The following is a 57,671-nucleotide window of genomic DNA, read 5'->3' on the forward strand; positions in this document are numbered from 1 at the left end:
TGAGTATCTTCCTGCTTCTGATGGTACTGTTTTTTTTATTAGATCTAATGCTAATCCACGACCATAGTGACCATAGGATTTTACATTATAATCTTGTGAAGTCACTGCTTTTGTTGTTAAATCAACAACTAATATTTTTTCCATCCTATACCTCTTTTACTACGTAATAACGATTTTTATATTCTATAATATCTATGTCCTCATAAATTACAGACAACTTTCTTTTTATATCTTCCTTGGATTCTTTTTTGCATTCTATGGCTTCTATAATAGTTCCATCTTTTAATAATAAAATTTCATCACAATATGTTAGTGCATAGTTTGGATCATGAAGTGTAATTAAGCCACATGCATTGTTGTTTTCTATAACTTCACGAATTCTATTTAAAATTAAATGATGATTTGGAAAATCCAAGGCACTATCTGGTTCATCAAAAAACATTATAGGTGCATTTTGCACAATAGCTCTAGCTAATATGGCTAGTTGTTGCTGACCTCCACTAAGTGTAAGATAATCGCTTTCTGCTTTTTCTTCCAATCCTAAAGTTCCTAATACTTTCTTAGCGTATTGTTTTTGTTTCGAAGATGGTGATTGCATAAATTTTAGATGTGGATTAAATCCCATGGACACCACATCTAATGTTGATATATTATAAGTAAAATTACTTCTTTGAGGCACATAGCTAATATATGTAGCTCTCTTCTTTTCATTTAAACTTCTCACGTCCACACCAAGAGCATGACATTTATCTGATTTTGAAGATATCAAACCACAAATAGCTTTTAACATGGTTGTTTTTCCCGTTCCATTTAAACCAAGAAGAGCTGTTAGTCTATTGCTTTTTAAATTTAAATTAACTCCTTTTACAATTTCCTCTTCTCCATAGGAAACTCGTAAATTTTTAATTTCAAATAATGTTTCTTTCATATCATCGTCCCTGCTTATAAAGTAAATATACTAAGAATGGAACACCTATGGCTGATGTTAGTATACTTATTGGAATTTCACTACCTGCCAAACTTCTTGCTAAGCAATCAGCAAATAATAAAATAATTCCTCCAATAATTCCACTTAAAATACATGTGCTAAAATCGCTCTTTTTCAATAGCATTCTAGCAATATGTGGAGATACTAAACCTATAAAGCTGATTACTCCCGTAACACAGACTGTAGATGCAACTAGTAATGTGGAATTTAGTAATACTAGACAACGTACAAATCCTACTCTTACACCTAGCATTTTCGCTTCATCATCATCCAAAGATAATAAGTTTATTTGCCATCTTAATAAAATTATTCCTATTAATCCTATTAAAAACACTGGCAATACCCACTGTAACTTGGAGGAAGTAATATTAGAAAAACTCCCCATAGTCCAATAATCTATGGTTGCCAGTTGTTTTTCTGGATCTGCAAAGTATTTCATTGTCATTATTGTGGCGTCTGCCATTGCTTTAATTGCAATACCAGCTAGGATATACGTTGCTGAGTTTCGTTGTTTTATTAAACGTGACAAACCTATAACTGCTAATACAGCTATTAACCCTCCCGCAAAGGAGCTAAATATAGAAGCAAGTATGCCTCCTTGGAAGCATACTATTGCTATGGCTGCACCAGCATTGGCACCAGATGAAACTCCGATTAGATCTGGCGCTGCCAATGCATTTTTAAATATTGTTTGATATATGGAACCAGACATACTAAGTCCTATACCTGCCAACAAAGCCATAATTATTCTAGGTAATCTCAAGTTTAAGAAAACTTTTATGGACATTTCATCAACACTTCCACCACTTATTATATTTACTATTTCATTTATACTAATTGAGTATTTTCCTACTGTTAAAGATATAATAAATGTGAATATTAATATGATTATACTTCCAATAAATATTTTTCTAGACTTATGCTTCATATGCAAAATTATTTTGTAACCAATTCTTTATCAATATCTACGTTGTAGAATTCTTTGTAGAAACTAGCTGCATCATTTTTGAAATCATCAAATGAATATCCTTCTTCATCTATTATACTTGCTAACCACATTGAACCTAATACACATGATGGTACTGGAGAATCCCAAGCTTCAAAATCACTTGGCATTTCATATACAGCCTTATTTTTTACTGCATTAAGATTTGCCAATTGTGGATCCTTTAAAACATCTTCTTTTGTAAATTCTGCTTCTGGTATTATAACTATCATATCTGGATTATATTTTAATAATTGTTCATATGATATTTTTGCCCATTGGTCATCAGCTAAATCTTTTGCCACATTTACTCCACCAGCTTTTTCTATAACGCTATTTTGATACATTTTGCCAGATGCTACAGTTAATATATCGCTTGTTCCTGCTAAATAAACACTTGGTTTTTCTTTTGAATCTTTTGTAAGTTTTTCTAATTTGGCATATTGTTCATCGTAATATGATAATAATTTCTTAGCTTTTTCTGTAGTTCCAGTAGCAGTAGCTACCATTTCTATTGATTCTTTTAATAGTTTTTCATTTTCTGGATTAATAACTATAACTGTTATTCCTGCATCTGAAAGTGTTTTTGCTTGTTCTGTTAATTTTTTAGGTAAAATTACTAAATCTGGTTTAAGAGCTATACATCCTTCTAAGTCAAAATCTTTAGCTGTTCCCACCTTTGGTAATTCCAATAATTCCTTAGCTGCTAATTTGTATAAAGGTCTTTTTTCAGCTTTAGATTCTATTCCTACTAGCTTATCATTTAAACCTAATGATACTAACATTGATGTTGATATATAATACCCACTTACTATTTTTTCATAATTGCCTGTTACTTTTACTTCTCTACCTGCATGATCTGTGATTGTTACTTCCTTTGGTTGGCTTTTCTCTTGTGTATTAGTATTACTACACCCTACCAACATAGTAGTCATCATCATAACTACTAAAATAATTGATATTAACTTTTTGATTTTCATTTTCCCCTCCACTATACATTTTTTTACATTTTTTGCTACCTAAGGTATAGTCAAATTGTATCATGGTAACTAAAGGAAGTTAAATCGAAATAAGTTATAAGTTGACGTCATATATAGATTTTTCAAATACATTTTCCATTAGAACTCTACCACACAGCAACATGGCCATCGCATCTTTTTTCTGTGGCACAAACATAAGACCCCTTTTCATTATTTTTTAATATAATCTGTCCCTTACCCATATTTGTAAAGTCCTCCATTACTGTAATGTGGTGACCTTTTTCCATAAGACCTTTCACAATTTCTTCATTAATATCACTTTCAACCTCAATCTCTTTGTTTTTAATCCATTGCCAACGTGGGGCATCTAAAGCTTCTTGCGGATTCATATCAAAATCAATCAAATTAGTAAGAACTTGCAACTGGCCCTGAGGTTGCATAAAGGCCCCCATTACTCCAAAAGCCCCTACTGCTTCATTATCCTTACATAAAAATCCTGGAATAATTGTGTGATATGGTTTCTTAAATGGTTTTACCACGTTAACGTGCTTTTTATTTAGACTAAAATTGTTTCCTCTATTGTGTAGGGTTATTCCTGTGTTTGGAACTACTAGCCCTGACCCAAACTCTGTATAATTACTTTGTATATAGGACACCATGTTTCCTTCACTGTCACCACTACACAAATATACAGTTCCTGGTGAATAAGGATCTCCACATATAGGTTCAACAGCCTTATCTCCTATTAAACTTCTTCTTTTATTTGCATAATCTTCATTTAATAATTCTTCAACTTTTACTTTCATTTCTTTTATATCTGTTACATAAGTTTTGCTATCAGCAAAGGCAAGTTTTAAACTTTCTATAATTTTATGATAATTATCTACATGTTCTTTATCCCTATGTAGATTAAGTCCTTTTAATATATTTAAAGCCATAAGCACTGTTATTCCATGGCCATTTGGTGGTATCTCAAAAACATCGTACCCTTTGTACTCTGTACTAAGAGGCTTTACCCACTGAGGATAAAATTTCTCCAAATCACTTTTTCTAATAAATCCATTGTATTTTCTAGAGAACTCATCTATTTTATCTGCCAAGCTTCCTCTATAAAAACTTTCGCTGTTACTTCTTCCTATTTCTTCAAGAGTTTCTGCCATTTCTTCACACTTAAAAATTTCTCCAGCCTTAGGCCCTCTTCCCATTTTCCCAAAAGTTTCAAACCAGTACTTATACTCTTCACCTTTCAAGTTTTCTTCGTATTCATCATAAACTTTCTGCCACAAATTTGATACAGTTTGTCCCACAGCATATCCATTTCTAGCATAGTTTATGGCACTTTCCAAACATTCTAACAAACTTAACTTTCCGTACTTTTTACTAAGTTCTCCCCATGCAGCAGGTATTCCAGGAACTGTTACTGCTCCAAATCCATACTTAGGCATAGAGTCCATTCCTGCATATTCTTCCAACTTCATTTTCTCTGGTGCAAATCCACTGGAATTTAATCCATAAAGTTTCTTATCCTTCTGGATCCACACTAGTGCATAAGCGTCTCCACCAATTCCACATCCTGTAGGTTCCACAACTGTAAGACAGGCAGCCGTAGCTATGGCTGCATCTACTGCATTGCCACCTTTTTTCAAAATTTCTAAGCCTGCTTGAGCTGCAATTGGTGTTGATGTTGCTACTGCTCCGTTTTTTCCATAGACTACATTTCTTATGGAATTATATTTATTATTCATTGAAGTTAAATTCATATTTTACCCCCCAGTTATAATATTAATTTACTACATATATATATATTGTATATTATATAACAATCGGCTATATGGTATTATCCTCAAATTGACTGTTGACAATCTTTTTAAATAAACTATAATGAACTTAAAAGTAAATATTTGCTAGGGGTGCCTTTATTGGCTGAGAGGTTTTGCCGACCCTTGTACCTGATCTGGATAATACCAGCGTAGGAAAGCTATATACACTTTATTTCTCATAAAGAGTGTCAGGGATTAAATTTGATCGTATATGCTATGCCTACGGGTATAGCATTTTTTTATGTATTTGTATATGTAATTATAAAAAGGAGGAATAATAATGGTTATAGCAGACGTGGCAGTAATGCCTCTTAGACCTTATACAGGTGAAGATGAAATGTACAAAGTAGTAGATGCTTGCATCGAAAAAGTAAAGGAAAGTGGTCTTAAATATGAAATCGGTGCCATGAGTACAACATTTGAAGGGGAATTTGATGAAGTTTTTGACTTAATAAAAGTAATGCACAAAATACCCTTTCAACTAGGATGCGAAAGAGTCATCACAGTTGCTAGGGTTGACGAAAAAGCTGGAGGCCTAACAATTGAGAACAAACTTAGAAATCACAGATAAGATTAAAAATTATATTTATCCACTTATAACATTCATAAGTATTTTATTATTATGGCAGTTTATTGTGGTAAGTAATGATATACCTCAATATATTATGCCTGCACCAAGCAAAATAATAAAAGTTTTTAGCACAGATTTTGCAAACTTACAAATGCATGCTTTAGTTACTTTAAATGAATCTGTTTTAGGATTTATTTATTCCATATTATTGGCAATAGCAATAGGTACTCTTATGGACTTTGTTCCATTTATAAAAAAGTGTTTCTATCCTATAATGCTAGTATCTCAAATGATACCAACAATTACTATAGCTCCACTACTTATAATATGGTTTGGATTTGATTCATTACCAAAAATAATCATGGTAATGACTACTTGTTTCTTCCCCATATTAATAAATTTTGTGGATGGTATGGAAAATATAGATAAAGACTATATAAATTTGTTCAAAACTATGGATGCCAGCAAACTAAATACATTTATTCATTTAAAACTGCCCATGTCTTTGGAAAGCTTATTTACAGGCTTAAAAATTTCTGCTACTTATGCCTTTGTTGCTGCAACAGTTGCAGAGTGGCTTGGTGGAAGTGTGGGACTTGGTGTTTATATGGTAAGAGCAAAGAGTGCATATGCTTTGGACAAAGTATTTGCATCTACAATTTTAGTAATAATGTTTAGTTTAATATTTGTAATGGGTATAAATATTTTGAAGAAAATAACATTAAAACATAAGTACAAAGGAGAGTAAGATGAAGTTTAAAAAAAGCATTTCATTAATGACGGCTGCACTACTTACTATAGGTTTGGTGACAGGTTGCTCAAAGAAAAGTACTGAAAAAAAAGAAGGAAACTCAGATTTACAAAAGGTTACTGTAGTTCTTGACTGGACTCCAAACACTAACCATACAGGATTATACGTTGCTTTAGATAAAGGATATTACAAAGAACAAGGTTTAGATGTGGAAATAATTCAACCATCTGATGGTACTGCTACTACTATAGTTGCCACAGGAAAAGCTGATTTTGGTGTAAGTTATCAAGAAGATGTTACTTATGCAAAAACTAGTGAAGATCCACTTCCAATAAAATCTATAGCTACAATTATTCAACACAATACTTCTGGCTTTGCATCTCCAGCAAACAAAAAAATCAAAACTGTAAAAGATTTTGAAAACAAAACTTACGGTGGATGGGGATCAGAATCAGAAAAAGCTACTTTAAATGCAATTATGACTAACAACGGTGCTGATTTTAGCAAAATCAAAATAGTAGATATAGGAAAAGATGATTTCTTCACAGCAACTAAAGGTGACATAGACATAGCCAACATTTTTGAAGGTTGGACAGGTGTAGAAGCAAAACTTCGTGGGGAAGATATAAACTTTGTAGCTACTAAGGATTTAGACAAAAGATTAGACTACTACACTCCTCTTTTAATAACTAGTGACAAAATAATAAATGAAAATCCAGACCTTGCTAAGAAATTTTTAGCTGCAACAAGCAAAGGATACGAGGATTGTGTTAAAAGCCCGGAAGAAAGTGCAAAAATATTATTAAAACATGCTCCTGAAATAAACGAAGACTTAGCTATTGAAAGTCAAAAGTATTTAGCTGATAAATATATAGATGATGCTTCTAAATGGGGTGAAATGAAAGATAGTGTTTGGAATAATTACACTGATTTCATGAAAGAATATAAATTAATAAACAAGGATATGAAAGCAAGTGATGCATATACAAATGAATTCTTACCAAACTAATAAAAAGATTGTTATTAGTAATTTATCAAAAAAATACAAAGATAAGCTTATTTTAAAAGAGATTGATTTACACGTTTATGACGAAGAGATTGTATCCATCATAGGTCCTAGTGGTTGTGGTAAAAGTACCATCTTCAACATTCTTTCCAACTTAACAACTAGTGATTCTGGTGAAGTAGATATTCATGGTCGTTTCAGCTATATGTACCAAAAAGACCTTCTACTTCCTTACAAAAACATAATGGACAATGTTTCTCTTCCCTTAATCTTAAAAGGTGAAAAAAAGAAAAAAAGTCATGAAACAGTTAAGCCTTACTTCTCCACTTTTGGTTTGGAAGGTTACGAAAATAAATTTCCTCATGAACTTTCTGGTGGAATGAGACAAAGAGTCAACTTTATGAGAACCTTCGTTAACTCCAGCGATATTATGCTTTTAGATGAGCCTTTTGGAGCATTAGACTCCATTACAAGAGCTTCCATGCAAAATTGGCTACTGGACATAAAGAAGGAAATTAAGTCTACCATATTGCTTATTACTCACGATATTGACGAGGCAATAATTTTATCAGACAGAATTTATATTTTATCAAATAAACCTGCTGTAATTAATAAAGAAGTTATTGTAGACAAACGCATCTACAATAAAGATAACCTGGAAAACATAGCTAAACTGAAGAAAGAAATCTTAGGTTATTTATAAATGTATATAGATTTTCATAGTCATATAGATTTCTACAAAGATGATGAATTACAAAAGGTTTATAATGATATAAATAAAAACAATATAAAAATAATCTCCTGTGCTATGGATGAAGAAAGTTGCAAGAAAAATCTTGGTTTTTCTAAAGTATGTTCTAACATTATACCTACTTTTGGTATACATCCTTGGAAAGTTACTAATGTGGTTACCAACCTAGACATCTATGATAACTACATAAAAGATAGCAAAATCATAGGTGAAGTTGGTCTAGATTTTCACTGGGCGGAAGATAAGTCAACTTATAAGCCTCAAATTGAAGTTTTTAAACATTTTGTAAAAAAAGCTAAAGCTTATGATAAATTCTTAAACATCCATACTAAAGGTGCAGAGGAGTTAGTTTATAATATTTTACATGAAGAAAATATGTTGGAAAAATCCATAATACACTGGTATAGCGGAGATTTATCTACCTTAAATAAATTTATAGATGCTAAATCTTATTTCACTTTAAGCGTAGATATAAATACCTCACAGAAAACCCAAGATATTGCCAGGCTACTTCCCCTAAATCGTATTTTAGCAGAAACTGATGGCCCAACTGCTTTGGAGTGGGTTACTGGAGTTTATGGTATGCCTAGTGAGATTATCCATGTATATGAAGGTATCTGCAATACAAAAGATATTTCTATGGATGAATTAAAACATAATATAAATAAAACTTATAACAGCATAACCAATAAGTAAAGGCATGGGTAGATTTTTATTCTACCCATGCCTTTATAAATTTTAGACCATATGGCAATATACTATCTGATTTTCTCCAAATACTTTTGCCTTTGGTTCTTCTTTTTCACATATTTCTTTGCAGAATTTACATCTAGTTCTAAATCTACATCCTGAAGGTGGATTTAATGGATTTGGCACATCACCTTCTAGTATCTCTTCTTCTTTATTGTCATAAATAGAAGGGATACTACTAAGTAATGCTTTTGTATATGGATGTTTAGGATTTTCATAGATATCCTCAGTGTTTCCAATTTCCACAACTTTTCCCAAATACATAACACATACTCTATCTGATATATGTCTAACCATAGATAAGTCATGAGCTATAAATAGATAGGTCACACCAAACTCCTTTTGTAAATCTTCTAATAAATTTATAACTTGAGCTTGTATAGAAACGTCTAGTGCTGAGATTGGTTCATCACAAAAAACAAAATCAGGTTTAACTGATAAAGCTCTTGCTATACCAATTCTTTGCCTTTGTCCTCCACTAAACTCATGAGGATATTTTGTAGCACAATCTCTTGATAATCCTACTTTTTCAAGCATTTCATAAACTACTTCTTCTTTTTCTTTGTTTGATAAATCCGTGTGTATATCAAGTGGTTCTTTAATAATATCTTTTACCATCATATTTGGATTTAGTGATGCATAAGGATCTTGGAAAATTGTTTGAATTCTCTTTCTAAAAGATTTTAATTCCTTTTCACTTTTACTCCCTATATCTTCTCCATCAAATAAAATTTTCCCATCTGTCACATCATAAAGTCTTATTAAAGTTCTACCTAAAGTAGATTTTCCACAACCACTTTCTCCAACTAGACCTAAGGTTTCACCCTTTTTTATATAAAAACTTACATCATCTACAGCCTTAACTTCTTTAATATTCTTTTTGATTATTCCATTATTTTGTGCGAAATATTTTTTTAGATTCTTAACTTCAATTAAGTTCATTTTACTCATCCTCACTTACTTTTACACATTTCACCTCATGTGTTTTGCTTAATACCCTTGTGGCTACAGCTTTTTTGCAAGCTTCTTTTCTTTCATCACATCTGTCATAAAAAGGACATCCACTTGGCATATTAAATAAGTTAGGTGGTGTGCCTTGTATTGGTACCAATCTTTCTTTCTCAGAAGTTTTACCCTTTGGTATGGACTTTAAAAGACCTTTTGTATATGGATGTTTTGCATTTTTAAATATTTCATTTACTGTGCCTGTTTCCATGATTTGTCCACCATACATTACAATTACTTTATCACAAGTGTTATAAACTACTCCTAGGTCATGAGTTATTAGTATTGTTGAATTTTCATTTTCTTTATTTAAATTTTTAATTAGTCTTAAAATTTGTGCTTGTATAGTAACATCTAAGGCTGTAGTTGGCTCATCTGCAATTAATAATCTTGGTGATGAACTCATTGCCATAGCTATACAAACTCTTTGTCTCATACCTCCACTAAATTCATGTGGATAATTATCAATTCTTACCTCTGGTGATGGTATTCCTACCATTGTAAGTAAGTCTATGGCTTTTTCTCTAGCTTCTTTTTTCCTAAGTTTTTCATGTCTCATCAAAACTTCACTTATTTGTTTTCCTACTTTTATAAGAGGATTAAGAGCTGTCATTGGATCTTGAAAAACCATTGATATTTTATTTCCTCTTATCTTTCTCATTTCCTTTTCATCCAGCTTGGCTAAATCTTTTCCATCAAATAATATTTCTCCACCTACTACTTTTCCTGGATGACTTATTAAACCCATTATGGATTTTGAAGTTATACTTTTCCCACTTCCACTTTCTCCAACTAATCCAACTATTTCTTTTCTTCCTATATTAAAACTAACATCTCTTAAAGCTTCTACTTCTCCTTTTGGAGTAAAGAAGGATGTTTTTAAGTTTTTCACTTCCAATATATTACTCACTTCTGCCACCTACCTATCATTTGCCTTAGCTTCAAATGTTGATCTTAGTGTATCTCCAATCAAATTAAAACTTAATACTGTTAATAATATAAACATACCAGGGAAAATCGCCATATAAGGAGCTTGTCCTAAGTAAGCTTGGGCATCCTTTAACATACTCCCCCAAGATGCATTTGGTTGTTGAACACCAAGACCTAAGAAACTAAGAGAAGATTCCATAAGTATGGCACTGGCTATATTAATACTAGAGGTAACAATTATAGTAGGCAGTATACTTGGTATTATATGCTTAAAAATTATATTAAAATGACTTTGTCCTACAGACTTCGCATATAATATATACTCTCTTTCTTTTACTGATAATGTCTCTGCTCTAACTACCCTTGCTATGCTCATCCAACCTAATAGTCCAATTACCAAAATTATATTTTGAATTCCTGACCCTAAATATGAATTTATTACTATAATTAAGAAAAATGTTGGTATACACATTAATATATCTATAAATCTAGTTATAAAACTATCTATTTTCCCACCAAAATATCCACTTATAGTTCCTATAATTGTTCCAAAAGCTGTGGAAATTAACATAGATAAAAATCCAACAGTCAATGAAATTCTTCCACCATATAAAGTTCTTGTGAAATAGTCTCTTCCCATATTATCTGTTCCAAATAAATTACTTCCCCCTGGTGATTTAAGTCCACCCACTGGATTTATCTTATTGGGATCAAAAGGACTTAAAAAAGCTAAAATACACGCTACACATAATACACCTATTACAGTAAGTGCTAATAGTGCTAATTTATTGTGTTTAAAATTATTTTTTAATCTTTGTACCATGTGATTCTCCTCCCATTACCCTTTAATTCTTGGATCTATTAATTCGTATAATAGATCTGCCATTAGATTACCTATTATTAATATAAAAGAGGAAAACATAGTAATTCCCATAACCACAGGGTAATCATAGCCAAAGATTGAGTTTATGCCCAGCTGACCCATTCCAGGCCAACCAAAAATTGTCTCTGTTATAAAGGCTCCTGTTACAAGTTGTGGAAGAGACATAGCAAATATTGTTATTACAGGTAATAAGGTGTTTTTTAGTACATGTTTAAATAATATATCTTTAGTAGTTGCACCATAGGCCCTTTGTGTAAGCACATAGTCCTCCCTAAGTTGACTTATAGTGCTCGATCTTATATATCTAGTAAACACACATATATTATAGTAACTAAGAATAATTACAGGCATTACCATATGTTTTAGTAAGTCTACAGTATTTTCTACTCCTGCTGTTCTCATTCCAATACTAGGTAGTAAACCTAATTTTAAAGAAAATGTATATATAAGTATCATTGCAAACCAAAAACTTGGTATTGATATTCCTATATATGAAACAATGTTTAATAATTTATCTATTGTAGAATCTTTTTTATATCCTGTCACAAGTCCAATAGGTATTGCCACCAATATTGATAATACTAAGGCTGTAACTGTTATTAAAAGTGTATTTGGAAGTCTTTCCATAATCACTTGTATAACTGGTCTATGACTAATTAAGGAGTATCCTAAGTTTCCTTGCAATGCATTTATTAGCCACCTAAAATACTGAATAAATATGGGTTTATCCAGCCCCATACTAACTCTAATTCTTTCTATATCATCTGGATTCATTTGGGGTGTTATATAGACTTGTAACGGATCCCCTGGAGCCATTTGCATTAACAGAAATGACACTAATGATATAAAGAATAACATGGGGATTAATCCATATAATCTTTTTATAACTTTAATTTTCATATTGCTCTCCTATTTTCATTGTAAAAAATAGCCCAAAAGATAGGGCTATTTTTCATATCATATTAGCTTTTAACTTTTATACCATTTAAATCTCTAAACATAAATACAGGTGCTAAGTTAGCTCCTGTTGTATCATAGTTCTTATCCACTGCTATTATTGATTTAGGGTAGCTTATTGGGTAAAGTGCTGCATCTTTCGCTAAAATTTGTTGTATTTCTTTGTATAAAGCATGTCTTTTATCATTATCTGTTTCTTTTAAAGCTTCTTTGAATTTCTTATCTATTTCTTTATTAGCATATCCAGACATATTATCACTTCCATCACTTATAAATAATGAAGCATATTCTGCTGGCTCACTTCCCATTACATAACCATTTAAGGCTAAATCAAAACTTGCTTTTTTACCATCAAATAATTCACCATAGAAAGCACTTTTCTCCATTGGTTTTAATTCCACTTCCACTCCAACATCTTTCAAGTTACTTTGTATAACTAAAGCTGTTTTCTCTTGTTGAGTTTTGTGAGTAGAATAAGCTAATTTTAATTTTAGATCACTTACTCCAGCTTCTTTTAATAACTTTTTAGATTTATCTTTGTCTTGCTCATATTTTTCAACATGATCAGTGTAAGACATTGCGTTTGATGCAAATAATGAATAAGCTTTATTTGCATATTCTTCTGATTTATATGCTGCTGTAATTATTTCGTCTTTATTTATAGCATAAGATAAAGCCTGTCTTACCTTACTATCTTTTAAAGTGTCATTTATATTTTGCATAAATATAAGGTTATCAACCATGCCTTCATCAAATTCTATTAATTCAATATTATCTTTTCCTTCAATGTCTGATATTTCATCTGGTTGAACATATTTAGCATTAATTTCTCCATTTTGAAGGGCCATATTAGCAGAGTTGGAATCAGCTATTACCCTATATGTAATAGTTTGTAAATTTCCTTTTTCCCCATAATAATCATCAAATCTTTCTAAAGTTATTAGCTCTCCAGTTTTGTATTCCTTAAATTTGTATGCACCGTTACCTACTGGAGAATTATTCTTTTCACTTTTAGCTAAATCTTTTTCTCCTTCATATATATGCTTAGGTATTATTCTTATATTTCCTAGCATAGTTTCAAATGAAGTAGATACTACGGGTAATTTAAACTTTACTGTAGTGTCATCTATTTTAGTTGCCTCTACTGCTGTATCTTCTATAACAAATTTGCCTCTATTTATTGATGCTTGATTTTCATCTAATATACTTTCCATAGTAAATATTAAATCATCTGCTGTTAAAGCTTCATTATCATGCCATTTCAAACCAGACTTCAATTTAACTGTATATGTTAAAAAATCATCTGATACTTTAACATCCTCTGCTAGATAGAATGTTTTCTCACCCTTCTTATCTACAACATATAATGGGTTGTATAAAGCATTCATCACTGTTAGTGAAACTCTATCATTTGCATAAAGTGGATTTAGATTAACTGCGTCTCCACCTGCTGCTATATTCATTGTTGTTATGCTAGAACTACTAGACGATTCCTGTGATGCAGAACATCCCACACCAAAAACCATAGTCCCCACTAGTCCTAGTGCTAATAATTTTCTTTTTAATTTCATCTTCTTCCTCCCACCATTTTTTATTATCATTTTGATAATTGAATTGTAACATTTTATATTTTTAATTTCAATACTTTTATTATCATTTTGATAATTAAATTGATATAACTTAATTCTAGAACTTATCAACAGCGTAAATAGAACTATAATCTCCTAACATGTAAAAAAAGTCAGGTAGATTAATTTTATCTACCTGACTTTTTTATATATTTTAATATTCTTTAGATTTTATATTTCTTTTGAATGTGTAATAAGTACCTGCATAATAGCACACATATATAAATATCATTAAAATCATGGCTATTACAATGTTAATTACAAAGGCCTTATCACCTATATAAGAATTAATTATATCAGAATTTAAAATATAATAATTAGATATAAATATTACAAAGCCAATTAAAGCTATAAATATGGGAATTACAAAATATATGGATATTTGTTTTAAAATTATTTTATTAATATCATCCTCTTCTACTCCCAACTTTTTAAGTACATTGAATCTGCTACTGTGCTCTATAGAATCAGAAAGTTGCTGAAGGGCAAGAACTGTTAAACTAATCATAAGTAAAACTGTTCCCAAATATATTCCTAAAATCCTCATGGCTAAAGTTGCATTTAAAATATTATTAGTTTCAAAAGATTTCACTCTAGTGTCAATTAAATATTCACTTATATCTTTATTTTTATATTTTTTTGTTAAATTCTCATTATTATTTTTAAACCAATTGTATATATATTTACCTTTAAATTCTATGATTTTCTCAAAATCTACTTCCTTCTTTGTATTAACTAATAAATTAGTACTTGCAAGGGTTAGATTTTCACATAACTTGTCTGGCAATACTATAATATGATCTGATTGAATATTGTAAATTCCCTCTCCAAAGGACTCTGTGTAATAGCCAGTATTACTAATATTTAATTTTTTCCCATCTACATTTATAACTGAATTTTTCTTTATGGATTTTTTTATATCATCTTCCTTTATGATTTTTTGCCACTGAGTAGTAAATTCATTATCTTTTAGGGAAATCTCCTTATAACCTAACATACTTCTTAACTTATTGAAATCACTTAGTTTCACTGCAACTACAGGTATATTGTCCACATCTCTTATATAAAAATCTTCTTTATTCAAAAAGTATTTTTCCACCTGACAGTACTCTTCAACACCATAATTATTATCATTTAAGTATTTTATAACTTCATCATAATTTATTTTAGGTATGTCCTTAATATCCTTTAAACTTGTATTTTCATCAAGTCTATAACTATATTCATTTCTCACATCTATATCAAAAGGTACTCTATAGTCCAAATATCCTATGCTCCATTGACTCATTACAAGAGTTAGCATAAAACTAATAGCTGCCCCTAAAAAAGTAATACAAATAGTACCCATTAGGATTGGAGCTGTTTTTATTTTTGATACTATACCTCCTATTAAAAAAAGATTTGTATTTTCGTATTTAAAATTAATGCATCTCTCTTTTATAAAAATCATTATATATGCTATAGAATAAAAAAGTAGGTATGTAGCTACTATAAAACTTACTAGGGATATTACTTGGAATATCAATCCGTTTTTATAATCCAACGCTGAGTATCCCTTATTGTTAATAAGTTTATAAGTACAGTATCCTCCCACACTATATAAAATCACTGACAGTCCAAATATTATTGCATAAAACTTACCACTTCTTTTAAATTGAAACTCTGTTTTCTTCTCCATGTTCATCATATTAATCAGCTTTAATTTTCTCAAAACTCTAATATTGTAAACTCCAATTATACAAAACATGGATATGAAAAATATAAATGTTATAACCACAGTATCCATATACAACCTAAAGTTAAATACTACCTCTTGTTTTGCTGTAACTAAAACTATTGCCGTTACTACTTGTGAAAACAAAGTCCCTATGCATATTCCACATATTATAGCCATTATCCCAACTATTAACGTTTCAATAAAAAACATTAAAGCCACACTTTTTTGTTCACTTCCAAGTAATATATATGTAGCAAATTCTCTTTGTCTTCTTTTCATCATATATTTATTTACATAACCAACTAGGATTATCAAAACTCCTGTTATTACATAAGTTGAATATTTTAATATAGCTTTTAAAACCTCAAATTTATAGGACTTTTCTGTTATAAGTTCATAACTTGAACTTGATAAAGACATAAAAGCATAAAATAAACTTACACATAAAGTTATAGTTATAAAATATATTAAGTAGTCTTTAATTGATTTTTTTGCATTTCCCAGTGCTAATTTAACGTACATCCCTAACGTCACCACCTAACAATGCAACCACATCTAATATTTGATTGAAGAACTGCTTACGACTATTTTTACCTTTTATTAGCTCAGTAAAAATCTTTCCATCTTTAATAAATAAAATCCTATCACAATAACTTGCTGTAAATGAATCATGAGTTACCATTAATATTGTAGCTCCTAAGTCTTTATTCATATTTGAAATCATCTCTATAAGCATTTGTGCTGACCTAGAATCTAGGGCCCCTGTTGGCTCATCAGCTAAAATAATCTTTGGATTTGTTATTAATGCTCTTGCACAAGCAGTTCTTTGTTTTTGCCCTCCAGATACTTCGTAAGGATATTTTGAAAGTAAATCTTCAATTTCCAATTCTTTTGCCACATTTAGAACTTTTTCATCTATTTCTGTTTTTTTAGTTCTATTAATTGTAAGGGCCAGTGCAATATTTTCATGTATAGTTAAAGTATCTAATAAATTAAAATCTTGAAAAATAAATCCTAAATTTTCTCTTCTAAACTTTGCTATCTTCTTTGGAGTTATTTCTGTTAAGTCTTGCTTATCTAAATAAATATGACCAGAACTAACTTCATCTATAGTGGAAATGGTATTTAACAATGTTGTCTTTCCCGATCCTGATGGACCCATAACCCCTATAAATTCTCCCCTTTCCACGTTAAAACTTATATCATCTATCGCCTTAACTATATTTCCTTTGTTACCATAATATTTTTCTATGTTTTCTATTTTTAGTATTTCACTCATCAATATCACCTCCCCTTTATCTTACCTTATTTTCTTATTAGCTGATTCGATGTAATGTTACTTTAAAGTTACGATGTTGTCACCTAGTGGTCTATGGCATTAAAAAAAGGAACTTAAGTAAGATCCTTTTTTTCAAACTTACAAAAGCTTCCCTTTGGAAAAGTAATAATAACTTTTGTATATTTATTTTCTTTAGAGCTTATGCATATTAATAGCCCCAGTTTATCACATAGTTTCTTACACAAATACAGTCCTATTCCTGTTGATTTAGTATTTGTTCGTCCTTTATTTCCTGTAAATCCTTTTTCAAATACACGATTTATTTCATTTTCTGGTATTCCTATACCATTATCTTCTATAATTAGTTGTGTTCCATTTTTAATATCCTTAGCGTATATTTTTATAATAGGCGATTCATTTTTTCTGTATTTTGCAGAGTTAACTAGAATTTGATTTATTATAAACTCTAACCACTTGCTATCACAATAAATGCTTTTATTTGTATTTTCAGTTTCAATATCTATACTGTTTAAAATCAATAGTTGCTTGTTTTTTATAATAACCCTATTTACACATTCTTCTAAAGATATTTCTTTAATAAGATAATCTTTTTCCACATCTTCACTTCTTGCATAAAATAAAGCTTGCTCAACATAAGCATCTATATTTTCTAATTGTTGTAGTACTGCTCTAGAAGTAGCTGTTTTATTGTTTTCTTCTATTAATTTAATAGATGATATGGGTGTTTTAACTTCGTGTATCCACTGTTCTATATATTCTTTATAATCTTTACGTTGTTTTTGTATTTTATTAATTTCTTCTCTCATGGACTTGCTAGATTTTTTTAACAAATAATAATATGGAACAGCATCCACATAGGGAGGTACATCTATAATCTCACTAATTAAATATTTCTTATCTAGATTATTTGTACACTTTAAAACTTCATTGAAATAATCATTTCTTTTTTTATATTCAAAAGTAAAAAATAATGTAAGTACTATAATCCAAGAAATTACAATAATTTTTACACTTTCAAAAGTATTTCCAATACTAAACAAGAAAACAACAAGTGTTATTAATGAGATAAGATTTATAAATATTACGCTAATTTTATTTTTTAAGTATTCTTTTAAACTCATATTATGTATCCCTGGCCTCTTTTAGTTTTTATAAAATCACTTAGGCCAATCTCTTCTATCTTATTTCTTATTCTTGTTATATTAACAGTCAAAGTATTATCATTTACAAATAAAGAACTATCCCATAAATATTCCATAATATCTACTCTAGACACTATCTTTCCTTTGTTATTAAGTAAATAGTGCAAAATCTTCAACTCATTTTTAGTAAGCTCCACAGTCATTCCATCATGTTCTAAAGTACTTGATAATATGTTAAGCTTTAACCCCTTATATTTTATAATATCCATGGATTTATCATTGGGATAAGCTCTTTTTAACAAGGAAGATATTCTAACTAAAAGTATTTGGGTGTTATATGGCTTTGTTATAAAGTCATCTCCCCCCAGGGTAATTCCCATAAGTTCATCCACATTTGTATCTCTGCTTGTAATAAATATAATTGGCACCTTTGAAAAACTTCTTATCTCTGTACAAATTTTAAATCCATCTTCATTTGGCAAGTTTATATCTAATAATATTAAATCTGGGTTATTATTTTCCACTTGGGAAGATATATTATTAAATTCTTTTATTTTTGTTACTAAATAACCATTATTAAATAACATATTCCCCAGTTCATTTTGTAGTTGTTCATTGTCGTCTATTATCATTATGTTAAACATATTTAATATCCCCCCTTTAAATTTTTATACTAATATATTACTTCTTATTTTGTTAAAAATAAAGTCCTCTCTTAATACATACTCTTTTTTGACAATAATTCTTTATCGCAAAAACAGCCAAATATATTCTTTATTTTTGTCTTCTTATGTAACTTTTTGTAGCCTTAATTAATAATATAAATTAGTAGATTAATAAATCTATTAATTTATATAAAAAAGGGTGATCTTTATATGGCTATTTTTAAAATGTCTGAATTATCTGTTACAGCTCCTGCTGAAGGAAGCGCTGGTGTGATTATAGCATCCAATCCAACATTAACTGATGAAACTTATTCTTTAGCTAGTGGTACTGTTGCAGATAGTAGTGTTCCTATTGAGGGTGCAGCTGTAGTACTGGTAGAAATAACTACTACTCCAGCTAGTTCTACAAATGTTGCTATTGCTTATACTAATGCAGATGGCAAATTTGGTATTCCTTATGAATTCAGCACAGATGCTGGGACAACTTATCAACTAGATGTTTATACTCCAAACACATTATCTTAATAACTTCTAATTATGGTTAATAATATGGAGGTAGCTTAAGTCTATGGAAACAAAAATAATTGATGGAAAAGAATATACTAAAGTTGGTATAAAGGAATTAAGTATAAATGGTGAAAAAAGTGAGAATTCATTTTCTTCAAATGATATTGATAATAAAGGTGAAATTTCTTTTAATATTCAAATTGATTATGATGTAGAAAATAATCCAACTTCTTCCACCACAGACTCCTCAGATAATAAATCAAAATAATTAAAAATCATGGATTAGGCTTTTATAGCCTAATCCACGATAATAGGAGTTGCTATGAGTTATAAAGTAATAACTTGCACAATAAAAAAAAATGAGATTAAGGATAACGTCTTAATAAATAAAATATTTATTTTAGAAAAGGAGATAAATTCAGTAATAATTGGTACTGTTACAAATAAGGAAGGTAAAGTTATTAAGGGATGTGCCGTTGTTTTACAGGAGTATAGTAGCCAAGAAGGTCAAATCATAGATAAAAGTATTGTATATACAAATGAGGAAGGATATTTTGGCTTTTCTCTAGTCTTAAGAAAAGATAAAAATTATAGAATAATTGTTTACGCCCCAAATAATCTGATTTAATGGAGAATTGTATATGGGAACTTTTAAAGATACTATGAATGTAAGAATTAATCAAGGCGAATTAGTTAGCAAAGTATCTGTGTTAAAAAGACAGATGGGTTCCGTAGTTATAGGTACTGTTTTATTTAGTAATCATAGACCTGTAAATGGTGCTGCTGCTGTTTTATCCTACATCGATCCAAAAACTAATGAAACAATTCCATTATCTTTCACATTTACTGATAGAAATGGTCAATTTATATTCGCTTTGAAAAATACATGTTGGGACTATGTTATAAATATAGTCTACAATGAGGAAGCATAATTGTTATGAAATTCACGTAAAAAGAGTAAGGCTACATACCTTACTCTTTTTAGTTATTTTAATATTTGTAGTGTTATTGTTTTAACTCCCCAGTTTCTGCAAGCAGACTGTGAATTCATATATATATCTACTTTATTTCCTTTTATTCCACCACCACAATCTTCAGCAGTGAAAACTTTATCTAATTCTTTTATATAAACTTTAGTTCCATAAGGAATTACCTTTGGGTCTACAGCTAATGTTCCATATTTTGCTTTTGTTCCTGTTGCTGTGTATCCTCCTCCTGTATATGCATAAGCTTTAACAGTAAGTTTTCTTGCAACATTTATTGATGATCCCGAATTTGATGAACTTGATGAACTTGTTTTATTTATATAGTTCTTGTGAGACCATCCAACTTGATTACCATCAAATTGTATTTTGTTCCAATCACCTGAAGAAGATAATACTTTTACCTTTTCTCCCTTGCTAAGTTTATCTACAACTTTGTACTTTTTTGATGCCCCGCTTCTAACGTTTACATTAGATTTTACTGAAGCATTTGTAGTAGTTAAGTATTTTTTACTAGACCATCCAGTTTTATTACCAGATAGTTGTACTTTGTACCATCCACTTTTTGAAGATAATACTTTTACTGCTTTACCTTTTTTAAGTTTATCTATTGATTTATATTTAGTTGATGCTCCACTTCTAACATTTACACTTCCTGTTGCCATTATATAAGTAGTAGCTGCATCAACATTTATAGGCTTAGCTATGCCTACCATTATCGCCAATGACGATAAAAGTGCTGTCACTTTTAAAGTTTTTTTGAACATACGTCTTCCCCCTATATTAATCTTCAGGACTCTATTTTACATAAAAAATTATTTCTGTCTCTGTTTTCTTTTAACTTTATATATGTATTATATTACATTTCTGTAACTTTTTAAAGGGGTTAACAGTAAAAAATTTACAAATAAGTAACATCATTGAATAAATGTTCTTATTTTCCAAACCTACACACCAGTGTTTTCAATTCATTCACTTAGCAACAGTTTTTTTCAAAAAAATTTCTCTTTTTACCACTTTGTAACCTTTTAGTCAGTGTGTAATTTGCATTTTTTGTATCAAAATTATAAATAGCTAGACCGAAATATTTCATATTTCAATCTAGCTATTTTATCTATATATTTAATTATTTTTGTCTACAATATTCATCAATAGAATCAGCAACTTTTTTACCATGAGCCACAGCTTCTACTACTGTTCTTGCTCCTGTAACCACATCACCAGATGCAAAAACGCCTTGTTTTGTTGTGTGTCCAATATCATCTATAACAAGCAAACCATGTCTATTTGTTTCTAGATTTTCTGTGTTTGAAACAATATTGTTTTTTGGACTTTGACTAACAGCAATTATTACAGAGTCTGCTTCCATTAGCTTTTCTGAATTTTCCACATTGACCATCTTAGTTTTTCCATCTTCCTCAACAAACTTTGTATCAATAAATACAACACCTTCATCTACTATTTCCACAGGAGACTTAAATAATTCAAATTTAACTCCTTCTTCTTTTGCATCTTCTATTTCTGCATTTGTAGCTGTCATATGCTCAAAGTCTTTTCTATAAACAACAGTAACTTCTTTTGCACCATAGTACTTTGCAGTTCTTGCTGCATCCATTGCCACATTTCCAGCTCCTATAATTATAACTTTGTCACCTAATCTAAATGACTTTGGTGATTTTAGGTAGTTAATAGCATAGTGAACGTCACCTAAACTTTCACCTTTTATTCTAAGTGGTTTTGGATTCCATACTCCAGTACCTATAAATATTGCCTTGTATCCATCTTCTAACAATTTGTCTATTGTTAAAACTGGTCCAACTAAAGCATTATATCTAATTTTCACATTTAAATCTAAAAGTCTTTTTTCTATATTATCTAATACTTCTCTTGATAATCTAAAATCAGGTATTCCATATCTAAGCACTCCACCTATGGCTTCGTTTTTTTCAAATATAGTGATTTTGTATCCTCTTTTAGCTAAGTTAAATGCTAAAGTAATTCCTGCAGGTCCTGAACCTACAATTGCTATTCTATCTTCCAGTTTTTTGTGTTGTGTAAATCTTGCATTTTTTAAATATTCACTAGATATATGAGTCTCTAGCTCATGAAACTTCACTGGTTTATCCTTTATTCCTTTAATACAATTGCCTAAACATTGATCTTCATGAGGGCATATAACTCCACACACTGCTGATAGGGGATTATTCTCAAATAAGATTCGCCCAGCTTCCTCTATATTACCAGCTTTATAAAGGTCTATTATTTCTGGAATTGGCGTTTCCACAGGACAATTTGCCTTACATCTTGGCTTTTTACAATTTAAACATCTGCTTACTTCTTCTTGCAGTTCATTTATGTCTATTTTTCTCATAACCATCCTCCTGATGAATTTTGTGTATGTAAAACTTCTCTTATTTATTTTACTTGTATTATTCTTATTTTGCAAAAAATAAAAAAAATAAATACCCTCTTTTTCACATATCTATTAAGATACCCATATTATTTTACCCAAAACACTAATGTACAATAGTAAAAGCTACCCAAAATTACCTCTGGGTAGCTTTTTTTTTAATGTATTAGTAAAAATATAATAAACTTATAACAGTTGATCTAGCCCTTGTTTTAAATCATCTATAATGTCTTTTACATCCTCCAAGCCAACAGAAATTCTAACTAAACCGTCACTTATTCCTGCTGCTTCTCTTTCTTCCTTAGAATATGGAGAATGTGTCATAGAGGCTGCATGTTCCACTAGAGTTTCTGCATCTCCTAAACTTACTGCTAATATACAAAGATGAAGACTGTTCATTAATTTTTTACCAGCTTCTACTCCACCTTTTACTTCAAATGCCATTATTCCTCCGAACTGACTCATTTGCTTTTTAGCTAATTCATGACCTTCAAAACTTTCAAGTCCTGGGTAGTAAACCTTCTCTACTGCAGGGTGTGATTCTAAGAATTTTGCAACTTCCATAGCATTGGAACAATGTCTATCCATTCTTATTTGAAGTGTTTTCATTCCTCTTATCATTAAAAAGGCATCATTAGGACTTAAAACACTTCCTGTCATATCTTTTATACCAAACATTTTCACTTGAGTTATATAGTCTTCTCTACCCACAACTATACCTGCTATAACATCACCATGTCCATTTATATATTTTGTTGCAGAATGAACCACTATGTCCGCTCCAAGTTCAAGTGGTCTTTGTAAATAAGGTGAACAGAAAGTATTGTCCACCATAACCTGGCATCCCTCTACTTCATGAGCAATCTTACTTACTGCTTCTATATCTGTAATTAACATAGTTGGATTTGCTGGAGTTTCTAGATAAACTACCTTTGTATTTTTCTTCATTGCTTTTCTAATATTTTCTGGATCTGTAACATCAACAAAATCAACTTCCACACCATATCTCGTTAATCCATGATTAAGTAGTGCGAAAGTACATCCATATAAAGTGTTTGATGCTACCACATGATCTCCTGCTTTCAAAAGCGTCCATAAAGCTGAAGATATAGCTCCCATTCCTGAAGACATGGCAGCAGCCGCCTGCCCACCTTCTAGCATGGCTATTTTGTCTTCTAAAACCTTTGTTGTTGGATTCCCAAGTCGTGAATAAATATATCCCCCTTCTTCTCCTGCAAATCTTTTACCACCTTGCTCGGCAGAGTCAAAATAAAATGTTGAAGTCTGATAGATTGGAGTTGCTAATGTTCCTGGTGTGTTTTCTATAGTTCCTGCATGAATTGCCTTAGTTGCAAAGCCCATTTCTTTTAACGAATCATTGTTCATAATGAAGTACCCCCTAATTTTTTCAATAAAAGTTTTATGTTAAAATTAATTATTATGTACTTATCTTAATTATATTTCTTTACATATTTTCATACAACTGAATCTTAACAATTTTGCTATTTTATTCATATATATTAATACTATTTTTATACAATCACAAAAAACTAGCGCTAACTTATAAAATATAAGTTAACGCTAACCCTTATTTATTTTTTCTATTAACTGTAAATTTGATTAAATTAGCAACAATCGTCGTCTAAAAATCCACCACAACTTACTGTTATTAATAATAATATTAAGAATGGTATCCAAGCACAAATATCTATTTCTGCCCAGCAATCTTGGAATGCTAAGAATAAGAAGAATAATACTATTATCCACCATCCTCCAAACATTCCATCATCGCATCCACAGCCACCAAATAGTCTATCTAACATTATTTTGTCCCCCTACTTATTATGATTTATTAGTTGATTAGTCTAGAAGCAGTCACCACAACTGCAAAGTATTAATAGTATGATTAAGAATGGTATCCAATCCATTATATTTATATCACACCAAGAATCTCCAAAAGCTAAGAATAAGAAGAATAATACTATTATCCACCAAGCTCCTGCTCCAAAGAATCCATCATCTCCAAATAATCTGTCTAACATTGTTGTATACCTCCTGTTGATATATATTTTTATTATATTCCTCGAGCTCTCGCTCTTAACATATAATATGCAAATTTAATTATTTGTGATAATCTTTTTATCTTTGACTTAATAAATATTTTTTATATTTTTATTAACACTTTTAATTTACGATGAACTACTGCAAAAGATCTTTATATATATGCAGTAGTCCACCTTAAACTAGGTATTACTTTTACTCTTTAGTTAGCAATTGCAATCGTAGTCCACATCATTTTCCATACAGCTACAATCATTATCACTAACACCACAAGAGCAAACAATTAGTAGTAAAATCAAAAATGGGATCCAGTCTGTTATACAGATCTCAGCCCAGCATTCTTGAAAAGCTAAAAATAAAAAGAATAGGACTATTATCCACCAGCCTGTTCCTCCCAAACCTTCAAACATTCTAGTCAAACTACTATTCATTGTAATTACCTCCCTTTACCATAAAAGAGTTTACCTAGCTTATGTAAGTACACTAGATGACAATTGGCAAAACACTTCTATTATATAATATGTTTAAAAAATAAAAGTGTTACCTATAATCTTAAAAAGTTAAAATTCCCTTTAAATTTACATAGGAAATAGGCTTTATATATGATAAAATACTTAAAACAAACTTTAACTTGGAGGGATTAAGATACTAACATTAGATAAATTCATGAGAATATTTTTAAAAAAATATTTAGTTAAATACAATGATATTACTGATGAAATTACAATAGATGCAAGAACTGAGGATCAATATAACTCTGACAAAAAATTGCAATACAACGTACCCATTATTAATAAAATTCAATATGATTTTCTTCACAAATATTTAATTATTGCGGAGATAGTAATAATCTATGGTTTGTTAAAAAATATAAAAAAGATAAAATTAGAATTATTAAAAATATCTAATAACAAAAAATTAAAAATTGTTATCGCCTGTTCAAAAGGGAGACTTAGAAGCCCTACTCTATGGGCATACGCAAAGTATCTTGGTATAGATGCAAAAGTTTTAGATGGCGGAATAGCTTCCATTAAATCAAATGAATGTCTTATGTAAAAATTAAAGCTATGAATTGAAAATTTATATTTCCAATTCATAGCTTTTGCTTATTTAGCAACAGCAGTCATCTTCTTGTAGGAAGAATAGTAACATTACGATTAATATTATCCATATTATTGCTGAGTCTTCACAGAATATGAACTCTAGTAAATCGTCTCCAACCATAAATATTAAAAATATAACTATTAATGGTAATAAAAATCCTCCACCGCAACCACAATCAAAACCGCCAAATAATCTAGAAAGATTTGTATTTTCTGACATAATATCTTCTCCTTTTTTGATATTTAATAAGCTTCTTGCTTATTACTTTAAAATATGATTTTATTGGCTATTTTGTTACAGTTTTTCGCCAAAATATTAATTTTACAAAATTAATATTTTTCTATTTTAATAATCATCTACACAAAAAAGGCTACTTACTTAAGAGAGGTCACTGAAAAACTTGGTGACTTTCTATTTTGTAACTACTAAATCATAAATATTCATAATTGTATAATTAAAGAATTGAAAGATAAGTAAATATGAAAGCACTCTAAATAACCTCTATACAGAAATATAAAATCATACCTCTGCATAGAGGCTCTTTAGTAAGATTAACTTTGCCTCTAATTACTCTATTATTTCAAAAGTTAATGGAGTACCTTTTTTCGTATCTTGTTTTATTTTTTTGCCTAAAATATAATTGTAATACTTAGGATGCATTCCAAATCCTGGTCTAATAGATTTTACATTCTCTTGCGTTATAATTTCTCCTGCTTTTATATCCTTTACTATGAATAAAGATCTAGAGAATTCTCTGTTTTTCTTTTTCTTTTCAGTCAGCTCATAATCTACTGTACCCAGAGCTTTTTCAACTTTTCTAATAGAATCCACCATTTTTTTAAATTCTTCTGGCTCCATGGAAAATCCTGCATCTGGTCCTCCCATATTTCTATCTAGTATAAAATGTTTTTCTATTACTTTTCCTCCCAAAGCTACTGCTGTTATTGGTACTTCCATTTCCATGCTATGATCAGACAACCCTGATATAACATTAAATCTCTCTTTTAAATCTAATATTGTTAATAAATTAGAATCTTCCAATTTTGCAGGATATGATGAAGTACATTTTAATAAAATTATTTCTTCATTTCCTGCTTTTTTGCATGTTTCAACAGCCAATTCTATATCTTCCAATGTAGCTATTCCTGTAGATATTATCATTGGTTTTTTCTTTGATGCTATATATTCTATAAGAGGTATATCTGTTATTTCAAAAGATGCTACTTTGTATACATCCACTTTTAATTCTTCTAAAAAATCAGTAGCAGTTTTATCAAAAGGTGTAGAAAAAAATATTAAGCCTAAACTTTGGGCATAATCCTTCAATTCTTTGTGCCACTGCCAAGGTGTGTATGCCTTTTCATATAATTTATATAAAGTTGTTCCATCCCACACAGTTCCTTGTTTTATTTGAAAGTATTCATTATCACAATCTATAGTCATTGTATCTGGAGTATAAGTTTGCAGTTTTATTGCATCTGCTCCACTTTCTTTAGCTGCTTTTATAGTTTGTTTTGCAATATCTATATTTTGATTATGGTTTGCTGATAATTCGGCTATTATAAAACATGGTGAATTTTCATTTATTATTCTTGTTCCAATTTTAATATCCATATTTTCCTCCATATATTTATAACTTATAATTTAAAATTTCATCTACTATGTTAATTACACCTTTTCTTCCCACGTTCTGGATACATTTTTTACTCATATCTTCTCTTTTTGATTTGTTATTAATTAAATATAATAAGTTATTATATATCTGTTGCTCTTCCACTTCATTAAAATTACCTAGATTAATCATCATTCCGAGCTCTTTTGTTTTTCTTCCTATATTTTCTTGATTATCTGCCTGACATATTAGTATGGTAGGTATACCAAGTACGCCCAACTCATAAGTAGTGGTACCTGCTGCGGAAACTGCCACATCATTTTTTTTCATAATGTCTTTTACACCCTTCGGATTATTTATTAGATTAATATTTGAATTGATTAAGGATAAATTTTTTATAGTCTGCATATTTTTAAATTGTGGTCCTACTATAACATTTATTTGTTTATCTATTTTTGATATGCTTTTTAATACTGTTGGAGTGTAGTTGTTTATATCACATCCTCCCATTGTTACTAGAACATTTTCAACCCTATCTTTAATTATAATTGGTGATTCTTTTGTAAACTCTTCTCTTAATATGGCATAGTCACAACCTAACAACAATTTTGTATTTGGATTTATTAATTTGTATTTTAAATCTTTTGCATATATATTTGCATTTAAAATAATATGGCTAGGGTAATGGTATAAATTATTATCATCTATGGATACTAATAAATTTGTATTATAATAAATTTCTTCTAAGTATTCATTACTTATCCAGTATGAATCTATCAATATCATATCTAGTTTTAAATTTTTAATAATATCACATACTACTTTAGCCTCATCTTTTAGATTTTGACTTTTTATTATTTCATATTTCACTTTATTTTTATTTAATATTTCAATTAGTTTTTCATCATATTTTACTAAAAATATAACTTCTATATTTCTTCTTATAAATTCTTTTGCTATAACTAAACATCTCATAATGTGACCCATGCCAGTTTGACTGTTTCCATCAGCTCTTATTCCTATTCTTTTCATAACTAACCTCAATTAAAATTTGATTTATATATATATTCTATAAAATCATCATGTTTAATTTTTTCATAGCCAGCTTTTTCAAAGGCCTTCATAGATGCTATATTTTCTTTTTTTACATATCCTATTAAATTCACCTTAGTAATTTCCAATTTAATCAGTTGTAATATCTCTGTACCTATGCCTTGACCTCTATAATTTTCATCTATGCTGTAATCAATAAATCCATTATTATCACTTATGTTTACCCTTATTTGACCAACTTCATCATTATCTTTTAATACTATAAATATATGAGTATTTTCATCATTCATTTTATTTTTATACCATTTAATATGACTTTCCAAATCTATATCATTGGGAGAAAAAGAATTTTTTCTAACCTGACTGTCATTTGCCCACTTATATAACAAATTGCAATCTTCATAATTTGCAGATCTTAGCCTTATCATTTTTTTTACTCCTTTATATGTTTTTGCTTTATACTATTATTTATAAAATACAAATCAGGATTATTTTCCATAACTTCAATAACTTCTTTTAGATAAAAATTATTTTCTCCAAAGTATAAATTTTTGTATATTTCTTTTATTAATTTTAGATCTTCCTCCGTATCTAAAGTAAATCTATATTTGGAATAATCTATATTGTTTTTATAATAAAATATTTGGGTAGTATTTTCGTAAATATAAGGAGTAACATGCTCCAGTTGGTATGACTCTTTTGCATTTTCTTTTGCCTCTTTTAAAGCTTCATAGGAGAATATTTCTGTATCTAATCCCCTTGGATAAGTTCTTTTGCTATTATCAGCACATGCATTTGTAACCACTTCATAATTATTATTAATATAAAACTCTATCATTTCATCAACTACTTTAGGGTCTATTAGTGGACAGTCAGAAGTTATTCTAATTATAATATCTGATTTATTAAGTGTTGCTGCCTCATAATATCTATCTAGCACATTGTCTTCACTACCCCTAAAATATTTACATCCTATTTTTTCCACTTCCTTTACTATTAAATCATCTTTTTCCAGATTTGTTGTAGCTATTATTATGTCGTCAATATTTTTACATTGTCTAACTCTATCTATAACATGATGTAAAACAGTTTTACCATTAATATTCATTAATACTTTTCCTGGTAAACGAGTGGAACCCATTCTTGCTTGTATTATAACTGTTATTTTTTTCTTCATATTTTATACACCCCAAATATTATTTCTTTATTATTCTTACAACTTCAAAAACTTCTGCATATTCACAGTTTATAATGCTACCCCATTTTTTAGCTGTATATAATAAATTGTCTAAGGATCTTGGGTGAGGTCTTTCTCTTAATTCACCTGTATATTGTTTCATTGCTTCTAATTTGTATCCCATAAATCCAGTTACATCTACAAAATAATTAGGATTAAATTTATACTTATCTATAAAACTCCACTCTGTAGATGACACTGTTTCAAAACAATAAATTTCTCTTACAATTTCATCTGATATAGGTCTTGTTCCTGTTATTACAGCTTCATAAGTTACTTTATGATCCACATTTAAGTCTCCATGATGATGAGTATATATAATATCAGGCTTTATTTTATCAACATATTTTTCAATTATTTTTACAATATGAAGTAAATCATAACTATCAAATCTATTATCTCTCAAATTTGCTGTATATACATTTTTATAACCTATTATTTTTCCTGCTTTAATTGTATCTTCTTGCAATTGATTTAATTTATCTGCATCATAATTTTCCCTATTATCATATCTGGAGGTTACACCTTCTCCTAGTATTAATGCTTCACATTCATCTCCATTTTCCACATGTTTTCTTATTGTAGCTCCCACACCTAGTATTTCATCATCTGGATGTGCTGCTATTACAAGTACTTTGCTCAATTAATCTTCCTCCTTTTCAATTTCCACTGTTGCCACAATTTTATTGTATTTTAAACTAGCTCTAGAAAATTTTATTTTATAGTCGCCAAATTTTATAAACGCATTTGGATATCCTTCTCCATCCACCATTCTTATATAATTGTATATTTTATCTAAGTCAAACTCTGGCTTTAGTTCATTATCTTTTTGTGAAAGTCTTTGAAATGTTTCTATTGTTCCTTCTTGAGGTATAGGAGTTGGTCTATTATTTACTATATGGGGAATCATTTTATCAAATATAATACGAGATGCTCTTACAAATATTTCTTCTGCACTTCCATATAAATCTAAAGGTTCTTTTAAGTAAATATTTCCTGTATCTATACCACCATCTACTCTAAGTGCTGAAATTTTTGTATGTTTAATATTCCTTGAAATAAGATTTTGAAGTGGACTTCCTCCTCTTCCATAAGGTAGGTCTGTCATATGAAATACAATACATTCATAATCTTCATAAATCTCCTTTGGTATTAACCATGACCAATGAGGTAAAAAAATTATATCTGGATTAAAATTTTTAATATTTTCTAAAGTAAAATCATTATTTTCTGTTATAATTTCTATATTGTACTGTGGATTTTGTGATTTATATATAATTGCATTTGATTTATTCCACTCTTTAGTCGTTACAATTAATATATTCATAGAAATTACCACCTTTATTTTTTATAATAGTTTAGAACCTTATTCACTGCTAATACTACATCTTGTAAATCTTTATCACTCATATTTGCATGTAGTGGTAAAGTAATCATTTTATTATATAAATCTTCTGCATTAGGACATAAGCCTTCTTCATACCCCAGTTTTTTGTAATAAGGTTGTAAATACACTGGCAAGTAATGAACATTAACTCCTATATTTTCACCTTGTAAAGCTTCAAATATTTCTTTTCTTCCTACTTTAAATTTTTCTAACTCTATTTTTATAATATATAAATGGCGAGCAGTATCAGAAAAATCTTCTTCTTTTTGAATAATAATTCCATCTATTTTTGATAATTCTTCATTATACATTTTTACTAATTCTTTTCTTCTCTCTATAAATTTATCTAATTTCTTTAACTGACTTATACCAAGGGCACATTGTATATCTGTGATTCTATAGTTATAGCCTAAATCAATTTGTTCATAGTACCAAGGACCCTTTTCTTTATTAACCAAAAACTCTTTTTCTCTAGTAATTCCATGAGTTCTAAATAATACTAACTTATCATAAAGTTCTTTTGAGTTAGTTGTAATCACTCCACCTTCTCCAGTAGTTATGGTTTTTACTGGATGAAAACTAAATTCTGTCATATCTGATATGTTTCCAACTTTTTCACCTTTATATTTTGTTCCTATTGCATGAGCTGCATCTTCAATTATTATTAAATTGTACTTATCTGCTATTTTTTTAATTTCATCTAAATCCACTGCTTGACCAGTAAAATCTACAGGTATTATTGCCTTAGTTTTGCTAGTTATTTTCTTTTCTATTTCTTGTGGATCTATATTATAAGTAAATGGATTAATATCAGCAAATACAGGTTTTCCACCACAATATAAAACACAATTAGCTGAAGCTGCAAATGTCATAGGAGTAGTTATAACTTCATCTCCTTTCTTAATCCCTGCTGCATAACAAGCTGCATGCAATGCAGCTGTACCATTTGATACAGCTACAGCATATTTGCAACCTACATAACTAGCCACCATTTCTTCAAATTGTTTTACATTTGGACCCGTAGTTAAATAATTGCCTTTTAGCACATTAACCACTAAATTAATATCATCATCATCTATAACCTGACGTCCATAAGATAAGTATTCCTTTCTTACTGGAGTGCCACCATTTATAGCTAGTTCATCTTTCATCTTGTATCCTCCTTTCTTTATTTTTAGTCCATTTTTTTAATAATTTTTGCAGGTACTCCTCCAACAATACAGTAGTCTGGAACATCTTTAGTAACTACTGCCCCAGCACCTACTATACTGTTTTTTCCAATGGTTACACCCTTTAATATTGTAGCCCCTCTTCCAATCCAAGAGCCTTCTTTTATTACTACACCTTCCTCAGAGTCTCCTTGGTGGAGAATTGGCTTATTTATATCTTTATAATTATGATTATTAACTGTTATAAATACATCTGGTGCAATTAATACATCATTTCCTATAATAATTTTAGACTTTTTACCTGCATGTAACTGTGTTCCTGATCTTAATACAAGATTATTTCCCAAGTGAATATTATTTCCATTTACAATTGTTACATATGGTCTTACCTGTACGTTTTCTCCCAATTGTCCAATATTTCTCTTTACTAGCATCTTGTTTAGAGACTTTATATGAAGCATCCAGTGTTTTAATAATATATCTGGACCAAATCTATATTTTTTTAATATACTCATATTTATTACATCCTTTTTATATATAAAATATAATTATGTCTTATATATTCCTAATCTATTCATTTCATATCTTAACTGCTCTACACTTAACCACTGAGTATTTGTTCCTGAGCTATACTCAAATCCAACTGGTATAAGTTTTCCTCCTTCAGTAAAATAATTTTCTTTATTCCACCAGTCTAGTTGAGGATATATTATATAATGATTTTCATATTCATAAGTAGTTCTAGAATCATCCTTTGTTATCATTACTTCATGTAATTTTTCGCCTTCTCTAATTCCTATATTCCTAAGTCCACATCCTGGTAACATAGCCTCTGCTAAATCTACTATTTTAAATGATGGTATTTTAGATATATATGTTTCTCCTCCTTTTGATTCTTCTAATGCTTTTAAAACTAATTTAATTCCATCCTCCAAACTAATCCAAAATCTAGTCATATTAAAATCTGTAATTGGCAATTCTTTTATGTTTTGTTCTATAAGATTCTTAAAGAAAGGAATAACAGAACCTCTACTTCCACATACATTTCCGTATCTTACTATAGAAAATACTGTTCCTTTTTCTTCTGAATAACCATTGGCTGAAATAAATAATTTATCTGATACTAATTTTGTTCCTCCATAGAGATTTATAGGGTTAACAGCTTTATCCGTTGATAAGGCTATTACTTTTTTTACCTTTTTATCAAGAGCTGCTTCTATTATATTTTCAGCTCCATTTATATTTGTTTTTATTGCTTCATAAGGATTATATTCACAGGCTGGTACTTGTTTCATGGCTGCTGCATGTATTACATAATCTACATTGTCAAATGCTCTATATAGTCTATCTTTGTCTCTTACATCTCCTATAAAAAATTTAACTAAATGTAATTTTTCTGGCATTGATAGAGCCAATTCTTTCCTAAATAAATCTTGCTTATATTCATCTCTAGAGAATATTATGATTTTTTTAGGATTATATTTATTTAAAATCAATTTAGTAAAGTTTTTTCCAAATGATCCTGTACCGCCTGTAATTAATATTACTTTACTATTCAACATTATATTTGCTCCTTTAACACTATACTTATAAAAATGTTCTACTATTCAAATTAATGTATTTATAAAACATTTCTCTTTATAATATGCATTCAATGTAAATAAAGGTACTATTTTGTCAACCTTTTTATAACCCACAATTTATTCACATCTGCTTACTGATATAATTTCATAATTAAATTATCTTTATAAATTTTTTCTAGTAAATCACAAATTCTTTCATAGGCATATTTATTTTTATCTACAGAGTAATAACCATCTATAATTTTTTTATCTAAAGTAAATTCCATATTACAATCAAACTTATTATAATTGTAAAACTCATCATATTTAGTTATTTTATTAGAGTTCATCATTAATTCATGATCTAAATATTCAGGAATGTTAACTGGTCTAAGAATTGCACAATTTTTATTCATAAAATAAGCATCAATTATAGATGTACTTATCCACGTATTAATTTTGTCACATACATTTATCCAGCTTCTTACTGAGTCTTCTTTTATTACATGAAATCTCTCACTCTTTGATTCTAACTGGTCTAGTGCATCAAAATTATTAAGCTTTCTTTTTTCATAAGGATGGGGTCTGTATATAAATTCACAGTCATTGTTGCTTATATACTCTTGGATCCACTCCAGTATTATTTTTCTAGACTCTGTACTTATATCACAAAATTCTGTAGCTTTTGCTTTCCCAACTCTTTTACCCATACCGTTTTGTTGAGACTTTTTCACTTGTGCCAAGGTAAAGCTTGATAAAAATAGTATCCATTCTTTAGATTTGTCCAAATTATAATCATTTGCCATTTGTTCTTTATTTTTATAAATACGTCTAAATCTTTCACTACACATATCCACGTTTAGACATCCCACTACATTTACATTTTCTTCACTAATACCATTTGATACAAATCTGTTCTTGCCCATTTCTCCCCAACATAAATGCATTGCATTTTTTTCTATTCCTTGGGGAATTTGGTATGTGGCTTTGTCCCACATATTTGACATTACTTGTTCATATTGAAGATTAACTATTCTAGTAATTTTACTATTAAATGTACTTGTAACATACTCTACAGCTTTAGGATCGTGTAAACAATGTGTAATAACTATATCTGGTGTAAAATACAAAACTCGATTTGACTTTACTATATAATCATAGTGATATACATATACCTCATGTCCTCTTCTTTGTAACTCTGCCTTTAGTAAATATGCATTTTGCAATTCTCTTTGTATTTCATGATAAAAAATTATTACTTTCATACTTACATCATCTCCTTTGCAATCTGTCTTACTATTTCATCAAGCTTTTCTTTTATATTATCTAAGTCACTCATTATATATCTTATACTTTTACAACTTTCAAACTTTTCATAAATAAATTCTTTAAAGCAATTAAACACATTATTTATTTTTTTTTTACTTTTTTCTTTTTCTTCAATTAAAGCCTTTTGTACTTCTCTTAAAAAAAAAGCATTGTTGTACTGATTTTGAATTGGATTTTTATCCTTTTTGTCATATGACTTATATAAATTAACAAATTCAACTAAATTTTCCATTCTTACATCAACACCCTTTCGTAAGTACAATTTGTTATATATAATTTCTTATTATTACAATATGGTTTAATATAATAAAATGTTCAACATATTTACCACCTATAAAAAATTTGCTTCACTTGATCCACCGCTAGGGCTCTATGAGATTTTAGCCAATGACCTTGCTCAAAAATACATTTTTTACATTTTCTAGATGAGTTAATATAAATTAATTCTAGAGCTTAACAACATCGTAAATCGAACTATAATTTCCTGATCACACAAGCTTTTCTTAACATTTAAATTTAAGAGCATAAAGAGACTTGTAGTAAATCAATTATAGGACTTGTATTTTGTTTAAAATATTTGTCATAGTTATCCTTAAAGTGCCTTTTAATTTCTAATAATTTTATTATTTTACATACACATTTATCAGTCCACCTACAACCTACATTAGAAGAATGTTTATCTTCGTTGATAAACAAACCATACATTGCATTTTTCAAGAGAGTTTCTATATCATAAAATTTTAGTTTTTTAAATATTTATATATAGTTAAAATAACCACTTAGAGCCTTATAATAATCCTTTTAAGTATATTAACTAGGCCTAGTATAAACAGTTGTCTTTCTCTTACTGGAACTCGCAATGTTGTGCCCCTACTAAACGTATGCCTTCTATTATATTTTGTAAATAAATTAATATACTCAGATATCTTAGATTATATTAATTTATAGCTGACAGCATTTATTACATCATTTACTGTTATATTATTTTAAATCTAATTTACAAAGAATTTCGTAATTCTTGTTGGACATAGAGATTATTCCTTTCATAAATTTGCCGTAATGCACTGCACCCCAATTGTTGGACCAAAATTCTAACGATTGGGGTGTTTTTATATGGGAAAATATGATTTTGATTTTAAACTAAAAGTTGTTATGTCTTATTTAAATGGAAATGTTGGATATAAGTCAGTAATAGAATTCAAAATATGAAACAAATTCAGAGGTGTGTTAGAACATATAATTCATTATGCAAAGATGGTTAAAAAAGAAAAGGTAAACATACTTGCTATACTGTACTATTTAAGATGGATGCTATAAACTATATGAAAATAACTAAATCCAGTGCACAAGAAGTAGCGAACCATTTTGGAATAAATAATAGTACACTTATAGCCACATGGAATCTTAAATTTATAAATGGTGGTGTTACAGAATTGCCTACAATTAAAGAGGTGAATGAAAATTCATTCCAGTGTAAAGTCCAACTTTTAGGCCTCAGTACACAACTATACGCTCTTTTACTTTACAAAAAAGGTAATATTTAAATATCAATTAAACATTACACTATCAATTTCCTAATATGTAAAAACCTTGAGAGTTATTATCTCAAGGCTTTTTTATTATTTGTTATTTAACACAGGTGATAGTAATGTATCTTTGTAGAATGTATTGGCATTGTACAAAGATATTACTTCATTTACATTCAAGTATAGCCGCCTTCTTCTACATAATTTAATAAAACATGCTCTTGATCTTCTATTACAGGTAAAAATATATTTTCTAATCTAGATATGCACTATAGAATCCAATAGATCCTAAACATACAAAATAAATTCTAGACACAGGCACAGCCGGATAGTATGCTGTATTAGCAAGAACTAATATATTTCCTACTCTACCTAAAATTTTAGCTTCTGTACAAGCTAACCAACCAGCAGTAAAATTAAGAAAGCTATCTCCAAAACGATAAGGATTGAATATACATCCAAATATATCTTGTCCACAGCCATATTTTTCATCCTTACAACAATGACAACAATATTCTTTATCAAGTAATTTTTGTAAATCGTCCTCGAAATCTGTAGCTTCTGGGTCATATTGGAATACTATAGCATCCAGGTTACAAAGTGATACTCGATTAACTGCCATAGGAAATTGTTCAGCATCTAAAATAGAAGCAGCTAAAGTTGGATATACAACAGAGTTACCACTTATATTTATGAAATTAGATTTACATGGATCAATGCTAGTTAGTGTAGCATAAGGATCAAATATATTATCATTATCATCTGGATTGCTTTCTAAAGCAGTACCTACTAAAAAATTTTTACCTATAAAAGCAAACTCGTCAAATAGTACATTATCTTTTATTGATGGATCAGATAATAATTTTAAAGCTCTTATCATATCTTTTGCACAACAACAATTCTCTTCTTTTGAACAAGGTTTTGGTTCTGGACAAGGACCTGGTCCTGAACAAGAATGTGACTCACTGTTTTGAGATGGTTTTGAAACCATCCAACCATTATTACTCATAAAATTTACTCCTTTCAAATATTATAAGCTTTATTTGCTTATAATATAATATATCTACAAAACAAAACAATGTTACCAAATAATATATAAATATTTTGTAAAATTTTTATATAAGAAGGAATTTTCTATTGATAACAATATATTGATTAGAAATTTTTATATTTCCTGAGTTACATGATTAAATTAAATAAATACGCACACAAAAAACACCATCTAGGAATTAAAATCAAAAAATTTTATAGTTTTATATATTTCTAATCTATTCTTTTCAGATCTTAACTACTCCACACTTAACTATTGAGTATTTGAACCTGAACTGTACTCAGATCCAACTGGTATAAGTTTTCCTCCCTCATCAAAATAATTTTCTTTATTCCAACAGTCATGCTGAGGATATAATATTCATTTTTTGTAAGTAAAAGTACTATTTAGGCAGTGTTATTTGAAAATAATTATATTTATTTATATAAATTCATAACTCTATTCTTTACTACAATCTCTTCTAACAAATCACAAATTTTCTCATAAGCATATTTATTTTTATCTACAAAATAGTAACCATCTATGATTTTTTTATCTAGAGTACATTCCATATTACTATCAAATTTATTATAATTATAAAATTCTTTATATTTAGTTATTTTCTTTGAATTCATCATCAATTCATGATCTAGGTATTCAGGAATATTAACAGGTCTAAGAATTGAACAACTTTTATTCATAAAATAGGCATCAATTATAGATGTACTCATCCATGTATTAATTTTGTCACATACATTTATCCAACTTCTAACAGAATCTTCTTTTATTACATGAAATCTCTCATTATTAGATTCCAACTCATCTAATTCATGAAAATTATTAAGCTTTCTTTTTTCATAAGGATGAGGTCTATATATAAATTCACAGTCATTACTGCTTATATATTTTTCAATCCACTCCAATATTATTTTTCTAGACTGTGTACTTATTTCACAAAATTCTGTAGCATTTGATTTGCCAACTATTATGCCCATTCCTCTTTGTTGAGATTTTTTTACTTGTGCCAAGGTAAAACTTGATAAAAATAGTACCCATTCTTTAGATTTATCTAAATTATAATCATTTGCCATTTGTTCTTTATTTTTATAAATACTTCTAAATCTTTCACTACACATATCCACATTTAGACATCCCACTACTTTTACATTGTCTTCACTAATACCACTTGATATAAATCTGTTTTTACCCATTTCTCCCCAACATAAATGCATTGCATTTTTTTCTATACCTTGGGGAATTTGATATGTTGCCTTGTCCCACATATTTGACATTACTTGTTCATATTGAAGATTAACTATTCGGGTAATCTTACTATTAAATGTTCTTGTAACACACTCCACTGTCTTTGGATCATGCAAACAATGTGTAATAACTACATCTGGTGTGAAATACAAAACTCGCTTTGGCTTTACTATATAATCATAGTGATATACATATACCTCATGTCCTCTTCTTTGTAACTCTGCCTTTAGTAAATATGCATTTTGCAATTCTCTTTGTATTTCATGATAAAAAATTATTACTTTCATACTTACATTCTCTCCCTTGCAATCTGTCTTACTATTTCATCTAGTTTCTCTTCTATATAATTATAATTTAAAATATACTCATTATTTTCAAGTTCGATATCATATATAAGTTTATCTATTTCTATTTGTAGACCATCTATATTTTGTTCTATATTATTTAAATCACGCATTATACCTTTTATATTTCTATAACTTTCAAATTTTTCATAATATGATTTTGCATTAATAAATCTATTTAGATAATTTAAGATTTTTTTAATATTTTTCTCCTGTTGAGGTAGATTCTTATCTTTTTTATTTTTGTCTTTTTCCTTATATAAAGCTTTTTGTACTTCTCTTAAAAAAAAAGCATTATTATATTGATTTTTAATTGGGTCTTCATCTTTTTTGTCATAAGATTTATATAAATTAATAAATTTCGCTAAATTTTCCATTATTACATCAATGTCCTTTCTTAAAATATAATTATCAAAAGTAATTTCTTATTAGTAAAATATGGTTTAATATAATAAAACGTTCATCATATTTCTACATATAAAAAATACCCTGAGATAAATTAATCTCAAGGTATTTATATTATTCGTTATTTAACACTGGTGATAGTGACGTATCATTGAAGAATGTATTGGCATTATATAAATACAATACTTCATTTACATTTTCTTGTTGCATCAAGCTATCTATATCTTCGTAGTAGTATCTTGGATCAACTACTATTATTTTGCTAAAGTCTTTAACTAAAAATGGTATAAAACTATTAGCATAAGAATCTTTAAATAATAATAAAGTCTTATTATTATTAGCATCTGTTTTTATTTTTACTAAAGGATGATTTCCTTTTAGGAAAACTTCGTAGTTATCTTTTTGTTCAAGTGCTTCACTACTATAAAGTGTAGCTATTCTTTCTTGTTCCTCTACATAGTTTACTACCACATGTTCTATATCTTCTTTTGCAGGTAGATAGATATTTACCTTATCTCCTTCTTCAACATCATATCCACTTTTTGATGATAATGCTCCAAAGAAGTCATTAGAAACCATTTGTTGTGTGTAATAATCCTCTGGCCTTTCTTCAAGTCCCATAGACTTTGCTAATTCTTTATATGAATAAAACGCTCCTAAAGATGTCCAGTGATGATCTGTTTTATAATAAATATATTCATTTCTATGATCATGCATAGTTTTATAGTTATCTACAAAGGATACGCTTTGTGGTAGTTTATCTTTGTAAGATTGTAAATAAGCTTCTTGATCCATAATTGGCGCATCCATAGGAAGTTTGTCCTTTAAAATGCTTACTGCCGTTGGAGATATTAACATATATTGTTTTATGTTTTTGTATCTAGTACAAAAATTATTTATAGCTTGTATATTTTCTTTAACAGCTTCCTCATTAGGCTTGTTAAAGTTTTCTACTAAGTATCCATCTTCTCCTAAGAAAACTCCATTGGATTCTTTTTTACCTAATAATTTATCCATGTTTATCTTCACATTTGTAAAGAAGTCTCTTCCTATAAATTGATCCACTACATAATCTTCAAACTTAGAAGTAAATCTTCCTTCTAATAATTTATCAACTAAAAACTTTGGCTTTCCTGCCAACATTCTATTTTCTGTTTTGGAAAAAGTCTTATCCTTAGTTATTATATTAGCCCCAACAAATAATACTAAAAAAAGTATAAATAATAGTGCTGAAGTTTTATAATATTGTTTTTGTTTAATTTTATTTTTTCTGTTCATATTTAATCACGTCCTTTCCTAGAATCTAAAATATAGGAAGGGATTATAAGTTTCATTTACTAAATAAGCCGTAGCTAAAAATAGAATCACCATATATGTTATTAGGGACCCATTAACATATCCTAACTTTGATTTTACAACTATTTGATCTAAAATATTTTTTACAATAGGTGTAGAACATACTCCTAAAATCACAAACATAATTGCATTTGTGTATAAATAGTAAATTCCTGCACTATCCATAAGCACATGATTTCCAAATCCAAACATTGCGTTTAAATATTCCATAGCAAAAGATAAATTTGGACTGGCAAAGAATACCCAGCCTATCATAATCAATAACATGGTATAAATATGTTTTATAAATGTTGGTACTCTTTCTAATATATTAGCAAATACCATTTTTTCTAATAAAAGGATTACACCATAATATAATCCCCACACTATAAAGTTCCAACTTGCTCCATGCCAAAGTCCTGTTAAAAACCATACAGCAAATATATTCCTTATTTGTTTTCCTAGACTAACTCTGTTTCCCCCTAAAGGTATATAAATATATTCTCTAAACCAAGAACCTAAAGATATATGCCATCTTCTCCAAAATTCAGTTATGCTTGTTGAAATATAAGGGAAATTAAAGTTTTCTATAAAGTCAAATCCGAACATCTTACCTAAACCCATGGCCATATCTGAGTAACCACTAAAGTCAAAATATATTTGGAAGGTATATGCTATTATTCCTATCCAAGCTGTTAATACTGACATACTGCCAAGATTCATGGCACTTATCGTTGTCCATATGATTCCTATGCTGTTTGCAAGTAGTACTTTTTTCCCTAAACCTTGGATAAAACGTTCCACACCTTGTCCAAACTTTTCAAGAGATTCTTCTCTATAATTTAATTGTTCTTCTATAGTTTCATATTGAACTATAGGTCCTGCCACTAGTTGGGGAAACATGGTAACATAAGCTCCAAAAGAAATAAAGCTTCTTTGTACCTTAACTTTGCCTAAATACACATCTACAATATAAGATAATACTTGGAATGTATAAAATGATATTCCCACAGGTAAAGCCAGTTCATTAAAAGGAATGTTAATTGAAAATATACCATTAATATTTCCTATTATAAATCCTACATATTTAAAGAATACTAAAATTCCCACATTCACTAAAAGTGTAAATATAAAAAATTGCTTTGCTTTCTTTCTATCTCTTTTATACTTATTTATTTTCAGTGCCATAATATAATCAAATATAATTGTTCCCATCATAAGGAATATGTACACAGGTTCTCCCCATGCATAAAATATTAAACTTGTTAGAAATAATACGGTATTTTTAAATTTCCTTGGTGAAACATAATAAATTAAAAGTGAAATTGGTAAAAACGTAAATAAAAAAACTATACTACTGAATACTATTTTAATCGCCTCCTCTGAAATGCTACTGCTTAATACTATCTAAAAATGCTTCTTTTATTTGCTGTGCATTTTCAGAGACAGCAAAAAATACAAAGTTACCCTTTGATTTTAATTCATAATTATCAACTAAAGCACATTGCTCTGGGCCATATCCCGAAAAGCTTTGTAGCTGATAGTTAATTCTTGAATCAATGCTATCTTCTAAGGGCTCAATTTGAGATTTATCTTTTACTTTCACTATTAATACTTCATTCACATCCATTGTTGACTGTGGTGTATATAAAATCACTCCATCATAATCATTGGCATTTAATTTATAAAAACGTTTAAGAGATTTGCTATCTCCTTTTTCCATTTTGTCAAATTTTACTTTCTGTTTCATCTCATTTTCTATTTTGTCCACACTTTGATCATTATTAACTCCACAACCAACTGTAATTACAGTTGTTATTAGAAGTGTAGCCATTAGTAACTTCTTTTTTAAGTTTATCTTCATATCTGTCTCCTTCTTTACAAGTTAGCCTCTTTAACTAACATCTCAACCCATCTTTTGTTAAATCCAGGTTTAAAATGTATTCCATCGACCTCATATAAACTTTCATCAACTATTGATGAACCATCTATATAAGTGACACCTAGCTCATTACACATATTTATGATAGCTGCATTAAACTGAGGTACATTTTTTAAGGCTGGAGATTCACTTATTGCTTTGTTATTAACTTTAAAAATTGAGTTTACATAAATTTTTGTATTTGGTAATTTACTTTGAATATCTTTTATTACTTTTTCATATTCCTTTATAAAATCGGAGGGATTCCCATATACTACCATATCGTTTAATCCATAAGTTAAGAAAAGATTTGTCGGAGCCAAGCTAATAGCTTTATTTATATCTCCTTCTTTTTGTGCACTTATAAGATTTCTTCCTTTATATGCAACAACTGATGAATTATTTAAAATTCCATAAGACACTATGGACTCAGCTCTCGAATCTCCCAATATAACGGAGCTTGAAAATTTATCTATAAAGTTAATTTTTTCATTATTATTTTCTTGATTTATATTAACTCCTTGCAAACTAGATTGCACAAGGTTAATTTCTTCTTCTGATTGTGATACATCTTTTTTTTCTAATTCTTTTATTTTTTCAATCCCTTTGGCAACTTGTGCCTCTTCTATTTTTTTTTGGTTATTAAGAGCGTTAATACTGTCACTAAAATTCATTAGGCCTACTACGGCTGCTAGTGATATTGCTGAAATCGCCCATACTCTCTTTTTAATGATAACTCCCCCTCGCTGTTAACTTCGTTTTCTTACAAATAACATTATAACATTATAGCATTATATAAAAAACAATTATTAATAGGTAAAATCTACAAAATAATACTTTTTTTTACAAAAAACAACATAAAATAATATTTCAACACTTTAAATCTTATTTGTCTAATTTAAGAAGTATATGTTTATACTTATCTAAACATTTTATATGGATATCAGATTTGTAATAGATTATAACTAAAAAATAACCCACTTCAGATACAAGCTAAATTCATATCTAAAATGAGTTATTAACTTTCTTTTAACTAGCAACAGCAATTATCATCAAAATTGAATAATAGTAATATAATTAAAATCACCCAAATCCATATACTGTCATCGTCAAATATATCATCAAATATGTTCGTAGCTAAAAGTAAAAATACAATAGCTATTACTATTAGTAATCCTCCATTAAATCCACAATCATCTCCACCGAAAAATCTTGATAAAGTATCTTCTAACTTCGCCATGTCACTCCCCCCTTAAAGTCAAACGGTTATCTTACTATATACTAATATATGTCTTCAAGCACAAATACGTTACTTCAATAAAGTTTTTATTCATAAGCGTATTTAGCTCATCTTGGCTTTCATTATTTGCTTTAAATACTAATTTTAAGCATTCCTCTTTATCTTCTTCATTATCCTCACTTATCACATCTATTAGTAATTCTATAGATGAAGTTTTGATTACTTTATATTTGTCAAATAAAAAAGAAGTATGTGAATTTTCCATTCCCTTTTTTATCTTCATTAATCTAGATATATATTCTCCTTTTTTATCATCAACTTTTCCCTGATTTTCCATCACCTCTTGCAAGATAACATTGCTCTCATTAACATAATCTTTTATTTTATTCATATCTATAAGCAATGAGTTATAAAAAAGACAACCAAGAATTATAAAAAATCCTGCAATTGATGATAATAATAATCCTATGTTTTTCATTACTCTTCCTCCTAAAGTTATTATCTATATTAAATTTATATTCATTTTTTAAAACTTTAGGACTTTTTTTGATTATATATTGAAAAATTAACCATATTATATTAAACTACAATTAAATTTTAAATTATGCTGGAGGTAACAATGTTTGAAAAAATCAGAGATATAATAGTTGAACAACTAGGTTTAGATGGTAAAGATGTATTATCTATGGAAACATCTCTTAAAGAAGATCTCGATGCTGATTCTTTAGATGCTGTTGAAGTTATAATGGCTTTAGAAGAAGAGTTTGATATACAAATACCAGACGAAGACGCTGAGAACTTCAAAACTATAGGCGATATAGTAGAATATATAGAAAATCGCTAATACATAAAAGGGATGTTCATTGAACATCCCTTTTCCATATGTCTAAGCCCATTTTTGTAAAATATTCACCATAAAATTCTTTATATCTATTCCATAAATATCATTTAATAACTTGTCTTTTAAAACATTTTTTGGTGTTCCGTAAGAAACTTCTTCTCCATCTTTAATCATAAGAACTTTGTCTGCAAAATATTGCACTAGATTCAAATCATGCAGTACACCTATTACAATTTTATTATTATTTTTTACCCATTCATTAAGATTTTCCAAAAGATCTATTTGATTTTTAAAATCAAGATGATTTGTTGGCTCATCTAGTAAAATTATATCTGGATCTTGTGCAAATACTCTGGCTAAAAATACTCTTTGTAATTGGCCTCCTGATAATTCTGTAATCATCTTATCTCTAAGGTCATAAACACCTACTTTTTTCATACTATCTATAATTATTTGTTTATCTTCATAAGAAAGCTTCGAAAAAGCTCCCTTTGAGTAAGCATATCTTCCTAGAGATACAGTATCATAAACAGTGTAGGGGAAATATAATTGAGATATTTGGCTCATAAGTCCAACCTTTTTTGCCAATTCCACTCTACTAATCATAATTGATTCTTTGTTATCTATTTTTATACTTCCTTTATAATCAATAATATTAACTATGGATTTTAATAATGTACTTTTGCCACAGCCATTAGGACCAACTATACACAGATTTTCTCCATTTTTCACATTAAAACTGATATTCTTAATTATATCTTTTCCATCATAACCACAATAAAGATTTTTAACTTCTAACATTTAATATCAACTTCCTTTTTTAAAATATACATAGGCGAAAAATGGTGCGCCTATTAAAGCTGTAACTGCTCCTACTGGCAATTCTATTGGTGCGAAGGCTGTTCTGGAGATTAAATCTGATATTACCATTAGTCCCCCTCCAAATAAAAATGACATAGGTATAACATATTTATGATTTGAACCAAAGGCATTTCTTACCACATGAGGTGCAATTAAATCCACGAATCCAATAGTCCCACTAAGTGCTACAGAACCACCTGTTAATATTGCGCAGTAAATAAATAACTGTCTTTTTACCTTATATGTATCCACACCTACAGCCTTAGCTTGTTCTTCTCCAAATGTAAGAATATCCATCTCTTTCGTATACTTAAATACACCCAACATACCAACTAAGAAAAATGGCAATATTAATCCTACGTAAGTCCATCCTCTCATTGCAAAACTACCCATTTGCCAAAGAGTTATACTTTTCAAATCATTGCTAAAAAATGCGGTCAAAGTAGTTAATAATGCATTTACAAATAAAGATAAAACCATACCTACAAGAACCACGGTATTATTTGACATGGTCTTATCTATTTTTGTTGAAAATATAATCACAGAAAACATAGTAATTAAGCCAAAAACAAATCCTATCAAAGGTAATGTAAATCCACCTATTAAGGGTAATGATATTTCTGTAACTATTATAATTCCTGCTCCTAAAGAAGCTCCCGAAGATACCCCTAAAGTAAAAGGAGATGCCAATTCATTTTTTAGTATGGATTGAACTACTGCTCCACTAGTAGCTAAACAACCCCCAACTAAAAATGCTAATAATACTCTAGGTAACCTAAGTCTCCATATTATAGAAATATGTTTTGATGTAACATTTTCTGATAGATGTAAATTTAAGGTTTTATTACCTATTATGGACAGTGTATCAAATATACTTATATCAGAACTTCCTATAGACGTTCCTAACCAAATAATTACAAGTAACGAAATTATACTTATGATTATCTTTTTTCTATTTGTTATATTCATCTGGATACACGGCTTTAGCCATTTCCTTCAAGGCTTTTATTATATTTTGAGTTGGGCGAGAAGATGAATCTGTATCTATATAATAAACCTCATTATTTTTCACAGCCTTAATATTTTCCCATCCATCACGAGATTTTATTTCTTTTTCTGGATTTTCTACATAGTTAACTGTAGTTAATATTACATCTGGATTGGCATCTATTACAGATTCTTCACTAGGTGATATCCATGATTTTTGATCTTTAAATATATTTTCTGCTCCTAAAAGTTCAATCATTTCATTTAAAAATGTTGAATTACCAATACTATATAAAGTAGGTGCTGGACCTATTTCAATATACACTTTCTTTTTATCTTTTATAGTTTTTCCAACTTTAGCTATTTTTTCTATTTCACTTTTCATATTAGAAACTATTTCTTCACCTTTATCTTTTTTATCAACTATAGAAGAAATACACTCTATATCTTTATAAATTCCATCTATACTATCACTGCTAGGTATATAAACTACAGGTATGCCCACATCACTAAGAGATTTAAATGGATCACTTGAAGAACCTTCTTTATTATAACCTGAAGCTATGACAATGTCTGGATCCAATTCAATTATTGCCTCTGCATCTGGTGAAGTAAAATCCATTTTCTTTGCATCTTTATTTACCCCTTCAATACCTTCTGAATATGTATCAATACATACAATCTTATCTCCCACACCTAAACCTGCTAATATTTCTGTATTAGAAGGCGCTGTAGATACTATTTTCTCAATATTCCTTGGTATATTAACTTTGTTTCCCTCCCTGTCTGTTACAGTTTGCTCTGTATTATTACTACATGCTACTGTAAAAAGCATTATCAAACATAATAACAATGGTAATAATTTTTTCTTCATAAGCTTTCTCCCTCTATAAATTTAGAATTTAAAAAAAGCCTAACCATAAGGCTAGGCTTCTATATCTGTATTTTGACATTACATGTCTTTTAAGATACTTCCTTCACCCCGAAGAAATTCACTTTTAAATTTAGGCAGGTTTCCTGACTTAGTATCAACCTACTCCTCACCTTCCCATAAAATTTGCTTTCCAAATTCTACAGTGGTATATTGAGTTTCGTCCACATTACAGTAACGGGGGCTGTAGAGGAATTTCACCTCTTTCCCTATTAATCTTTAAGAAGAACCTAAATTTATATAAAATTGTTTCTTAATATTATTGTAGCACATTCAAAGTTAGTTTTCATAAATTTAAAAACTAATATTATCATTTTATTATTTTTCTTCATAGAAACTTACATTTTTTATTATTATATCAACTGTACCATCTTCATTTTGTCTAACACTATATTTCATAGGATCTTCAAAATCCACAAGATTTCCTTTTATATCAAATCCATTGTCTGTTTTTATACTTCTTTTTTTAAGTTTTTTCTCAACCCATTTTTTATCTATATTAAAATTAGTTTCAATTCCTCTGTCTACCATTAATTCTTTGAAACTTTCCTTTAAGTTGTCATCATCTATTGATTTTTCCACAAATTTTTCTATATCTACTTCTTCTTTTTCTTTTAGAGTATAGTTTAATAGACTTCTAACATCTTCTGCCTTTTTAATATTGTCAGACATGGCATTTGTTATCCAGTTGTCTGCAGTAGTTTTAAAAGTTTTTGTATTAAATTTATCATCTGTAACTTTTTCAGCATTTAAAAACTCAGTTATAAATCTTGATTTTTTCTCTGGATCTTCTTCTTTTTCTGAGTCTTTGTCTAATAACCTTAAATGGAATTCATCATTTACTCCACTAATACCAACGAGTGCACATTGCTTTTGTCTTCCTGTATCTGGAATCCCTATTTCATTACTTACTATTTGTATGTTGAATTTTTCATCTAATAATTCTATAGAGTGAGTGTATAGTTTCTTATAATCTAATTTTACTATTCCTACATATTTTTCATCTTTCACACTATATAAACAAATTGCTAAGTCACATGAGTCTATGTCTTCATATTTTTTCATTATATCAAATAGGAATGAAGCTATTTCTTTTGAATTATGAACGAAAGTATCATCATCATAGATTATTTGCTCACAACAATTTTTTATTATATTTTCATTGTAATCTTTAAATACTGCCTTTCTTAAATCGTCATCTTTTGCTGCTCTATTAATTATTTTTTGGAAAAACTTATCTACCTCTATATTATTTTTTCCTTCAAAATCGTTTAGTATTGGACCTTCACTATTTCTATCAAGAACATGAATAATATACTTATGTATAACCATATCTAATAACCTCCCTAAATTTTTTATTTTAATTTTTCTATTAATTCTTCCATATCTTTTGGAAGTGGTGCCTTAAACTCTAAATCTTCTCTAGTTCTTGGTTGTTTAAACTTCAAACTGAAAGCATGTAAAGCTTGTCTATTAATTAAGTTTTCATCCACATACCCATATAACTCATCACCTATTATTCCATGACCTATATGATTTAGATGAACTCGTATTTGATGTGTTCTTCCCGTTTCTAGTTTTAGTTTTAAAACTGTAGCATTTTTTAATCTTTCTATTACTTCAAAATGTGTTACTGATGGTTGTCCTTCTTCATGAACTATTCTTTTTATACTATCATCCGTAGGTCTGTATATTGGCTCATTTATAGTTCCAAAATCTTCTTTAACTACACCTTTTACTACAGCTATGTACATTTTCTCTACTTTATCTTCTTTCATATCTGATGATAATACAAATTGAGCATAAGGATTTTTCGCCACAATAACTAAGCCTGATGTGTTCATATCAAGTCTATTTACAAATCTTATTTTTACATTTTCACTTTTTTCCACAACATAATGTGTAACACCATTGGCAATAGTGTTTTCAAAGTGGCTCTTTGTTGGATGAACTACCATAAATGGTGGTTTATTTACCATTATTATATCAAAATCATCATATAAAATAGGTAACTTTAAATCTTGAGGCTTAAAATCTGCCATATCTTCCTCAATTTTAACTTCAATTAAATCACCTTTATTTATTTTATCTCCTGGTCTAATATATTCATGATTTACTTTTACAGTTTTGTATCTTTTCATTTTTGATAAAGATCTTACTGAAAAGTTTAGCTTATCTAATAGTACTTCTTTTAACGTTAAATTTTCATCTTCATTTATATATGAAATAATATTATATTTTTGATCTTCTTTTCTAAACATGTGCTCACCTACTTTTACTTAATATTATTTATCTTACCATAATTTCATATATTTATATAAGTAAAAGAAAAAAAATCACACCATAATTTGTGTGATTTTGAATATTTAATAAAATTTATTTAACTTCTTCCATTTCTTCATATCCTTTGCAAACATCTATCCACTTCTGTGAATGAGAAAATCTTTCTAGCTCATCACAAGTTAGTTCTATAGATGAATTACTACTTCCTGCTGCTGGGAAAATTGTATCAAATCTCTTCATGGAAACATCTAAATATACTTTTACTTGATCATTTTTAATGGCAAAGGGACATACGCCTCCTATACCATGACCTATGTATTCTAATACTTCCCCTGGTGTCAACATTTTAGCTTTATGTCCAAATTCGCTTTTAAATTTCTTATTGTCAATTTTAGCATCACCAGCTGTAACAATTAATATGGCATTATCACCTTCTTTGTTTTTGAAGGAAAGTGTCTTTGCAATTCTAGCTGGAATAACTCCCACTGCCTGGGCTGCCAATTCAACTGTTGCTGAAGATAACTCATGTTCCATAATATCATTATCTTTATTGTACTCTTTAAAAAATTCTTTAACCTTTTCTACCGACATAATCTTACACCTCCATTTACAACATTTTCATATAATTATTCCCAAAATAAGTATATCATATAAAATTATTTAAAGAATATAATTCCATCTTTTTTAAATTATTAAAATAAATAGAGGTTTTTATCTCTTTTTGTATAAATATTTACATTACAACATATTTTTATAATGAAGAATATTTCCTAAATTTACATATATTTGATATAATACAACTAATAAATGAGGTGAAAAAATGGGGAGAATTATAACAATAAATTCTAATAAAGTACAAAAATCTCTTGAGACTAGAGATATTTTACATAAAAAATTAATTGAAGTTGGATTTGATGTTGACTATGAATATAACCCTAAAGCAGAATTAATAATATCTATAGGTGGAGATGGTTGCTTTTTGCAAACTATTCGAGATTATAATCTTCCAAGCATACCTTTAGCAGGAATTAATACTGGCCATTTAGGTTTTTTTCCAGATATAACTCCAAAGGATATAGATGCTTTTATTCAATCTTATTTGCAAGAGGATTACGTAACTCAGGAGTTACCTCTTCTTCAAACTAAAGTTGCCACTAACCATGGCTGTTTTAACATTTTTGGCATAAATGAAGCTGTTGTTAAGGGCGATAAATCCAGAACCATTCATCTAAAATTAGATATAAACAACAAGCGTGTACAAAACTTTAGTGGGGATGGTTTAATAATATCAACATCCGCCGGTTCTACTGCCTATAATTATGCCGTAGGTGGTAGTATTGTTGACACAAGTTTAAACGTTATTCAAGTAGCACCCATATCACCAATAAACACAAATGCTTATAGATGTTTCACATCAAGCATTATATGTTCACATGACTCTGTTGTTAATGTATCTCCAGAGTGTGAATTTGAAAATTCTACCCTAGTCGTGGTAGATGGTTTAGAGTATAATTTTAATGAAATAGATAATATAAGTCTTTCCATATCAGATAGAAAAATCAAACTCCTTAGAACATCAAATTATGAGTTTTGGAGCAGGGTGTGTGAGAAATTCTTATAAATTATAGGAGGAAAGAATATGAAAATTGGAGTTCTTAGTGATACTCATGGAAGTTTACCTTATTTAGAAAAAGCATTAGATGCATTGTCAGACTGTGATATATTACTTCATCTTGGTGATGTATTATACCATGGACCTAGAAATGATCTTCCTGAAGGATATAACCCAAAAGCTGTAATAGAAATAGTAAATAAACTAGATAATATTACAATAGCTAGAGGTAACTGTGATGCTGATGTAGATCAAATGGTTATAAATCATCCAATTGAATCTCCTTTTGTACATAAAAAAATAGATAACATTAGTGTACTTATGGATCACGGTTATGAATCATCAAGAGAAGATATAATAAATAAAGCCAGAGAATTAGGTGTAGATATACTTATTCAAGGTCATACTCATGTAAAAGAATTATCTGTAGATAGAGATATTATAATTCTAAATCCTGGTAGTACTTCCATCCCAAAAGATGGTACTTATTCTGTAGCAACAATAGAAATATTAAATGATGACAATACAGAAGATGAGTTTGAATTAGAGATTAATCTAATAGATATAAATACAAAAGAAATAATTGATATTGATAATTGTGATTGCGAAGACGGATGTGATTGTAAATAAAAATTATAAGTAATAAAAAGGCTAACTTTAAAGTTAGCCTTCTTTTATAATATATCTACTTTTTCTAATATGTCATGCATAACTAATAATCCTAAAAAGAATATTATGCCTAGTATTCCTCCTACCTGTATACCTACAAATATAGCTATTATTGTAAGCAATGGACTTATTCCCACATTTGCTGATACTAACTTTGGCTCTAATATTTGTCTAAGTATTGATAATCCTATAAATACTATTGCTATTCCTATGGATACAACGTAATTTTCTATAACAAAGTAATAAATTATAACTGGAACAAATATTACAATTATACCTAAGAAAGGTATTAAGTCTAGTAATGCTCCTATTATAGCTAAAGGTAATCCATAAGGAACCTTAAATACTGAGAAACTTATCCATATAACTAAAAATGTAATACTCATTAGAATTGTATACGCTTTTATGTAACCTTTTATTGAATACATTATTTCATTTTTTACTCTACGAACTTTTATTTTTGTGTCATCTGTAAAAATACTTAAAAAAGCATTCTCTATTTTATCAAAATCCTTAGCTATAAAATATGTAGACATAAATAATGTTATTATTATAAGCACTACTGTTGGCAAAGATGTTGCCAAATCTATTATTTTAGCTAACATTGTCTTAGCTATATCAGCAAGGTTCTTCCCGTAATTTGCTACTAAGCTTTGAATATCTATACTACTGTTAGATATTCCCTGAAAATAGTTAACATATTTATCTAGGTTGCTTACCCAATCGTTTATCATTGTTCCCAAATATGAATAACTATTACTGTCTATGTTATTCAAAAAAGAAACTAAATGTTGACTTCCTTTTACTAGTAAAAATGAAGCTAAAAATATAACTAAACCAACACCTAATAAACTTAAAAATAAAGTTGATATTCCTTTATTCACTTTAAACCTTCTTTTTAGTTTTTCAGATATAGGATTTATAATAACCGCTAACAAACCTGCTATAAAGAACGGAGCTATATACCCAAAAGTTTTTACAACTAATAAAAACAGTATTAAATATATAACAAAAAATATTACATTATTTTTTAACTTATGTAAAAAGGATTTATTCAATACAGACACACTCATCATTCCCTTCTATATCTTGGATTGTATTCTCAATATAATCTTTATATATAAAATCCACCTTATTTAAAAATACAAATAAAACACTGTTTAAAACAGTGCTTTATTTGCTATAACATTATTCTGATTTTCTTTATTCTGTTTTTGTCTACTGACTCTATATTAAATTTAACCCTATCTACTTCTATAACTTCATTTTCTTCTGGTATGTGTTTGATATATCCTATAATATATCCTCCTATAGAGTCAAATTCTTCAGATTCTAAATTAATATTTAAAACTTCATTTACGTCGCTAATTTTAGTACTTCCTTCAACAAGGAACTCATTAGAACTAATTACTTCTATTTCATCTTCATCCTCATCAAATTCATCTTCTATGTCACCGACTATAACTTCTACTAAATCTTCTATTGTTATTAAACCTGCTGTACCACCATATTCATCTACTACAATGGCCATTTGGCTTTTGTCCTTTTTCATTTCTTCAAGAAGTTGAGTAATTTTCTTAAATTCATAAGTAAAGAAAGGATCTCTAATATATTGTTTTATATCAAAATTTTCTATTTCTTCATCATTTAAGAATATTACATCTTTTATATTTAATATGCCTATAATATCGTCAATTGTCTCTTCATATACAGGCATTCTGCTTAACTTTTCTGTTTTAAATAATTCAATTATTTCTTCATAACTATCTTCTTCATCAATAGCTACAATATCTAGTCTTTGAACCATAGCTTCTTTTGCTTGCATATCACCAAATTCAAAAACATTATTGATTATTTCTCTTTCTTCCATTTCTAATAAACCTTCTTCATGACTTACATTTACCATGGTTTTTAACTCTTCTTCTGTAATAAATGGTCTTACACCATGATCATCTACACCAAGAAGTTTAAATATTATTTTTGTAATAACATTAAATATCGCCACTACTGGCTTTAATATTATCATAAAAAATTTAATTGGCTTAGCCACCATTAATGCTACTTTTTCAGGAGTACTAGCTGATATAGTTTTTGGTGTTATTTCTCCAAAAACTAATACTAATACAGTCATCAAAGCTGTGGCTGCTGCTACACCTTGTGATCCCCATATAGTTATAAATAATGAAGTAGATATAGATGTTGCTGCTATATTAACTATGTTATTTCCTATTAAAATGGATGTAAGCAATCTATTGGAATTCTCAATTAAAGAACCTACTAATTTTGCTCCTCTAATTCCATCTTCCTCCATATGTCTTATTTTTATTCTGCTAAGTGACATTAATGCTGTCTCAGATGCAGAGAAAAATCCTGACGCTATTAATAAAATTACTAATAAAACTATTTGAACCAAACTACCGGTCGAACTATCCAACCTTTACCACTCTCCTACGTATATATATTTTATATTATTAAGTATTATAGCATAAGTTAACCTCATTTTAAATTAATTAATTTTATTAAATGGTCATTGTAAATATTATATCCATTATGTCCCTTATTAATTTAAACTTATCATAAATAAATCAATAACAAAAACACTGAAAAAAATTATCTTGAAAAAAAAAGTTTTTTTTATCATTTTGTGTCATTTTATGAATATTTACATATATTAAAATTAAGAAAGGCTAATACAGAGTCTTTCTTACAACAATAATATTTTGTTGTTACTCCTTTGTTGATATTTATTTCTGAGCTTCGTAAAAAAATGTATAAAATTCTAAATAACGGAAAGAATTATATATGAGAGCGGAAATTATATATCTCTCCCCCTAATAAGTATATATTTTTAAGGCATCTACTATTCCCCCAGTAGGTGCCTCCTTTTTTTATTCATTATTAAATCCATTGACAACCCTTAATTTAGGAGTTTTCACAGTTTTAAAATCAATCATAATTTCCTAACATGTAAAAAACCGACCTTTTAAGGCCGGTTTTAATCTAACTATATTCTATTTCCACTCTAGATCCTTTGCCCACATCACATGGACTAACCAAAAGTTTTACTGGTACTCTATTTTTTAGTTCTTCCACATGTGAAATTATACCTATGCTTAGTTGATCATTATGAAGATTTTCTAAAGACTCCATAACTACATCTAGCAATTCTACATCTAAGGATCCAAAACCTTCATCTAGGAAGAAGAATTCTAAAGGACTACTTCCTTTTAATTGTATTTGAGATGATAATGCAAGTGCTAAAGATAATGATGTTAAGAATGTCTCTCCTCCTGATAATGAATCAACGCTTCTTCTTTGCCCACCATTCATATTATCTCTCATTATGAAATTTAGATTTTCGTCTATTTCTAGTGCATACCTACCTCTAGTTATAGAACCTAATCTTTTTGATGCTTCTAATGCAATATATTTAAGTTGATTAGTGGCAACATATTCTACAAACTTATTTCCCATTATCAATTTATTTATTTCATCTAATAATGATAATTCATGTTCAACTTTTTTAACTTCTTTTGTTATTTCTTTTATTGATAATAAAGATTTTTCAATATTTTTAAGCTCATTTTCCTTTGAACCAATATTTTTTCTTAAATTAGCTATCTCATTTTTTAATGAATTAATTGATATATGAAGATTTTCAAAGTCTTCAGGTTTTATACTTCTTCCATTTAACTTTTTATTTAAATCAAATATTTTCACTATTAAGTATTTAGTCTCTTCATCAAAATATTCTATTTCACCTTTGTATTTCTCTTTTTCTTCTTTTGGTAAAATAGATTTTTCCACAGAATTAACGCAGTCAAATTTATTTTCTACTAATAAATTTGTTAATGTTTGATTTTTACTTTCTAATTGTTTTTTAGCTTGAGATAAAACACCATCTTTACTACTTTTTAACTTTGTATTTTCATCAAAATCATGCTTCTTATTAGTTAACTCTTCATGTAGTTCCTTTTCATTATTTGTTACTTTGTCAATATTTTCTATAGTAGATTGTAGTAGTTTTGCTGGTGAAACACCCTTAGCTATTTTGTTTAATTCTTCTTCCTTATTTTTTAATTCTTTAGATTTAGTATCTTTAAGTTGAATCAAGTTAGAAAGTTTCTTGTCAATTTCATTAAATAAGGTATCTTTTTCTTTAAGTTCCTTATCTAAAGTTTCTTTTTCTTTATTTAAAACTGACATTTCCTTATTTAACGTTTCAATTTTCTTTTCATTTTCTCCAATTTCTTTTACTTTAGAACCTAAGTCATTAAATTTAACTTTAGATTTTAATCCTAAGTATTCTAAGTTAAGATTATCGTACTTTTTATTTAAATTATCTATTTTTTCTTTTAATTCAACACTTAGTTTTCTGTCTAAATTCAAATTTTCCTTTATTTTAACTTCTTCTTTTTCCACATCATATTTTAAATCTTTTATTTTGTATGTTTCTTCAATTGTCTTGTTTTTATCTTCTTCCCATGATAGTACTTTTTCTTCTAGTATTTTTAGTTCCTTTTGCTTTATATCTATTTCTTTTTCCAATGAAGAAGAATTGTAATCTCCTAATTTGACTGATAACTCACTTAAAGTCTTTCTTTTTATACTTTCAAATGAATTAATTTCCGTATTCTTTAACGATAGTTCATCATGATTTCGTTTTTCTTTATTATACTCATCTTCTAATTTTTTAATTTTCTCTTCAATTAGTTTAGCTTCTTCTAAATTAGCACTAACATAAATTTTTTCATGATGAGTTGAGCCACAAACAGGACAAGGCTCGTTTTCTTTTAATTCTTCTCTTAAATAAGCCGCCATATTTTTATATATTAGGCTTTTTTGTTCCTCTTTTAAATCTTCTATAGTTTTATTTATTCTTTGTAATTTTTCACTACATTCATTTAGATATCTCTGATTTTCAAATTTACTTTTTTCATTTTTATTTAAATCATCTTTAATAGAATTAATTTGTTTTTCATAATCCTTTGTATTTTCCAATCTTGATTTCAAATTATGTAGGTATTCTTTTTCACTTGATACTATTTTGTTGTCTCCAGGACAACTTCTATTTAAAGTTTCCTGATGATCTAAAAGTCTTTTTAATTTTTCATTTACTGATGATTTATTCTTTTCCACATCAATATTTTTAAACTTTAAATCTTCAATTCTTTTACTTA

The 57,671-nt window shown here is 28.7% G+C and carries 64 protein-coding genes, 1 pseudogene and 2 riboswitches (2 of these 67 cut by a window edge); of the genes and pseudogenes, 14 read left to right on the plus strand and 51 right to left on the minus strand.

Features of this window, described 5'->3' with window-relative positions; genetic code table 11:
* From K0040_RS06210 to ggt, 5 genes are all read right to left on the minus strand, one after another.
* A protein-coding gene (locus tag K0040_RS06210) for an aldehyde ferredoxin oxidoreductase N-terminal domain-containing protein (RefSeq protein ID WP_228108061.1) crosses the window boundary here: on the minus strand, positions 1 to 144 show its 5' end (the start). It extends 1,431 nt beyond the left edge of the window; only the first 144 of its 1,575 coding nucleotides appear in the window; its start codon is at positions 142 to 144; the stop codon falls past the left edge of the window.
* A 1-nt stretch (position 145) separates the two neighbouring features.
* The gene (locus K0040_RS06215; RefSeq protein WP_148555988.1) at positions 146 to 928 is read right to left on the minus strand and encodes an ABC transporter ATP-binding protein; all 783 of its coding nucleotides are present in this window, start codon (positions 926 to 928) and stop codon (positions 146 to 148) included.
* A 1-nt stretch (position 929) separates the two neighbouring features.
* Positions 930 to 1,916 (minus strand): FecCD family ABC transporter permease, encoded by a 987-nt coding sequence (locus K0040_RS06220; protein ID WP_228108062.1) that lies wholly within the window; start codon positions 1,914 to 1,916, stop codon positions 930 to 932.
* 8 nt (positions 1,917 to 1,924) lie between these two features.
* The gene (locus tag K0040_RS06225) at positions 1,925 to 2,953 is read right to left on the minus strand and encodes an ABC transporter substrate-binding protein (RefSeq protein ID WP_228108063.1); all 1,029 of its coding nucleotides are present in this window, start codon (positions 2,951 to 2,953) and stop codon (positions 1,925 to 1,927) included.
* A 146-nt stretch (positions 2,954 to 3,099) separates the two neighbouring features.
* Positions 3,100 to 4,713, minus strand: coding sequence for a gamma-glutamyltransferase (gene ggt, locus K0040_RS06230; RefSeq protein ID WP_228108064.1), 1,614 nt, complete (start codon positions 4,711 to 4,713; stop codon positions 3,100 to 3,102).
* A 136-nt stretch (positions 4,714 to 4,849) separates the two neighbouring features.
* A riboswitch (TPP riboswitch) is annotated at positions 4,850 to 4,946 on the plus strand.
* A 107-nt stretch (positions 4,947 to 5,053) separates the two neighbouring features.
* On the opposite strand from ggt, the gene K0040_RS06235 reads away from it, so the two are divergent.
* From K0040_RS06235 to K0040_RS06255, 5 genes are read left to right on the plus strand one after another with little or no spacing between them, the layout of a single operon-like run.
* On the plus strand, positions 5,054 to 5,344 hold the full coding sequence (locus K0040_RS06235) for an MTH1187 family thiamine-binding protein (RefSeq protein ID WP_148555978.1): 291 nt from the start codon (positions 5,054 to 5,056) through the stop codon (positions 5,342 to 5,344).
* A complete protein-coding gene (locus tag K0040_RS06240) occupies positions 5,316 to 6,092 on the plus strand; it encodes an ABC transporter permease (protein WP_228108065.1) in 777 nt (258 codons plus the stop codon). Before K0040_RS06235 ends, K0040_RS06240 begins: the two co-directional genes overlap by 29 nt.
* A gap of 1 nt (position 6,093) precedes the next feature.
* Entirely contained in the window at positions 6,094 to 7,104 is a 1,011-nt protein-coding gene (locus K0040_RS06245) for an ABC transporter substrate-binding protein (RefSeq protein WP_228108066.1), read from the plus strand.
* Complete coding sequence (locus tag K0040_RS06250; protein WP_228108067.1) at positions 7,085 to 7,804, plus strand: ABC transporter ATP-binding protein; 720 nt, start codon at positions 7,085 to 7,087, stop codon at positions 7,802 to 7,804. The genes K0040_RS06245 and K0040_RS06250 overlap by 20 nt, the downstream gene beginning before the upstream one ends.
* Positions 7,805 to 8,548 carry a TatD family hydrolase gene (locus K0040_RS06255; protein ID WP_228108068.1) on the plus strand — a complete coding sequence of 248 codons (744 nt, stop codon included), beginning with the start codon at positions 7,805 to 7,807 and terminating at the stop codon, positions 8,546 to 8,548. It begins immediately after the preceding gene.
* A 42-nt stretch (positions 8,549 to 8,590) separates the two neighbouring features.
* On the opposite strand, the gene K0040_RS06260 is transcribed toward K0040_RS06255, so the two are convergent.
* From K0040_RS06260 to K0040_RS06300, 9 genes are all read right to left on the minus strand, one after another.
* Positions 8,591 to 9,544 carry an ABC transporter ATP-binding protein gene (locus tag K0040_RS06260; RefSeq protein ID WP_331476278.1) on the minus strand — a complete coding sequence of 318 codons (954 nt, stop codon included), beginning with the start codon at positions 9,542 to 9,544 and terminating at the stop codon, positions 8,591 to 8,593.
* A gap of 1 nt (position 9,545) precedes the next feature.
* Positions 9,546 to 10,517 (minus strand): ABC transporter ATP-binding protein, encoded by a 972-nt coding sequence (locus K0040_RS06265; RefSeq protein ID WP_316719484.1) that lies wholly within the window; start codon positions 10,515 to 10,517, stop codon positions 9,546 to 9,548.
* A 9-nt stretch (positions 10,518 to 10,526) separates the two neighbouring features.
* Positions 10,527 to 11,360: an ABC transporter permease gene (locus K0040_RS06270; RefSeq protein WP_228108071.1), complete on the minus strand. Its 834-nt coding sequence runs from the start codon at positions 11,358 to 11,360 to the stop codon at positions 10,527 to 10,529.
* Positions 11,361 to 11,375: 15 nt separating this feature from the next.
* A complete protein-coding gene (locus K0040_RS06275) occupies positions 11,376 to 12,320 on the minus strand; it encodes an ABC transporter permease (protein ID WP_228108072.1) in 945 nt (314 codons plus the stop codon).
* A 62-nt stretch (positions 12,321 to 12,382) separates the two neighbouring features.
* Positions 12,383 to 13,948 (minus strand): ABC transporter substrate-binding protein, encoded by a 1,566-nt coding sequence (locus tag K0040_RS06280; protein WP_228108073.1) that lies wholly within the window; start codon positions 13,946 to 13,948, stop codon positions 12,383 to 12,385.
* A gap of 211 nt (positions 13,949 to 14,159) precedes the next feature.
* Positions 14,160 to 16,244, minus strand: coding sequence for an FtsX-like permease family protein (locus K0040_RS06285; protein WP_228108074.1), 2,085 nt, complete (start codon positions 16,242 to 16,244; stop codon positions 14,160 to 14,162).
* Positions 16,234 to 17,001, minus strand: coding sequence for an ABC transporter ATP-binding protein (locus K0040_RS06290; protein WP_228108075.1), 768 nt, complete (start codon positions 16,999 to 17,001; stop codon positions 16,234 to 16,236). Before K0040_RS06290 ends, K0040_RS06285 begins: the two co-directional genes overlap by 11 nt.
* A gap of 113 nt (positions 17,002 to 17,114) precedes the next feature.
* Complete coding sequence (locus tag K0040_RS06295; RefSeq protein WP_228108076.1) at positions 17,115 to 18,143, minus strand: sensor histidine kinase; 1,029 nt, start codon at positions 18,141 to 18,143, stop codon at positions 17,115 to 17,117.
* Positions 18,140 to 18,808 (minus strand): response regulator transcription factor, encoded by a 669-nt coding sequence (locus K0040_RS06300; RefSeq protein ID WP_228108077.1) that lies wholly within the window; start codon positions 18,806 to 18,808, stop codon positions 18,140 to 18,142. Before K0040_RS06300 ends, K0040_RS06295 begins: the two co-directional genes overlap by 4 nt.
* Before the next feature lie 231 nt (positions 18,809 to 19,039).
* Here K0040_RS06300 and K0040_RS06305 point away from each other — a divergent pair, with 231 nt between their 5' ends.
* Genes K0040_RS06305 through K0040_RS06320 form a run of 4 tightly spaced genes read left to right on the plus strand, consistent with a single transcriptional unit; the run spans position 19,040 to position 20,268 of the window.
* Positions 19,040 to 19,354, plus strand: coding sequence for a hypothetical protein (locus K0040_RS06305; RefSeq protein WP_228108078.1), 315 nt, complete (start codon positions 19,040 to 19,042; stop codon positions 19,352 to 19,354).
* Between the two features lie 43 nt (positions 19,355 to 19,397).
* Positions 19,398 to 19,604 carry a hypothetical protein gene (locus tag K0040_RS06310; RefSeq protein ID WP_228108079.1) on the plus strand — a complete coding sequence of 69 codons (207 nt, stop codon included), beginning with the start codon at positions 19,398 to 19,400 and terminating at the stop codon, positions 19,602 to 19,604.
* A gap of 54 nt (positions 19,605 to 19,658) precedes the next feature.
* Positions 19,659 to 19,964: a hypothetical protein gene (locus K0040_RS06315; RefSeq protein WP_228108080.1), complete on the plus strand. Its 306-nt coding sequence runs from the start codon at positions 19,659 to 19,661 to the stop codon at positions 19,962 to 19,964.
* 13 nt (positions 19,965 to 19,977) lie between these two features.
* A complete protein-coding gene (locus K0040_RS06320) occupies positions 19,978 to 20,268 on the plus strand; it encodes a hypothetical protein (RefSeq protein ID WP_228108081.1) in 291 nt (96 codons plus the stop codon).
* 53 nt (positions 20,269 to 20,321) lie between these two features.
* Here the strand turns inward: K0040_RS06320 and K0040_RS06325 are convergent, their stop codons facing one another.
* The 6 genes from K0040_RS06325 to K0040_RS06350 all read right to left on the minus strand — a co-directional run bounded on the left by K0040_RS06325 (position 20,322) and on the right by K0040_RS06350 (position 25,221).
* The gene (locus K0040_RS06325) at positions 20,322 to 21,086 is read right to left on the minus strand and encodes an SH3 domain-containing protein (protein WP_228108082.1); all 765 of its coding nucleotides are present in this window, start codon (positions 21,084 to 21,086) and stop codon (positions 20,322 to 20,324) included.
* Between the two features lie 359 nt (positions 21,087 to 21,445).
* Positions 21,446 to 22,690 carry an NAD(P)-dependent oxidoreductase gene (locus tag K0040_RS06330; protein WP_228108083.1) on the minus strand — a complete coding sequence of 415 codons (1,245 nt, stop codon included), beginning with the start codon at positions 22,688 to 22,690 and terminating at the stop codon, positions 21,446 to 21,448.
* A 225-nt stretch (positions 22,691 to 22,915) separates the two neighbouring features.
* Complete coding sequence (megL, locus tag K0040_RS06335; protein WP_228108084.1) at positions 22,916 to 24,115, minus strand: methionine gamma-lyase; 1,200 nt, start codon at positions 24,113 to 24,115, stop codon at positions 22,916 to 22,918.
* Positions 24,116 to 24,354: 239 nt separating this feature from the next.
* Positions 24,355 to 24,552: a hypothetical protein gene (locus K0040_RS06340; RefSeq protein WP_228108085.1), complete on the minus strand. Its 198-nt coding sequence runs from the start codon at positions 24,550 to 24,552 to the stop codon at positions 24,355 to 24,357.
* Positions 24,553 to 24,594: 42 nt separating this feature from the next.
* Positions 24,595 to 24,771 carry a hypothetical protein gene (locus K0040_RS06345; protein ID WP_228108086.1) on the minus strand — a complete coding sequence of 59 codons (177 nt, stop codon included), beginning with the start codon at positions 24,769 to 24,771 and terminating at the stop codon, positions 24,595 to 24,597.
* Positions 24,772 to 24,996: 225 nt separating this feature from the next.
* Entirely contained in the window at positions 24,997 to 25,221 is a 225-nt protein-coding gene (locus K0040_RS06350; protein ID WP_228108087.1) for a hypothetical protein, read from the minus strand.
* Positions 25,222 to 25,456: 235 nt separating this feature from the next.
* On the opposite strand from K0040_RS06350, the gene K0040_RS06355 reads away from it, so the two are divergent.
* On the plus strand, positions 25,457 to 25,846 hold the full coding sequence (locus K0040_RS06355; protein WP_228108088.1) for a rhodanese-like domain-containing protein: 390 nt from the start codon (positions 25,457 to 25,459) through the stop codon (positions 25,844 to 25,846).
* A gap of 54 nt (positions 25,847 to 25,900) precedes the next feature.
* Here K0040_RS06355 and K0040_RS06360 read toward each other — a convergent pair whose 3' ends face one another.
* The 13 genes and pseudogenes from K0040_RS06360 to K0040_RS21975 all read right to left on the minus strand — a co-directional run.
* Positions 25,901 to 26,113 (minus strand): hypothetical protein, encoded by a 213-nt coding sequence (locus K0040_RS06360; RefSeq protein ID WP_228108089.1) that lies wholly within the window; start codon positions 26,111 to 26,113, stop codon positions 25,901 to 25,903.
* Positions 26,114 to 26,461: 348 nt separating this feature from the next.
* Positions 26,462 to 27,508, minus strand: coding sequence for a pseudaminic acid synthase (pseI, locus tag K0040_RS06365; protein WP_228108090.1), 1,047 nt, complete (start codon positions 27,506 to 27,508; stop codon positions 26,462 to 26,464).
* A 16-nt stretch (positions 27,509 to 27,524) separates the two neighbouring features.
* Positions 27,525 to 28,538: a UDP-2,4-diacetamido-2,4,6-trideoxy-beta-L-altropyranose hydrolase gene (gene pseG / locus K0040_RS06370; RefSeq protein ID WP_228108091.1), complete on the minus strand. Its 1,014-nt coding sequence runs from the start codon at positions 28,536 to 28,538 to the stop codon at positions 27,525 to 27,527.
* 8 nt (positions 28,539 to 28,546) lie between these two features.
* Positions 28,547 to 28,987, minus strand: coding sequence for a GNAT family N-acetyltransferase (locus K0040_RS06375; protein WP_228108092.1), 441 nt, complete (start codon positions 28,985 to 28,987; stop codon positions 28,547 to 28,549).
* Positions 28,988 to 28,992: 5 nt separating this feature from the next.
* Entirely contained in the window at positions 28,993 to 29,736 is a 744-nt protein-coding gene (locus K0040_RS06380) for a cytidylyltransferase domain-containing protein (RefSeq protein ID WP_228108093.1), read from the minus strand.
* Positions 29,737 to 29,755: 19 nt separating this feature from the next.
* On the minus strand, positions 29,756 to 30,439 hold the full coding sequence (locus K0040_RS06385) for a PIG-L deacetylase family protein (protein WP_228108094.1): 684 nt from the start codon (positions 30,437 to 30,439) through the stop codon (positions 29,756 to 29,758).
* The gene (locus K0040_RS06390; RefSeq protein WP_228108095.1) at positions 30,440 to 31,123 is read right to left on the minus strand and encodes a formyl transferase; all 684 of its coding nucleotides are present in this window, start codon (positions 31,121 to 31,123) and stop codon (positions 30,440 to 30,442) included. It abuts the gene before it with no gap.
* 14 nt (positions 31,124 to 31,137) lie between these two features.
* Positions 31,138 to 32,334, minus strand: a complete 1,197-nt coding sequence (gene pseC, locus K0040_RS06395; RefSeq protein ID WP_228108096.1) for a UDP-4-amino-4,6-dideoxy-N-acetyl-beta-L-altrosamine transaminase — start codon at positions 32,332 to 32,334, stop codon at positions 31,138 to 31,140.
* A 23-nt stretch (positions 32,335 to 32,357) separates the two neighbouring features.
* Positions 32,358 to 32,867 (minus strand): acyltransferase, encoded by a 510-nt coding sequence (locus K0040_RS06400; protein WP_228108097.1) that lies wholly within the window; start codon positions 32,865 to 32,867, stop codon positions 32,358 to 32,360.
* A gap of 33 nt (positions 32,868 to 32,900) precedes the next feature.
* Positions 32,901 to 33,914: a UDP-N-acetylglucosamine 4,6-dehydratase (inverting) gene (pseB, locus tag K0040_RS06405; RefSeq protein WP_228108098.1), complete on the minus strand. Its 1,014-nt coding sequence runs from the start codon at positions 33,912 to 33,914 to the stop codon at positions 32,901 to 32,903.
* 152 nt (positions 33,915 to 34,066) lie between these two features.
* Positions 34,067 to 35,179 (minus strand): surface carbohydrate biosynthesis protein, encoded by a 1,113-nt coding sequence (locus tag K0040_RS06410; protein ID WP_228108099.1) that lies wholly within the window; start codon positions 35,177 to 35,179, stop codon positions 34,067 to 34,069.
* A 2-nt stretch (positions 35,180 to 35,181) separates the two neighbouring features.
* Positions 35,182 to 35,475, minus strand: a complete 294-nt coding sequence (locus K0040_RS06415; protein ID WP_228108100.1) for a hypothetical protein — start codon at positions 35,473 to 35,475, stop codon at positions 35,182 to 35,184.
* 284 nt (positions 35,476 to 35,759) lie between these two features.
* Positions 35,760 to 36,100 (minus strand): annotated as a pseudogene (locus K0040_RS21975) (ISH6 family transposase); the annotation flags it as partial.
* Between the two features lie 447 nt (positions 36,101 to 36,547).
* Between K0040_RS21975 and K0040_RS06420 the strand changes: the two are divergent.
* Complete coding sequence (locus K0040_RS06420) at positions 36,548 to 36,787, plus strand: hypothetical protein (protein WP_228108101.1); 240 nt, start codon at positions 36,548 to 36,550, stop codon at positions 36,785 to 36,787.
* Between the two features lie 235 nt (positions 36,788 to 37,022).
* On the opposite strand, the gene K0040_RS06425 is transcribed toward K0040_RS06420, so the two are convergent.
* The 9 genes from K0040_RS06425 to K0040_RS06465 form a co-directional block, all read right to left on the minus strand.
* Positions 37,023 to 37,778, minus strand: a complete 756-nt coding sequence (locus K0040_RS06425) for a CotA family spore coat protein (RefSeq protein ID WP_228108102.1) — start codon at positions 37,776 to 37,778, stop codon at positions 37,023 to 37,025.
* A 458-nt stretch (positions 37,779 to 38,236) separates the two neighbouring features.
* On the minus strand, positions 38,237 to 39,349 hold the full coding sequence (locus K0040_RS06430; RefSeq protein ID WP_228108103.1) for a surface carbohydrate biosynthesis protein: 1,113 nt from the start codon (positions 39,347 to 39,349) through the stop codon (positions 38,237 to 38,239).
* 2 nt (positions 39,350 to 39,351) lie between these two features.
* On the minus strand, positions 39,352 to 39,783 hold the full coding sequence (locus K0040_RS06435) for a hypothetical protein (protein WP_228108104.1): 432 nt from the start codon (positions 39,781 to 39,783) through the stop codon (positions 39,352 to 39,354).
* A gap of 142 nt (positions 39,784 to 39,925) precedes the next feature.
* Positions 39,926 to 41,089 carry a DHHW family protein gene (locus K0040_RS06440; protein WP_228108105.1) on the minus strand — a complete coding sequence of 388 codons (1,164 nt, stop codon included), beginning with the start codon at positions 41,087 to 41,089 and terminating at the stop codon, positions 39,926 to 39,928.
* Positions 41,090 to 41,107: 18 nt separating this feature from the next.
* Positions 41,108 to 42,364, minus strand: coding sequence for an MBOAT family O-acyltransferase (locus K0040_RS06445; RefSeq protein ID WP_265588819.1), 1,257 nt, complete (start codon positions 42,362 to 42,364; stop codon positions 41,108 to 41,110).
* 172 nt (positions 42,365 to 42,536) lie between these two features.
* Positions 42,537 to 43,010, minus strand: a complete 474-nt coding sequence (locus K0040_RS06450; protein ID WP_228108106.1) for a DUF4358 domain-containing protein — start codon at positions 43,008 to 43,010, stop codon at positions 42,537 to 42,539.
* A 14-nt stretch (positions 43,011 to 43,024) separates the two neighbouring features.
* Positions 43,025 to 43,741 carry a GDSL-type esterase/lipase family protein gene (locus K0040_RS06455; protein ID WP_228108107.1) on the minus strand — a complete coding sequence of 239 codons (717 nt, stop codon included), beginning with the start codon at positions 43,739 to 43,741 and terminating at the stop codon, positions 43,025 to 43,027.
* Between the two features lie 359 nt (positions 43,742 to 44,100).
* Entirely contained in the window at positions 44,101 to 44,307 is a 207-nt protein-coding gene (locus tag K0040_RS06460) for a hypothetical protein (RefSeq protein ID WP_074914310.1), read from the minus strand.
* Positions 44,308 to 44,341: 34 nt separating this feature from the next.
* A complete protein-coding gene (locus tag K0040_RS06465) occupies positions 44,342 to 44,785 on the minus strand; it encodes a hypothetical protein (protein WP_228108108.1) in 444 nt (147 codons plus the stop codon).
* Positions 44,786 to 44,926: 141 nt separating this feature from the next.
* Between K0040_RS06465 and acpP the strand changes: the two genes are divergently transcribed.
* Entirely contained in the window at positions 44,927 to 45,151 is a 225-nt protein-coding gene (gene acpP / locus K0040_RS06470) for an acyl carrier protein (RefSeq protein WP_228108109.1), read from the plus strand.
* Positions 45,152 to 45,193: 42 nt separating this feature from the next.
* Here acpP and K0040_RS06475 read toward each other — a convergent pair whose 3' ends face one another.
* From K0040_RS06475 to K0040_RS06500, 6 genes are all read right to left on the minus strand, one after another.
* Positions 45,194 to 45,949 (minus strand): ABC transporter ATP-binding protein, encoded by a 756-nt coding sequence (locus K0040_RS06475; protein WP_228108110.1) that lies wholly within the window; start codon positions 45,947 to 45,949, stop codon positions 45,194 to 45,196.
* 6 nt (positions 45,950 to 45,955) lie between these two features.
* Entirely contained in the window at positions 45,956 to 46,978 is a 1,023-nt protein-coding gene (locus K0040_RS06480) for a FecCD family ABC transporter permease (RefSeq protein WP_228108111.1), read from the minus strand.
* Positions 46,962 to 47,870: an ABC transporter substrate-binding protein gene (locus K0040_RS06485; RefSeq protein ID WP_228108112.1), complete on the minus strand. Its 909-nt coding sequence runs from the start codon at positions 47,868 to 47,870 to the stop codon at positions 46,962 to 46,964. Before K0040_RS06485 ends, K0040_RS06480 begins: the two co-directional genes overlap by 17 nt.
* Before the next feature lie 116 nt (positions 47,871 to 47,986).
* Positions 47,987 to 48,176: riboswitch (cobalamin riboswitch) on the minus strand.
* Positions 48,177 to 48,245: 69 nt separating this feature from the next.
* Positions 48,246 to 49,259, minus strand: coding sequence for a nucleoid-associated protein (locus K0040_RS06490; protein WP_228108113.1), 1,014 nt, complete (start codon positions 49,257 to 49,259; stop codon positions 48,246 to 48,248).
* A 23-nt stretch (positions 49,260 to 49,282) separates the two neighbouring features.
* On the minus strand, positions 49,283 to 50,188 hold the full coding sequence (locus K0040_RS06495) for an RluA family pseudouridine synthase (protein ID WP_228108114.1): 906 nt from the start codon (positions 50,186 to 50,188) through the stop codon (positions 49,283 to 49,285).
* 115 nt (positions 50,189 to 50,303) lie between these two features.
* Positions 50,304 to 50,801 carry a YbaK/EbsC family protein gene (locus tag K0040_RS06500; RefSeq protein ID WP_228108115.1) on the minus strand — a complete coding sequence of 166 codons (498 nt, stop codon included), beginning with the start codon at positions 50,799 to 50,801 and terminating at the stop codon, positions 50,304 to 50,306.
* Positions 50,802 to 51,030: 229 nt separating this feature from the next.
* On the opposite strand from K0040_RS06500, the gene K0040_RS06505 reads away from it, so the two are divergent.
* Positions 51,031 to 51,831: an NAD(+)/NADH kinase gene (locus K0040_RS06505; RefSeq protein ID WP_228108116.1), complete on the plus strand. Its 801-nt coding sequence runs from the start codon at positions 51,031 to 51,033 to the stop codon at positions 51,829 to 51,831.
* Positions 51,832 to 51,849: 18 nt separating this feature from the next.
* Positions 51,850 to 52,452, plus strand: coding sequence for a phosphodiesterase (yfcE, locus tag K0040_RS06510; protein WP_228108117.1), 603 nt, complete (start codon positions 51,850 to 51,852; stop codon positions 52,450 to 52,452).
* Positions 52,453 to 52,496: 44 nt separating this feature from the next.
* On the opposite strand, the gene ytvI is transcribed toward yfcE, so the two are convergent.
* The 3 genes from ytvI to K0040_RS06525 form a co-directional block, all read right to left on the minus strand.
* Positions 52,497 to 53,564 carry a sporulation integral membrane protein YtvI gene (ytvI, locus tag K0040_RS06515; RefSeq protein ID WP_228108118.1) on the minus strand — a complete coding sequence of 356 codons (1,068 nt, stop codon included), beginning with the start codon at positions 53,562 to 53,564 and terminating at the stop codon, positions 52,497 to 52,499.
* Between the two features lie 107 nt (positions 53,565 to 53,671).
* On the minus strand, positions 53,672 to 54,925 hold the full coding sequence (locus K0040_RS06520; RefSeq protein ID WP_228108119.1) for an HlyC/CorC family transporter: 1,254 nt from the start codon (positions 54,923 to 54,925) through the stop codon (positions 53,672 to 53,674).
* Between the two features lie 566 nt (positions 54,926 to 55,491).
* A protein-coding gene (locus K0040_RS06525; RefSeq protein ID WP_228108120.1) for an SbcC/MukB-like Walker B domain-containing protein crosses the window boundary here: on the minus strand, positions 55,492 to 57,671 show its 3' portion. It continues 1,351 nt past the right edge of the window; 2,180 of the gene's 3,531 nt are visible here — the last part of the coding sequence; its start codon lies off the right edge, out of view; its stop codon occupies positions 55,492 to 55,494.

Origin of the sequence: Terrisporobacter petrolearius (assembly GCF_020748185.1) — a bacterium.
Lineage (GTDB): Bacteria > Bacillota > Clostridia > Peptostreptococcales > Peptostreptococcaceae > Terrisporobacter > Terrisporobacter petrolearius.

Excerpts from the sequence above, each read along its gene's own strand:
- K0040_RS06270 (WP_228108071.1), bottom strand. The coding sequence starts at position 11,360 with ATGGTACAAAGATTAAAAAATAATTTTAAACACAATAAATTAGCACTA.
- K0040_RS06450 (WP_228108106.1), bottom strand. The coding sequence starts at position 43,010 with ATGAAGATAAACTTAAAAAAGAAGTTACTAATGGCTACACTTCTAATA.
- K0040_RS06465 (WP_228108108.1), bottom strand. The coding sequence starts at position 44,785 with ATGAAAAACATAGGATTATTATTATCATCAATTGCAGGATTTTTTATA.
- K0040_RS06430 (WP_228108103.1), bottom strand. The coding sequence starts at position 39,349 with ATGAAAGTAATAATTTTTTATCATGAAATACAAAGAGAATTGCAAAAT.
- yfcE (WP_228108117.1), top strand. The coding sequence starts at position 51,850 with ATGAAAATTGGAGTTCTTAGTGATACTCATGGAAGTTTACCTTATTTA.
- pseG (WP_228108091.1), bottom strand. The coding sequence starts at position 28,538 with ATGAAAAGAATAGGAATAAGAGCTGATGGAAACAGTCAAACTGGCATG.
- K0040_RS06315 (WP_228108080.1), top strand. The coding sequence starts at position 19,659 with ATGAGTTATAAAGTAATAACTTGCACAATAAAAAAAAATGAGATTAAG.
- K0040_RS06295 (WP_228108076.1), bottom strand. The coding sequence starts at position 18,143 with ATGAGTTTAAAAGAATACTTAAAAAATAAAATTAGCGTAATATTTATA.
- K0040_RS06455 (WP_228108107.1), bottom strand. The coding sequence starts at position 43,741 with ATGAATTTTAGTGACAGTATTAACGCTCTTAATAACCAAAAAAAAATA.
- K0040_RS06290 (WP_228108075.1), bottom strand. The coding sequence starts at position 17,001 with ATGAGTGAAATACTAAAAATAGAAAACATAGAAAAATATTATGGTAAC.
- K0040_RS06330 (WP_228108083.1), bottom strand. The coding sequence starts at position 22,690 with ATGAGAAAAATAGACATAAATGAACTGCAAGAAGAAGTAAGCAGATGT.
- K0040_RS06500 (WP_228108115.1), bottom strand. The coding sequence starts at position 50,801 with ATGTCGGTAGAAAAGGTTAAAGAATTTTTTAAAGAGTACAATAAAGAT.
- megL (WP_228108084.1), bottom strand. The coding sequence starts at position 24,115 with ATGAACAATGATTCGTTAAAAGAAATGGGCTTTGCAACTAAGGCAATT.
- K0040_RS06360 (WP_228108089.1), bottom strand. The coding sequence starts at position 26,113 with ATGTCAGAAAATACAAATCTTTCTAGATTATTTGGCGGTTTTGATTGT.
- K0040_RS06305 (WP_228108078.1), top strand. The coding sequence starts at position 19,040 with ATGGCTATTTTTAAAATGTCTGAATTATCTGTTACAGCTCCTGCTGAA.
- K0040_RS06380 (WP_228108093.1), bottom strand. The coding sequence starts at position 29,736 with ATGAAGAAAAAAATAACAGTTATAATACAAGCAAGAATGGGTTCCACT.
- K0040_RS06375 (WP_228108092.1), bottom strand. The coding sequence starts at position 28,987 with ATGATAAGGCTAAGATCTGCAAATTATGAAGATTGCAATTTGTTATAT.
- K0040_RS06255 (WP_228108068.1), top strand. The coding sequence starts at position 7,805 with ATGTATATAGATTTTCATAGTCATATAGATTTCTACAAAGATGATGAA.
- K0040_RS06235 (WP_148555978.1), top strand. The coding sequence starts at position 5,054 with ATGGTTATAGCAGACGTGGCAGTAATGCCTCTTAGACCTTATACAGGT.
- K0040_RS06435 (WP_228108104.1), bottom strand. The coding sequence starts at position 39,783 with ATGGAAAATTTAGCGAAATTTATTAATTTATATAAATCTTATGACAAA.
- ggt (WP_228108064.1), bottom strand. The coding sequence starts at position 4,713 with ATGAATTTAACTTCAATGAATAATAAATATAATTCCATAAGAAATGTA.
- K0040_RS06310 (WP_228108079.1), top strand. The coding sequence starts at position 19,398 with ATGGAAACAAAAATAATTGATGGAAAAGAATATACTAAAGTTGGTATA.
- K0040_RS06475 (WP_228108110.1), bottom strand. The coding sequence starts at position 45,949 with ATGTTAGAAGTTAAAAATCTTTATTGTGGTTATGATGGAAAAGATATA.
- K0040_RS06220 (WP_228108062.1), bottom strand. The coding sequence starts at position 1,916 with ATGAAGCATAAGTCTAGAAAAATATTTATTGGAAGTATAATCATATTA.
- K0040_RS06410 (WP_228108099.1), bottom strand. The coding sequence starts at position 35,179 with ATGAAAGTAATAATTTTTTATCATGAAATACAAAGAGAATTGCAAAAT.
- K0040_RS06345 (WP_228108086.1), bottom strand. The coding sequence starts at position 24,771 with ATGTTAGACAGATTATTTGGAGATGATGGATTCTTTGGAGCAGGAGCT.
- K0040_RS06480 (WP_228108111.1), bottom strand. The coding sequence starts at position 46,978 with ATGAATATAACAAATAGAAAAAAGATAATCATAAGTATAATTTCGTTA.
- K0040_RS06420 (WP_228108101.1), top strand. The coding sequence starts at position 36,548 with ATGGATGCTATAAACTATATGAAAATAACTAAATCCAGTGCACAAGAA.
- pseB (WP_228108098.1), bottom strand. The coding sequence starts at position 33,914 with ATGTTGAATAGTAAAGTAATATTAATTACAGGCGGTACAGGATCATTT.
- K0040_RS06390 (WP_228108095.1), bottom strand. The coding sequence starts at position 31,123 with ATGAATATATTAATTGTAACGACTAAAGAGTGGAATAAATCAAATGCA.
- K0040_RS06215 (WP_148555988.1), bottom strand. The coding sequence starts at position 928 with ATGAAAGAAACATTATTTGAAATTAAAAATTTACGAGTTTCCTATGGA.
- K0040_RS06425 (WP_228108102.1), bottom strand. The coding sequence starts at position 37,778 with ATGAGTAATAATGGTTGGATGGTTTCAAAACCATCTCAAAACAGTGAG.
- K0040_RS06490 (WP_228108113.1), bottom strand. The coding sequence starts at position 49,259 with ATGGTTATACATAAGTATATTATTCATGTTCTTGATAGAAATAGTGAA.
- K0040_RS06245 (WP_228108066.1), top strand. The coding sequence starts at position 6,094 with ATGAAGTTTAAAAAAAGCATTTCATTAATGACGGCTGCACTACTTACT.
- acpP (WP_228108109.1), top strand. The coding sequence starts at position 44,927 with ATGTTTGAAAAAATCAGAGATATAATAGTTGAACAACTAGGTTTAGAT.
- K0040_RS06300 (WP_228108077.1), bottom strand. The coding sequence starts at position 18,808 with ATGTTTAACATAATGATAATAGACGACAATGAACAACTACAAAATGAA.
- K0040_RS06275 (WP_228108072.1), bottom strand. The coding sequence starts at position 12,320 with ATGAAAATTAAAGTTATAAAAAGATTATATGGATTAATCCCCATGTTA.
- K0040_RS06485 (WP_228108112.1), bottom strand. The coding sequence starts at position 47,870 with ATGAAGAAAAAATTATTACCATTGTTATTATGTTTGATAATGCTTTTT.
- pseC (WP_228108096.1), bottom strand. The coding sequence starts at position 32,334 with ATGAAAGATGAACTAGCTATAAATGGTGGCACTCCAGTAAGAAAGGAA.
- K0040_RS06505 (WP_228108116.1), top strand. The coding sequence starts at position 51,031 with ATGGGGAGAATTATAACAATAAATTCTAATAAAGTACAAAAATCTCTT.
- K0040_RS06355 (WP_228108088.1), top strand. The coding sequence starts at position 25,457 with ATGAGAATATTTTTAAAAAAATATTTAGTTAAATACAATGATATTACT.
- K0040_RS06495 (WP_228108114.1), bottom strand. The coding sequence starts at position 50,188 with ATGTTTAGAAAAGAAGATCAAAAATATAATATTATTTCATATATAAAT.
- K0040_RS06325 (WP_228108082.1), bottom strand. The coding sequence starts at position 21,086 with ATGTTCAAAAAAACTTTAAAAGTGACAGCACTTTTATCGTCATTGGCG.
- pseI (WP_228108090.1), bottom strand. The coding sequence starts at position 27,508 with ATGGATATTAAAATTGGAACAAGAATAATAAATGAAAATTCACCATGT.
- K0040_RS06350 (WP_228108087.1), bottom strand. The coding sequence starts at position 25,221 with ATGAATAGTAGTTTGACTAGAATGTTTGAAGGTTTGGGAGGAACAGGC.
- K0040_RS06250 (WP_228108067.1), top strand. The coding sequence starts at position 7,085 with ATGAATTCTTACCAAACTAATAAAAAGATTGTTATTAGTAATTTATCA.
- K0040_RS06285 (WP_228108074.1), bottom strand. The coding sequence starts at position 16,244 with ATGTACGTTAAATTAGCACTGGGAAATGCAAAAAAATCAATTAAAGAC.
- K0040_RS06320 (WP_228108081.1), top strand. The coding sequence starts at position 19,978 with ATGGGAACTTTTAAAGATACTATGAATGTAAGAATTAATCAAGGCGAA.
- K0040_RS06260 (WP_331476278.1), bottom strand. The coding sequence starts at position 9,544 with ATGAACTTAATTGAAGTTAAGAATCTAAAAAAATATTTCGCACAAAAT.
- K0040_RS06340 (WP_228108085.1), bottom strand. The coding sequence starts at position 24,552 with ATGTTAGATAGACTATTTGGTGGCTGTGGATGCGATGATGGAATGTTT.
- K0040_RS06400 (WP_228108097.1), bottom strand. The coding sequence starts at position 32,867 with ATGAGTATATTAAAAAAATATAGATTTGGTCCAGATATATTATTAAAA.
- K0040_RS06225 (WP_228108063.1), bottom strand. The coding sequence starts at position 2,953 with ATGAAAATCAAAAAGTTAATATCAATTATTTTAGTAGTTATGATGATG.
- K0040_RS06415 (WP_228108100.1), bottom strand. The coding sequence starts at position 35,475 with ATGGAAAATTTAGTTGAATTTGTTAATTTATATAAGTCATATGACAAA.
- ytvI (WP_228108118.1), bottom strand. The coding sequence starts at position 53,564 with ATGAGTGTGTCTGTATTGAATAAATCCTTTTTACATAAGTTAAAAAAT.
- K0040_RS06440 (WP_228108105.1), bottom strand. The coding sequence starts at position 41,089 with ATGAACAGAAAAAATAAAATTAAACAAAAACAATATTATAAAACTTCA.
- K0040_RS06460 (WP_074914310.1), bottom strand. The coding sequence starts at position 44,307 with ATGGCGAAGTTAGAAGATACTTTATCAAGATTTTTCGGTGGAGATGAT.
- K0040_RS06280 (WP_228108073.1), bottom strand. The coding sequence starts at position 13,948 with ATGAAATTAAAAAGAAAATTATTAGCACTAGGACTAGTGGGGACTATG.
- K0040_RS06445 (WP_265588819.1), bottom strand. The coding sequence starts at position 42,364 with ATGATGGGAACAATTATATTTGATTATATTATGGCACTGAAAATAAAT.